Here is a 41071-nt window from a genome sequence, read left to right as displayed (position 1 = left end):
CGAGAGGTCGCCGTCGCGGCTGGCGAGGTTGACGACCAGCGCGAAGGGCACCGAGAGGGTTTCGGTCAGCGTGAAGTCGACCACCGCCAGGTCGAGGTCGTCGGCCCCGGCGAGCGCCAGGGTGAACTGCAGTCCGGTTGCGTTGGCCATACGTCATTCCCTGACAGGTGAGCCATTCATGGCATTGATCAACGCAGGGTACAGGGCTCCATCGAATGCACAAGACGCCCCTGACGAGTGGCGCAAATCTCCGATACGAAATATCGGCAATGTCTTACAAAAACCTCAGCCACGAATGTCCGATGGCCTTATCACCCCCCCCCCTTCTTCATGGAGAGTCCATGGAGAACTCCACGCTGCCGGTATAGCCCACCATCCACTGGACGCCGAACTTGTCCTTGCAGATGCCGAACTGCTCGGCCCACTCGGTTTGCTGCAGGGGCATCTCGACCTGGCCGCCGGCGGCGAGCGCCTCGAACAGTTGCGTGGCTTCCGCACCGCTCTCCGCTTCCAGGCTGATGTAGAAGTTGTTGCCCATGTTCAGCGACGCGGCCTGGCTCTCCAGGACATCGGTCCCCATCAGCATGGTGTCCCGGCCGAGGGGCAGGGCCATGTGGGCGATCTTGTCGAGCTCGTGTTCCGGCGCCCCCATGGCGTTGTCGCCGAAATCCCGGTAGCGGAGCACCATGGGGAATTCGCCGCCGAACACCGAGCGGTAGAAGCCGAACGCCTCTTCGGTATTCCCGGCGAAGTTGAGATAGGGGCTTACCATCTTCATGATCGTCGCGCCTCTTGGTGTGGTATGCGTTACAGGGTAGTCGAATCTCTCGGCGCGGCATCGACAGCCGCCACGCTCAGCCATGGATACCCCGATTCAATTCATGCTCCTGCCCCGCTCCCATCGCCATATTCTCCCGAGATCAGGCGCACTGCGGCAGGGTCATGGTACGTTTCCATGAGCTCATGCCGGGCATGAGCGATGTAGCAGCCCACCTTTGCATCGTGCCGCCTGGTGGGCCCGTGCGGCGCGCAATGCACCACCGGCATGGACAGGCAATCGCCCACTGACTGGCTGGGAGGCCAACGTGAAACGGATAATGACACGACGTGGATTCGGGGTATGGTTCGGCACGCTGCTCGCCGGAAGCCTGATGGCGCAGCAGGGCACCGCCCTGGCGGTGCCCGGCACCGACGCAGGGCTGACCGACAAGGTGATCGAGATCGAGGAACGGCTCGGCGCGCGCATCGGCGTCGCCGTGCTCGATACGCAGACCGGGCATCGCTGGGAGCATCGCGGGAACGAGCGCTTCCCCATGAGCAGCACCTTCAAGACACTGGCCTGCGGCGCCGTGCTCGCGCGGGTCGACACCGGGGAGGAGGCCCTCGACCGCCGCATCCGCTTCGCCGCGGGCGATGTCGTGACCTACTCCCCGGTCACCGAGCATCGGGTCGGCGGCGACGGCATGACGCTGGCCGAACTCTGCGAGGCCACCATCACCACCAGCGACAACACCGCCGGCAATCTCATCCTGGAGACCCTGGGTGGCCCGGGCGGGCTCACCGAGTTCATGCGTTCCCTGGGCGATACCACGACCCGGCTCGACCGCTGGGAAACCGAGCTCAACGAGGCCACGCCCGGTGACCCTCGCGACACCACCACCCCGGTTGCCATGGCCGACAGCCTGCATGCGCTGCTCTTCGAGGAGCGCCTCTCCCCGTCCTCGCGCGACCAGCTCGCGGCCTGGCTGGTGGCCAACACGACCGGCGACGCCAAACTGCGGGCGGGCCTGCCCCGGAACTGGCGCATCGGCGACAAGACCGGTGGTGGCGGCCACGGCACGAACAACGACGTCGCGGTGATCTGGCCGCCCGACAGGGAACCGGCGATCGTCAGCGTCTACCTCACGGAGAGCGAGGCCTCCTTCGACGATCGCAATGCCGCCATCGCCGAGATCGGCCGCCTCGTGAAGGAGCAGCTGGATCACTGAGCCGCCGCTCTCGAAGCGGCTCGGGCGTGGTGCCGAGGCGTTAGAGACGACGACCTTGATGAAACAGCCCGCGGCGCCGTTCAGTGGCGCTGCGGGCTGAAAACATGATGGGTCTGCTGTGTGCGGAAGACAGAAGCCTCGACTACCGCTCAGCCAGCATAGGCACGCTCGAGCTCGGCGATGTCGATTTTCTTCATGCCCAGCATGGCCTGAAACACCCTTTGCGATTTCTCATGATCGGGATCGCCGAGCATTTCGATCAGCACCCTGGGAATCACCTGCCATGAAAGGCCATACTTGTCCTTGAGCCAGCCGCACTGCTGGGCATTCGGGTCACCGCCTTCGGAAAGTTTCTCCCAGAAGTGGTCCACCTCCTGCTGGGACTCGCAATCGATCTGTAGTGAGATCGCCTCATTGAACTGGAATACCGGCCCGCCATTGAGAGCGGTAAACGCCTGCCCTTCGAGCTCGAAGGCCGCGACCATCACGGTTCCCGGTGGCCTGCCATGAATCTCCTGTCCCGCTTCTCCATAGCGGGAAATGTTCGTGATCCTGGAATTCTTGAAGATACCGGTATAAAACTCCGCCGCCTCTTCGGCTTGGTCGTCAAACCACAAGCATGGGGTGATCTTCTGGATTGTTGGCATGCCGCATCTCCTTCGTCAGGGCCAGTGTCACTCACGGATGGTCGTGACTACCGGATAGTCGTCTGAGGAAACCCAAGGTCGACACTTCCTGTGCCGACGGCGGCGGCCAAGATGAAAACGCCGGCAGGGATATGAGACCCTGCCGGTATCCGCTCGAGTACCCGCCGAGGACAGCGCCGCCATGATCGATCTCTGGACCTGGACCACTCCCAACGGCCGCAAGGTCTCCATCATGCTCGAGGAACTCGGGCTGCCCTACCGCACCCACGCCGTGGATATCACCAACCGCGAGCAGTTCGCCGAGGCCTTCCGCGTCGTCAGCCCCAACAACAAGATCCCGGCGATTCGCGACAACGACACCGGCATGACGCTGATGGAGTCCGGGGCGATCATGGTCTACCTGGCCGAGAAGACCGGCCGCTTCCTGCCCGAGGACGCCGAGGGCCGCTACCGTACCCTGGAGTGGCTGATGTGGCAGATGGGCGGCGTGGGCCCGATGCTCGGCCAGGTCCACCACTTCCTGAAGTTCCACCCCGGCAAGGCGCCCTATGCCGAGCAGCGCTTCCACACCGAGGCCGAGCGCCTCTACCGGGTGCTCGACACCCGCCTGGCCGATCGCGCCTTCCTGGCCGGCGACTACACGATCGCCGACATGGCCACCTGGCCCTGGATCTCGCGCTTCGAGTGGCAGCGCATCGACCTGAACGACTACCCCAACGTCAAGCGCTGGTACCTCGAGATCGCCCACCGCCCCGCCGTGCAGCGCGGCTACCACTGCCCGAAGCGGGTCAACGAGATCCCCATGCCGTGACCATATGGACCGTCACCCGGGACTGAAGGCCGTGTGCACGCTGCCATACTGTAGGCATCGCAAGCGAGTGGATCGTGTAACGATGCTGAGGATGCTACTGGTGATCGTGATCACGGCCCTGGCGGGCCACTCCCCGGCCGTCGCACGAGAGACGACGGTGTGCGGTCCCGTCCAGGAGCGTTTCTTCTTCTGGCAATGGAGTCGCGTGGCGCCCTCTCCCGACCCCACCCGCGTGGCCGGACTCGAGCACGTGGAAGCCACGACCTTCGTCACCGGCGACGGCAAGCGCCTGGCCGGCTATCGTTATGCCGCCCATGGCAACCTGAGCGTAGAGGGCGAGCCGCGCGGCTATCTGCTGATGGCCATGGGCAATGCCATGGTCGCCGACATGATGATCCGGCACCTGGCCGACTTCGCCGCCGCCGGCTACGACAGCTATGTGTTCGACTATCGCGGCTATGGCGACTCGGAGGGGCGGCGACGCATCAATGCCATCATCGAGGATTACCGGGAGATCGTCGACGCCATGAATGCCCGGTATCCCCATGGCCTGCTGTACGGCACCTCGCTGGGCGGCGCCGTGCTGATGAACGTGATCGGCCGAGGCGGCGCCTACGAGCGCGCGGTGATCGACTCCAGCCCCAGCCGCTTCTCTCCTTACGGCTGCCCACGCCGCATCGACCCGCTCGAACACCTCCCCGATGACGCCAGCCGCCTGCTGGTGATCACCGGCCAGCGGGACTCGGTACTCGATGACGACATGACCCGCGACCTGCGCCTCGAGGCCGAACGGCGCGGCGCGACGGTGATCCACGGCGAGGCGTATGACCATCCGTTCATGGATCGCCACGAGGCCCATCATCAGCGGATGGCCCGCATCCACCGCTTCCTGCTAGGCGAATAGCCGGCGCGCGCAGCCGATTCGTTAAATAGCTAGAACAGCCCCAGTTGGCGGTCGATCAGCGCCGTGAAATCATCGCCCACGAACGGCAGGATGGCGTCGGCCACCGGCTGCAGCTGGCGGGTGAGGTAGTGGTGGTAGTCGATGGCCGAGCGGCGCGTCTCCAGCGGCTCCGGCCCCGCCACCGTGATCACGTAGCTGATCCAGCCGCCGCCCTGGTACTGCCGCGGCCGGCCCAGTTGGTCGTTGTAGTCGTCGGCGAGGCGCGCCGCGCGCACATGGGGCGGCACGTTGCGCCGGTAGTCGTCGAGCCGCCGCCGCAGCCGCTTGCGGTAGATCAGGCGGTCGTCGAACTCGCCCGCGAGGGTGCGGCGCACGTAGTCGCGTACGAACTCGCGGTGCGGCTCGCCGGTGAAGATGCGCCGGTAGAGCTCCTGCTGGAAAACCTTGGCCAGCGGCGACCAGTCGGCGCGCACCGTCTCCAGCCCCTTGAAGACCACCCGCTCGCCGCCGTCCGCCTCGCGCACCAGCCCGGCGTAACGCTTCTTGCTGCCCTCCTCCGCGCCGCGGATGGTGGGCATCAGGAAGCGCCGGTAGTGGGTCTCGAACTGCAGCTCCAGGGCGCTTTCCAGGCCGAAGGCCTCGTTCAGGTGCTCGGCCCACCAGGCGTTGACCCGTGCCGCCAGGCGCAGGCCGATGGCGCGGGCCTGCGCCTCATCGTGGGCACGGCCAAGCCAGACGAAGGTGGAGTCGGTGTCACCGTAGATAACGGTATAACCCTCGGCCTCGATCAGCTCCCGCGTGCGGCGCATGATCTCGTGGCCGCGCAGGGTGATCGACGAGGCGAGCCGCGGATCGAAGAAGCGGCAACCCCGGGAGCCCAGTACGCCGTAGAAGGCGTTCATGATGATCTTCAGCGCCTGGGCGAGCGGCGCGTTGCGTTCGCGCTTGGCGGCCTCGCGGCCCTGCCACACCCGGGCCACGATATCGGGCAGCGCATGGCGGGTGCGCGAGAAGCGCGCCCCCTTGAAGCCGAGCACCGCGTCGTCGGGCTGGCGCAGGCCCTCCACCAGCCCCACCGGGTCGATCAGGAAGGTGCGGATGATCGACGGGTACAGGCTCTTGAAGTCGAGCACCAGCACCGAGTCGTAGAGGCCGGGCCGCGAGTCCATCACGAAGCCGCCCGGGCTCTCCTCCCCCGGCCGCTCGCCGTGGCGCTGCACGAGGTTGGGCGCGACGAAGCCGAGCCGGTGCATGCGCGGCAGGTAGAGATGGGAGAAGGCCGCCACCGAGCCGCCCATGCGGTCGACAGGCAGCCCGGTGACGGTGGCGCGCTCGAGCAGGAAGTCGATCAGCTCGGTCTTCGCGAAGATCCGCGTGACCAGCTCGCAGTCCTTGAGGTTGTAGCGGGCGAGCGCCGGCTTGTCCTCGGCGAACATGCGGTCGATGGCGTCCATGCGCTGATAGGGGTTGTCGATGGCCTTGCCCTCGCCGAGCAGCGTCTGGGCGACGTTCTCCAGGCTGAACGACGCAAAGCTCCAGGTCGCCTGGCGCAACGCCTCGATGCCGTCGATGATCAGCCGCCCCGGGGCCGAGGCGAAGAAGTGGTTGGCATTGCTGCCGTGGGCACGCCACCCCAGGGGCTCGCCGCCGCGCCCAAGCAACAGCGGCACGCCGAGGCGCTCGGCGTGCCGCTGTAGGATCCGCAGATCGAACTGCACCAGGTTCCAGCCGATGATGGCATCCGGATCGTGCCGGGCGATCCAGCCGTTGAGGCTCTCCAGCAGCGCCTCATGGCTGTCGCAGTAGTCGAGCGGGAAGTCCCGGGCGACATCGGCCTCGCCGCCCTGCCCGTTGGCGGGCCCCAGCATATAGACCTGGCGCTCGCCGCAGCCCTCGAGCGCGATGGAGTAGAGCGCGCCGCGGGCGTCGGTCTCGATATCCAGCGAGGCCAGCCCGAGCCGGGGGCGATAATCCGGCGCGGGCTTCAGCTGGGCATCGGCCAGCGTGCCATTGGCCTCCGCGCCGCCCGCGACCCACACCGGCGCGGTGATGAAGCGCTCCATCAGGTAACGCTCCGGCGGGCGGACATCGGCCTCGTAGACCTCGACGCCCGCCTGGCGCAGCCGCTTGTCGAGGTGCATCAACTGGCGATGCTGGCGGCAATAGAGGCCGAGCACGGGGCGATGGTGAAAGTCGCGCAGGTCAAGCGGGCGCAGCTCGACGTCACGCTCGCCGCGCAACAGCGCCTCGGCCTGCTCGCGCTGTTCGGCGGGCACGAAGGCCACCGAGGGCTGCACCGGCAGGCGGACATGTCGGGGGCCGTCATCGGTGGCCAGCCAGAACGTGACCTCGGTGCCGGCCGCCGACTCCCGCCAGTGCCGGGTCAGCACAAACCCCTGCTGTCGCTCCACCTCCACCTCTCACCCGCCTGATCCTGGGTGGAATGTTACTCGGTGCCGGGGGGGATGTCGTCGTTGGGGGCGTAGCGCCGGGGCAGATCGTCGTTGATATCCCACCAGTTCGCCTTGCTCTCGACGTGATAGTGCGCATGCGGCCTGGCCCCGACGGGTTCGTTGACGATTCCCATGCGAATACGCAGGACTCCCGGGTGTCTGGCGTTCCTGCTGAACAACGGTGATCCGCACTTTCGGCAGAAGACGCGCTCGTGCCCAGGCGAGGACGCGTAGCTGGCAAGCAGCTCCGAGCCCGACACGAGAGATACCGCGCGCGCATCCACGGGCGCATTGCTGGCGAAGGCACTGCCCTGTGCCTTGCGACACATCGAGCAGTGGCAGATATCGATGGCGCCGGGCTCGGCCGACAGGTCGATCCGCACTCCGCCGCAGAGACAGCTCGCCGTATATAGTCGATCGCTCATGACACACCACTCTCTCGGGTATGGCGCCAGCGTGGTTGGCACCTCCGATTTTCCGGGTAGGCTCCGGATGAACAACCTATCGAGAGATGGTATCTAAAGCACGAATCGATTGCGAAGGCGGGGATGCGCTAAACGAAATACCATGGCGACACAAAGCCACGGTAACAGCCTATGCTGAAACCAGACTCGTGCACGCTAGCGGCTGCGCCCGCGTCGATAAATGTAGGTCATTATCTCATCATTATGTAGGGCATCGCCTCGTCGTCATGTAGGAGATCGCCGACAACTCGCGCTACAAGCCCTCCCGGCTTGTAAGAAATCAACTCTACTCAGGAAAACGTGTTTGCCGTATTGAACAGCATGTGCTAATTCTTGATATACAATATTCACAAATTTATTCTCAAGCAGGGATTGTTAAGTAAAATTACAATTAAATAGGATATTGGTGATATGACATGAAATGTGGTGCTCTATCTCCCTCAAGGCTTGAGGATAAGCGTGTCCTGCCATCAGTATTATTGCGCATCTTCAAACTGCACCCAGGGATACAAATCTGCTTCAGCTACTACGTCAATCGGTTTCATATTCCGTTGTTCATCGCTGCAATGCCAAAGTGAAAGAGTCTAGAACGAGAAGAGAACGGTGCGATGTAGCTCCTTGGACTGTTTTCTTCCAGCCTAAAAATTACATTCGACAGGGAAGATTTAATCATGTCCAATATCGCTGGTAAAGCCTACGCCATGAATGTAGTCACCCCCATAAAATGGTACAGGGCGTGGATCAACCGTCTCATTTTCTGGGCAGGAGGACTACCCTTTTTCAGCTCGCACCTCAAGGGGCTCACTACTCTTTCACTGATTCACTACGCTCGCTGGGCCCTCGTCAGTCCGCGCCAGTTCCCCCGCCTTGATGAAAGTCAGCCAAAGGAAACCATAAAATACACATACATGTTCTTTTTCAGCAACTTCAATGGTAGCTGGAATCAGTACGTGGATTCGTTTCACATGGCAATCCCTGCGGGGCTTGATTTGTTTTGGCACAAAAACATCAAATACCCCAACTCCATACCGCTGCAGCCATTTCACTCCTATATCAATCATAACCAGATATGGACGAATCATTACTACAATGCCTATCCACTGGCAACATCCAACGATATAAAAGCAGCCATAGCTGTCAAGAAAAAATTGAAAAAATTTATCGAGCTGAACAATTTCGATTCTCCCGAACTCTTCCAGAAGGAATATAACAAGCTACTCAATGATGTACAGGAACATCTCAACCTGATGGAACCGACACCCATTGTCAGCTTGTCGGCTGAGGCGGTAGAAAAGCGGCGTACCGCTGATCACCACAGATTTCGCAATCGTGCAGCCTCCTCATCGTGAGGAATAATGGCAAGAACGAGAGTTATACGTACATCTCGGCAAATGAGGTATATCCACATGGGAAACATATCCAAGAATGCCTACGGAATGACATTGCTCTGTCCGATTCGGCAAGATGATGCGGCACATTCTTATTCCAACCTTACCCGCGACTGTCTTGAGACGTTGCCATTGCACGATAATAGCCCTATGGCTAAGGTGCCGAATACCTATCTGTGTCGACTCTATGTCCTAGATGACGTGTTCTATCAAGGAGCTCCTGCGAACGAAGAACACCTGAAATCGAAATATCTTGTTTTCTGCACCAATTTCCACGGTGATCGAGATACTTACTTACGAGGGATGTGGAATGCCGTTCAGGAGGATGTCAAGCGGATATGGGGATATTGTATCGCTTTCGATAAGGTGAAAACTGCGGGAGATTTTGTTGCCTACGCCAAGCAGTGCCAAGTCACGAACAGCTTGTTTTTCAACGGTTCCGATGGCGGACCGCTAGACGAGCAGTTAAAGGCACTCTATCTCAGGCAGGAATTCACACGCTTCGCCTTCGACAACTTTGGCAAGAGCGCTGTCGAGCTTCAACAAGCGTTTCGTGAGTTTGTAGCAATCGTCCAGCCAGACAACCTGCAGACCCCCACTTGGGCACCGGGCATGACGCAAGAAACTCAACAGCTTCAATACAGTTTCCATACTGCCGCTCGGAAAGAGGAATACGCATGACTGTCTCGCTGGAACTGCATGACATACAGGGCAACGTGGTGAAGGGTTATGGTCGCCAGCACTTCTCCTTTGCCCGCTATATCTTGTTTGCCATCCATGATGAGCGTGCAGGACGAAAGTTCATACGCAACATCCTTCCCCTAATCACTACCGCCACACCGTGGAAAACCTGTGATAATGACAGTGGCGGTGTCCCAAAGCCAGAAGCTACGACTAATATTGCTTTCACCTATCACGGGTTGAAGTGCCTCGGCCTTCCGGAATCCAGCTTACATAGCTTTCCTACCGATTTTTCGGACGGGATGCGCGCGCGGCGCGACATTCTTGGTGACCACGGTAAAAGTGCTCCAGAAAACTGGGACCCAGTATGGAATCATCCAGACAAGAAAGTAGCGATTCTCGTATCCATCAATGGCCAGAGCACTGTTGCTATCGAGAACCGCTATAAAGAGATCCAGAAGATTCTAGAGGGTGTGAAAAGTGGAATGGAGCAACTCTGCGGCCATCGCGGCGAAAGTGGAGCGGAGGATCTGCCCTATCAGGAGGCCTCCGCCATTTTCAACGAGCAAGGCGACCCCACACCAAAAGAACACTTCGGCTATACTGACGGCATTAGTAACCCGTTCTTCAAGGGAACGGGGAAAAACCCTAATCTTGTAATCGGCAGTGGAAAACCCTCACGGGACAATCCAGAGGGATGGGCACCTATAGAGCCGGGGGAATTCCTGCTTGGCTACCGCGACGAATCACAAGAAACCCCGAAGGCTCCAACCCCTCCCTTACTGGCCAAGAACGGGACGTTCATGGTTTATCGTAAGCTTCACCAGAATGTAAATTCCTTTGATACATATCTAAGTAATCAGTCGACGAAACATCCCGAGTTTAATGAGGAAGAAATCGCTGCCAAGTTCGCAGGCCGTTGGCGTAACGGTGCACCGATCACCCGGTTTCCTACTGAGGAGGAAGCCGATAACTTCGTGAAAAGTGTGAAAGAAACCAAAAAAGCGCTGGACAATGCGAAAGATGCAATAGAGCTCGAAGAGGCCGAGCTATTGTACAGCGTTCTGCTCAGCCAATATTCTGCCTTCAACTACGATGAGGATCTTGACGGCAGCCGTTGTCCTGTTGGCGCGCATATCCGTCGCTGCAATCCGCGCGGTTCATTGGAATATGGCACGAAAGCCTACGCGACCCCTGGTGCCTTGACCAACCGACGCCGTCTATTGCGACGAGGATTGCCTTATGGTGACTCTAGTGATCGTTCTCGCGACGATGGCAACCATGGCATCATTTTCATGACACTGGGTGCGAGTATTTCGCGGCAGTTCGAATTCGTACAACAGCAATGGATCAATTACGGTAACGACTTCAAGGCTGCTAACGAGAAGGACCCACTACTCGGTAACCACGGAGTAGACAAGCTAGGTAGAGGCAATGGCAAGATGCTATTCCAGAAGAATAAGGGATCCGATGAATCACCCTATTTCTGCAGTCATATCCCTCGTTTCGTCGATATGCATGGTGGTGAGTACTTCTTCCTTCCCAGTATCACTGCCTTGCATTTTATCGGACGTGGCACAGTGGACGGGACATGATGGTATAACTGGTACTCAGAGATACCGAGCGTACTGTATTCGGAGCGGCGTATAGCATTGAGATACGTTTCAGCCCGTAGCGATTGGCCAGGGCAGACATATCGTGGGATGACATGGTGTTTCTCCTGGGCATGGGAAGCGTGGGGAAACACCTGCCCCACTGGGGAAGTATTTCCCCGTGCTGGGTGGGTAGAGCGTAGGTCGGTCGACTAGACGAGCAGCAGCTTCATGGCCGCGATGATGATACCGATGGAGGCCACCTGCATGGCCCCCATCCTCAGCGTCAGCTTCAACTCAAGCTGGGGCAAGGCCTTGTGTCTCTCCGGGCTTGTTGATTAGCTACCAGCAGGCCTTGGCATCAGGGTGAGCATCCACAAAGCCTGAGGCGTAACCCTGCTCTCTCGGCGCTCTACCGGCGGCTGACCGACAATGGCAAGAGCAAGATGGCGGCCTTGGAAGCGGCAATGCGGAAGCTGATCCTCATCGCCTATGGGGTGCTCAAGACGCAAACCGAATATCGGCCACAAGCAGCCTGACGCTGCATTTGTGGCCGATTAGGAGAGATGGTATCTAGAGCGTCTTGTGGGTGCCGTTACACAGCGGCGGCGTGCCGGTCTGCTTGCAGCCGCAGAAGTAGAGCGTCTCGTCCCGTTGCGCCTTGTAGACCACCGGCTGCAGTTCGGTCACCTTGTGGGACCCGTCGCAGAACGGCTGGGTGGCGCTGCGACCGCAGGCGCACCACACATAGGTCTTGCCGGCGACCACGTCGACGGCATAGGGCGCCTTCTGGGCGATGCGGGCATCGGTCATGGCGATTCCCCCGGTCGGGTGATGAGCCTGCTTTCAGCCTAAGCTTTGTCTGAAAAGTCGGCGAGCGATGGCCAGACAAGGCAAAAAATGGCGAGAAGACGGAGTTTACACAGTGTAAATGAGTACTTTGAGCCAATTTTTAACGCCGTATGGTCGAGCGCAGGCAGTTTTCAGACAAAGCGTACTGCAGCGGCCGCGGGGCGTCACGCCCCAAGCGCCCCTCACTTCTTCCGCTTGTCATGAATGTAGATGACCTTCGAGCTCTCGCCCCGCGAGGGCCTCTCCTCGATATCGAAAAGCTCGGTTGCCGCCACCAGTTCCCCGAGCTTTCGATAGCCATAATTGCGTGAATCGAAATCCGGAAACTGCTTCACGATATTGCTGCCGACCGCGGCGAGCGGCGCCCAGCCGCTGTCGTCCGAAGACGACTCGACCGCGTTGCGCAGGGAGTTGACGAGCTTGGCATCCGACTTCAGCTCCCTGGTGGAGCGCCGGATCGTCTCCGTCCCCTCCTCCTCGCCTTCGCGCAGTACCTCGGTATAGATGAACTTGTCGCAGGCCGCGACGAAGGGAAGCGGCGTCTTCTTCTCGCCGAAGCCGAAGACCGTGAGCCCCGACTCCCGGAGCCGGGACGCCAGGCGCGTGAAGTCGCTGTCGCTCGACACCAGGCAGAACCCCGTGAAGTTCCCCGTATACAGCAGGTCCATGGCATCGATGATCAAGGCGCTGTCGGTGGCATTCTTGCCGGTCGTGTAGCCAAACTGCTGGACCGGCTGTATCGAGTGCCGCAGCAGGGTCTCCTTCCAGCCCTTCAGCTGCGGCCCGGTCCAGTCGCCATAGATTCGCTTCACGTTGGCGACACCGTACTTGGCAATCTCCGCCAGCAGGCCATCGACGATCCCCGGCTGGGCATTGTCCGCATCGATCAGCACGGCAAGGTTGTTGTTTTCCATCATGTCATCCTTACATCATGTCACCCGCTGGCATCTTCCCACCGGGGCCAGCTCGGCGCACCGACAATCGACTCGGCATCCGCCGGCAGGGCAAAGAAGTACCCCTGCCCCTGGCGGCAACCCAGTTGCAGCACGGCCTGCCCCTGCTCCTCGGTTTCGATCCCCTCGGCGAGCACGATGAATCCCAGGCTGGCGCCCATCTCGGCCACCGCCCGGACGATCGCCTGGTCACGGGGATCGTCCAGGATGCCATGCACGAAGCTGCGATCGATCTTCAGCTTGCTGATGGGCAGGTGCTTGAGATAGCTCAGCGACGAGTAGCCCGTCCCGAAATCATCGATCGCCAGGGAGACCCCCATGCGACGGATCTCATGCAGACTCTTGATGGTGCCCTGGTCAGAGTGCATCAGGGATGACTCCGTGATCTCCAGTTCCAGGTATCTGGCAGGCAGGTCGGCAGATTCCAGGATACGGCGAAGCTGTGTGACGAACCCCGGCCGAGCCAGTTGGGGAGCCGTCACATTGACGGCGATGTGTCCGAACGCCAGCCCGGCATCCAGCCAGGCCCGCCCCTGCTGGCAGGCACCCCGTAGCGCCCATTCGCCGAGCGCCAATACCAGGCCGGTGCGCTCCGCCAGGGGGACGAAAACGGACGGCGGGATATTGCCTTCCCGGGGATGCTGCCATCGTGCCAGGGCTTCCACCCCTGTCCATTTCCCGGTTCGCAGGTTGACCTGGGGTTGGTAGTGAAGCAACAGCTGATCCTGTTTCAGGGCATCCCGCAGGTCGTTTCCCAGTCGCACCCGCAGCATCGCCCGATCGGTCATGTCCTGGTCGAAGAAGTGATAGCCAGAGTCATGGCGCTTGGCCTGGTACATGGCGGCATCGGCCTGCTGGATGAGCTCGTCGGGCTGTTCACTGTCATCGGGATAGATACTGATGCCGATGCTGGCCTGGGCATGCAACTTCCAGTCATCGAACTCGATCGGCGCGTCCATGGCCCGCAGCAATCGCTCCGCGGTCTGGACCGCGTCCTCCGGCATGGCCAGGTCCCGGATCAGAATGATGAACTCATCGCCACCGAAACGTGCGACCGTATCGTCTCCACGAACGGGCTCGATGAGCCGCCGCGCGAACTCCTGGAGCACCCTGTCCCCCGTGGCATGACCGAGACTGTCATTGATCGTCTTGAAGTCGTTCAGGTCCATGAACATCACGGCCAGGCGAGTGCCCTGCCGCTGGCTATGGGACAGCGCCAGCCCGAGGCAGCGCCGGAAATGCGCTCGGTTCGGCAGGCCGGTCAGGGCGTCGGTGTGGGCGAGATGCTCCAGCATCCGCTGGATCGCCTTCTGCCGATCGACCCAGGTCACCAGCAGGCTCAGGCCCAGGATCAGGCCGGCGAAGCCGCCGATAGCCGCGGCCATGCTCTCCTGGGACAGCAGCGAGTCATGCGCGGCGCTCACGGGGCTTTCATAAAACCGGGAGGCCCCCATCGCCGTATAGTGCATGCCGGCCACCGCAAAGCCCATGAAGACCCCGGCGACCAGCGTCATGCCGCTTTCCGAGAACGCCGGCAGGCTGCGCACGCGGAAGTGGAGGTAGAGCGCCGCCAGGGCCAGCAGAAAGGCCACCACGATGGAGAGAACGAAGAAGGGGAAGTGATAGCGCAGGCCTGCCATGTGCATGGCTTCCATGCCGGTGTAGTGCATGCTGCCGATGCCGACGGCCATCAACAGCGCCCCCACGAGAAGCTGATGCACCTTGAGATTCGGATGCGCCATGAAGTGCAGGGCCGCACCACTGCCCAGTATCGCCGGCACCAGGGACAGCGCCGTCAGGCTCATGGCGTACTCCATGTGCTCGTGCCCTTCCACGGAGAAGGCCAGCATGGCACTGAAGTGCATCGCCCATATGCCACAGCCCATGGCCACCGCACCGCCGATATGCCACCAGGCCTTGCTCGTGGGCGAAGGCGAGGCGACCATGCGGTCCGCCAGCATCAATGCCGTGAGGCCCGCAAAGCAGGCGATGGCAATGGAAAGCGTGACCAGCAAGGGGTCGTAGGTGCCTTCCAGCAACGGGCCCAGCGTGGGGTCGGAGGTATCGAAACGCCAGAATTCCATCTTGACTCCTGATCGGACGCCTTGAGCCCTTCAATCGCGCGGCAAATCCGTGCCCTCACGATCCGCCGTGTCTTGAACCCTAGGCGTGACCAACGGCAACCGCAACGGGCCTACCGGCAACCGCCCCCTGGATCGAGCCTACTAGGCAGCGCTGATTCTTGTCGCGGGCCGTGGATTACAGCAGCTCCCGAGACACCTCGAGCACCCGCCCGTCGACCGTGCGCTGCAACTTGTCCTCGATCTGGCTGCAGAGCGATTCCACCTTCTGGGGCGATGTCGCGGCCACGACGAAGGTCCATTCGCTGGCATCCAGCCGGTCATGATCGGCACTCTCGCAGACCGCCACCGCCGGGTTGCGCCCGAAGCGCTCGTGCAGGCCGCCCATGCGCTGGCGCTTCTCCTTGAGGGAGCGGCAGCCCGGCAGGGAAAGCGTCACCGTCAGTACGCCGATGTGCATGGCCCCTCCTTCTCGGCAGTCGTGCGGGATTACCAAGCGAGCAGCCGTTTACTCGTGTTGCAAGATATTGACGAGATTTTCGAAAGGGTCGCGGACGTAGAATCGCCGCACCCCCCAAGGCTCGCTTACTGGCCCATACTCGATAGGCACGCCTGCTTCCTTGAAGCGTTCGATTGCAGCTCCGATATCATCGACTTCGATGGAAAGATCGGGCACGGAAGTCCCTGAGCCACCCTCGGTGCCAAAACTCACCTGAACCGTCATCCTGGCATCTGAGCCGTAGGTTTGAAACCAACCGTGATCCATGATCAGCTCAAGGCCCAATATATCCCCGTAAAACGCGGCCGCCTTGCCGAGGTCTGAGGTCGCCGTGTTGGCCATGATGCGCTTGACTTTCATGCTTCACCTCGATGTCTATGGTTTCACCCCAACCGCCCGTGATCAGACGGGGCGCTCCGTTATCGGCTTCGTGCCGCCTTCCCTGGCAGTGGTTGCATGCAGCATCACGGACGCCTGCGCCTGATACCGGCTTATCCACTACAGCCTAATCAACCTTTCTTCGGGTTGCGAAGGAGGAAATGCGGGCCTTCGGCCGTGGAAGCGATGCGACCGCCGGCCTTGCCTCTGGGCAAGGTCGGCGGTCGAGGTGACATTCAAGGGTTTCCAAGCGCCGCGGGCGCCGGGTCACACGGGGGTGCCGGATACCCGGTAGATATAGCCGTCGTTCATGCTCTCGAAGAGCGCATTCTTCAGCTTGCGGGTGGCATAGACATGCTGCGCCGGGATATTGGCCTCGGCCACGCTGGCCGCCACCAGAATGGCGGCCACCGTACTGTTGCCGCTGACCCCGTTGATCTGGGCCTGCAGGTTTAGATCGCCGGCGCCGGTGTAGCCCTGCACGTCGATACGCACGGTGCCCTGGTTGATGATGGTGCCAGCCCCGCGCCAGATCGCGGTATCGGTCAGGCTGTTGATGGCCGCCACCGCATCAGCGTGCTGGTTCTGGTTCATATTGCCGAAGGCATTGCGTATCGGGCCCTGCCGTTGTACCTGTAACATGGCTGTCTCCCTACTCGGACAAAGCGTAGTAAGGGTGTTATCGCGGGTTCACTAGCCAGTTGGTGCCCAGCCCGACGATGGTGCCCCAGTTGCTGTTGGAGGTGCAGGTAATGGTCTGCCCGTCCACCTTGATGGTGCCCTTGTCGGAGTCGGAGCCTCCGGCGCCACCGAACTCGAACGGTCCGATGAAGAAGCCGCCCTCGCCACTGATTTTCTGTTTCACCTCCTCGGCGAAATCCGAGCCGGCGTTGATGGTGATGGTGGGCCGATAACCGACGATCACTTGCGAAACGATGCGCGCCAGGTTGCCCCCCTTGCCGAAGTAGTACACATCATTGCCATCCTTGAACCCCGAATGGCCAGGCATGAAGGGACCATTCACGTAGTTGCTCGGCATGGACGAATCAAACCAGTTTTCCGGGGTCACGTTCACCACGGACACATCCTGGAAGGCGAAGGTGATATCGTACTCACTGGAGAAGTGCTCGGTGGAGACCTTCTCCACCCGACCAGCGGCCTCGAAGCCGAAGAAGTCGAACAGGCCTCCCAGTTCCCCCTCGGCATAGACGGTGCTATCGGACCATTCCTGGGTAGACGAGCTGAGCGTGAAGGTGCGGGCTGAACCAGCAGAGGCGTCGCCGCCATAGTTGTCGTTGGTGATGCGCTGGATGTAGCTCCACGGGGTTTCACTGAGCTGGAACACCGGCTGGTCTTTCAGCGTCGTACCCGCCTGCCCCACTACCGTGGACAGGTTGTCATTATATTGCTTGACGGCATCAGTGATGGGCCCCTTCAACTTCTTCATATACTCATCATAGGTCGACTGGGCAGTCTGGTACGCCGTTTTCGCCTGCTGAAGTTGCGCGGCCACGGCGATGCCTTCATTTTCCAACCAGTCCGCGAAGGACTCGGTGCTACCGGTCTGTTCCTGGAAGTTCTGATAGGCCACATTCACATTGGCCTGCACCCTCCCCAGATCCTGCGTCGCGTTGATGATAGCCTGCTGCAGACTCTGTCCCTCATCTCCTCCGTCCGTCACCATCAGGGAGTTCAGGAACGCCTTGTACTGCTGTCCGAAATTCAGCTTCATGCCATAGGTGTTAGGATCCACCAGCGGACTGGCCGGTACGATATTGAGGAACTGCACCTGTTGGTAGGGAATGGAACCGATCGGCGGGTTCTTGCCGCCCCAGTTCCAGGGCTGCGGCCCGGTCAGCATTTGCGGAACGCCTTCGATCTTCATCTGATCATTGAAGGCGGTCATGAACTGGCCCCAAAGGGTTTTTGTCAAGTCGCTCATTGTCTTGCTCCTGATAAGGGTTAAGAGGCATTGTCATGCCCTCGTGGGTCACCGATCCGTGAATCGGCGATATCAGTGTTGAGCAAGAAAATGAACTCGTGAAATTATCACTGCTGATGGTTGTCATCATGAAGCATGAATCATCTGCAGTGATGATCACCATTACCAACCATAATGGTTAGTCCCTTTTCAGCATGAAAAAACCAGTTAGTATGAAAGGTGGCCTCAGCTAGATTGCGCACCTCGCCTTGAGGGAATTGTCGTATATCCATAATCATTGAAAAGGATGCCATCATGATCACGCCGGAGTTATCCGCAGCGGTACCGGACACCCTGCTCAACGCCCAACGCCTGGCCGCCCTGCCCGCCACCAGCGAGCACGCCTTGCCGCCAGTGGACTGGCCGACACTGGGCGTGGCGGCCAATCGTATCCCCAGCGTGATTCCCCTCGCCGACTGGCAGGCCAATTCGCCCTTTCCCGAAGCGGATGTGGCGGTGATCACCTGGACCAGCGCCGAGTGGGCGGCCATGAACCAGGTGCTCACCAATCGTCGCGAACCGCTCACCCCGGAGCAGGCCAAGGGTCACGACTGGCGCCAGGGCTGGGAAAAATACCAGCGTGATTACTGCCAGATTCATCAGTACATGGTGGACGTGTCGAAAACCTACCAGGGCGGCGCCCCCTCCCTGTATGACCAGGCGTGGGGCAGCGTGCGGATGGTGACCATCGGCGAGCTGAGAGTGCTGCTGGTGAAATCCGGTATGCACCTGGCCCAGGACGGCACCGACCTGCCCCTGATCCAGTTGGTCGACCGGCTTTGCCGGGAAGCCCGGCCGCGGCTGGTGCTCTCCATCGGCACCGCCGGCGGCGTGCGCGAGGAAGATGCCCTGGGCTCGGCGCTGATTACCAACCAGGCCTACTTTCATTGCCTGAAGAATTTCGCCAACGCCGCCTTCAACCACAGCACCGTGCAATCACACTGGCAACCCGGTGAGCATTACCTGCCCCAGGCCCAGGAAGGCGTGATCCAGGTCCCCGGCCCGGACATTCTGCCGGTGAGCCCGCAGTACCCCGCCGGCGCCCACATCAGCCCGGATGCGCCGAACAGCCGCATCAAGGTGGTCACCGGCCAGCCCATCATCACCACCGACACCTTCCTGTTCGGCACCACCACCAACGGCCTGCAGCAGTACGGCTGCATCGTGGAGATGGACGACGCCGTGGTCGGCATGGCCTGCGAAAAGCATCGAGTGGCCTACGGTTTCGTACGCAACGTGTCCGACCCGGTCATCAATGGCCAGCTTCCGGATTCCCTGCAGGACAGCTGGGCCGGCTACATCTATCAGGAGCAGGGGCTGTACACCAGCTACAACGGCGCCCTGGCCACCTGGGCCCTGCTGGCCGCCGAGGCGGACCGTCTGGAGGCACACCATGACTAAGCCCAGTTGGTACCGGCTCAGCCCCGAGCCACAACGCAACGAGTATCGGCTGGCCCCGGTCAGCCCCACCGGGGCCGGCTTTCTCGATCAGGCCGGCGCCCTGGCCAGTCACGGCTGCGAGCTGTTCGTCAGCAGCCCCCAGGGCCGTCTGGCCGCATGGGAGTTGACCCCGGACACCCTGAGCTTTACCCCGGGGGCGGAAATCAACGCGAGCCTGGCCTACCAGGCCCTCAGCCCCTTCCTGCTGGGTGGGCAGCTGCACTTGCTGGCCTACACCCGGGACGCGGGCATCCTCGATTTCTACCGGGTCACCGCCACGGATTTCCAGCACCTGTACCGCTATCAGCGCACCTATGGCGACACCACCACGGGCTTCACCACCGTGCATGCCTTCGGCTACCGCGATCGGTGCCTGCTCATGGGTTACAACGCCGACACCGGCGCCAGCCGGATCTATGGCATCCAGGTGCCACCCCGGGCCCCGCTGAGCATCAGCCAGCTATGGCAAAGCGACTGGGCAAAGGGCTGGCAGGATTTCTGTTTCTTCCAACTCGGCGGCGAGAATTTTTTCTTCAAGCACAACCCCACCTACAAGGCGGTCAATATCGACCACTATATGGATGACCCTGCCCAGGGTTCCCATCCGGTAGGCACCGGCCTGCCGCTGCCCCAGGAAACCAGCGCGGCAGCGACGCTCGCCTTGCAGGAAGGCCCCGGCTTCGCCGGGTATCGGGCGGACAGCGGCCAGCTGACCGTCAACCGTTTCCACAGTGATTGCCAGGGCTGGCAGCAGCAAGCCCAGGTGCCGGCCGGGCGGGGATACTCGCAGCTGCTCGCCGTTCCCTGCGGTGACGGCAACTCACTGCTGGCACTGTACGGCTGAGTTATTTATCGGCCACCATGTCGAAGAACCAGTCGATCACCTGCTCCACCCGGCGCGGGTACTCGTGGTCCTTGATGGTAATGATATGGATATCATTGAGCAGCGGCTGACTGGCCTGGTGGCGGCACAGCCGCTCCTGCTCGAGCAGGGATGCCACGCAATGGCTGGGAATCACCGCCATCCCCAGCCCGCCGGCCACCATGTCGATGGCGCCGTTGATGGAATTGATTTCCCCGGCAAACGTCAGCGAATAGGTGTTGAGATGGCAGCGCTCGGGAAAGACATGCTTGAGCCAGCGATCATAGTAATAACTGGAGCCGGGATACCAGATGAAGCGCTGCTCCAGGATGGAGCTGTCGGTCAGTTCCTGCAGTGGCGCCGGATCGCTCGACACCAGCACATACTCTTCCTGACAGAACAGCCGGTAACGCAGCAGCGGATGGTTGTTGTTTTCCGTGACGAAACCAAAATCCATCTGATTTTCCAGCAGCATGCGCACCACCTCCTGGGTGGAGGTGAGGGTGATGTTCAGCTCGATATCCGGATGTGCCCGGCGTCGCTCCAGCAGCATGGGGAAATGCGGCGACATCAGGCAACTGGGCGGCATGGCATAGGACACCAACCCCGCCACCCGCGTCTCCATGGCGTGCACCCGATCCATGAACTGCTGGGTGCTGTGCATCTGCTGGCGCACGTAATGCATCAAGGCTTTACCGGCATCGGTGAGCACCACCTTCTTGCCGATACGCTTGAACAGGGTGACGCCGATCTGCTCTTCCAGCTTGGCGATATGCTGGCTGACCCCGGACTGGGTCATGTGGGCGCGGGTGGCCGCATGGGTAAAACTCTGGGTCTGCGCCGCCGCCATGAAGGCCTTGAACAGGCGCTGATCCAGCAGCATGAAATCCCGGTTGGAAAAGCTCATCAGCGTCGTCCCTCACTGGCCGCCGGTGACAGCGCAAATTGCAGATTGAAGGCCTGCCCCGGCCCCACCGGAAGCCCGGCATAATCGGCAAAGGGAGACGGCGGCACCGCCACCGCGGTGGCGCTGTCGGCCCACACCAAGTCGCCAATGGTGTCAGCCTGCAACGCCTGGCCCTGCCGTTGCCAGTGGGACCAGACCACCAACAGGTCGTCATCCAGATAGAAATAAACCCCCAGCAGCTCCTGCCGCGGCCGGGCACGCAGGGTTCCCATCGCCTCGCACACCCCCTGCCGGAAGGCCGCCACGCCTTGCTCGCGACGCAGCCAGACCTCGCTGAACACCGCCCCTTGCTGCCAGTTGCCCCCGGAATCGAATAACTGCACCGGGCCCGTCTGCTCCGGCTGGCCATCGAAGGGCGCGGGGAAATCACTGTGGCTGGCGGGCCGGCCCTGCCGGGCCTGAAAACTGAACACGGTGCCGTGCAAGGCCCCGTAGGCACGCCCGGCCACGCTGGCATGGCTGGCCTGCTGGTAACACTGCCGGCTGGGGTAAAACACCAGGGCGATTTCATCCGGCACCCTGGGATGGTCACTGGGTGGCAGTACCGACGGCACATAGGCCTGCAGGCCCTGCGGGGCCATCAACTGCACGGTGGCGGGGATAAAAATCTCCCCCAGTTGCCGGTAAAAACGCTCCCGGCCGGCACCACTGGCCAATTCCGGCAGGGCATAGCCCAGCCACACCCGCACCGCCCGCGTCACCTGCGCTTCGCTTGCCATCACACTCTCCCTTGCTCACGGCCTCTCCCTGCGCAACAGCCTCTCCCTGCTCACAGCCTCTCCCTGCTCATAGCTATATGGACGAACCTCTGACAGGCTCAGGAGGCAAAGACTGACACGGTGCGCCATATGCAACCAGATGAATAGCTAAGAGGAAGGTTCAACATCATAAATCACAAAGGGCATTGGATTATTTGCTGCATGAAGCCTCATCTTTTCACTTCTTTTTTCATCAATACCCAATCGCCGGCGTGTGGGCAGCACGGAAATTGAATAATCGCGCGCCGGGCTACCCTTTGATAGCCCAATCTTTCGTAGAGTGCCCGCGCTTGAATGTTATCTTCTGCCACAATCAAGGAAAGAGCTTCTGCACCAGAATCCGCAGCCAGTTGCTCTGCGAGCTGCATTAGGCGGCTTCCCACACCTTGGCCACGATAAGCCGAGTCCGTCGCAATGGCATTTACGTACCATGAGCCAGGAACCAAGGCCTCTAACTGCATGAGCGGGCGGACCACCGGTGGGATTGCTTCTAATGATCCGATCTCATACGGGTCCGGCAGCCGATAGGAGAGCAACATGCCGGCGATGACGCCTTGGATCGTCGCGACATGGGCATTCGTATAACTGAAGCCCCCTTCGGTTCTCGCAACACGGCGAGCACCAAACTCCATGACATCCTCGCCCGGCGCTACCTGCTCCCCCCACAGATAGGCTGGGATCCCCTCACCGGCGAGATTCATTAGTTCAGCCAATTCTGAACTATCTTCCGGCGTTGCCTTGCGTATCAGCTGATCCATTAGCTTCTCCAGATCGCATCGGCAGCATGATCCATGCGAGATTACTCAAACACGCAAAGCGCACTGGTGCCTTTGACGCAGCGAAACGGAGTCGAAAGCATCCGTGTGCCGCGGTTGGTTAGCTGCTCTCCAACATGAAAGCACGTAGCTGCCGCTCCTCTCTCATGACGTAGAGTATAATCACCAGATTCTCATCTTCCCGGCAAAAAATGCGGCAAGGCGGCATCAGCACTTCTCTGTATATGGAATTGGGAAGCTCGGGAGGAACGCGACCGGATTGGGGAAAGTCTTCCAGTCGATCCGTTTTGTCGAAAACCTGCTCGACCAGGCGGCTTGCGGCAACTGGATTATCCAGAGCTATGTACTCGGCAACAGCATCCAGTTCTTGAAGAGCTGGCTCCGTCCAGACTACTTCAGCCATTTACGCATCTTCTCCCTGGCCTCTGTTTGGCTGTACGTCCTTCCTTCGAGTACAGCCCGCTCTCCCCGTGAAAGACCTTCCAGCAACTCGAGCCGGCGCTGCATGAATTCATAGTCCTGAACATCGACGAGATACGCCGATGGCCTACCATGCTCCGTAATCAACACCGGTTCTTTCGACGAGTGCAGATCCGCCAGGATTTTGGTGGCCTGCCGCTTGAGGTTTGTAACAAGCTCAACTTTCATGAATACGACCCTGAATCAATTCGCAAGTGATACTATAGTATCACTTTTCGCCCGGCGCAATCTCAGCCAACACACTGGCGTCAGGCCGCTGCACCTTACTTTACCCCGGCATCAACGCCAGGTACGTCCCCACCGGATCCTGAACCACCGCATATGCGTACTCCCCATCGTCCCCCCACGTCGTCTTGATGATCTTGCCCCCTTCCTCCTGTACGCGACGGAGGCTTTCGGCGAGGTCGTTCACGGGGAGGTAGATCATCCAGACAGGCGGCAGACCCAGGTTCACGCCGCGCGCATGGCAGACTCCCGCCACCGGATTTCCATCATCGGCGAGCATGTTATAGTCCGCGTAGCGCGCGCCCGCGTCCTCCATCTCGACCTCCTGCACCGACCACTCGACGACCTGCCGATAGAAGTCGCGGGTTGCAGAGGCGTCGGAGACCGTCAGGTCGAGCCAGGAGATGCGACCCACAGGCGCCGCCGCGTCGCCCGATTCGGGGTCGTCACTTGGCGGGATCGCCTCCGCCGGGACGGTTGGGATGATCCCGAACGCCGCCCCATTCGGATCGAGCAGCACCGCCCACTGACTCGTTCCATTATCGTCTTTGGCATGCATCAGCTCGCTTCCGCCCAGCTCGAGCGCACGCTGCACACTGGCTGCGACATCGGCGACCTGAATGTGCGGCATCCATTGGAGCGGAAGGTGAGAATATTCCGCGGTGCGCGCGCCCAAGCCGATGATAGGCATGCCCAAGTTGTTCATCAGCGTTTTCTCCCGCCAAAGCGGATTCTCACCCGTGCTGAGCACACGCGAGTAGAAGCGCACCTCTCGCTCGTGTTCGGGAACGGCGATGTCGGCGCTGAGGATTCCGCCGACGCGTGGGACAAAGGATTCATTCATGATGCGGTCCTGGTTGACCTCACGTTGGTAGGCGCGTGAAGGCGCATGTGCCAAGTATCAAACTTCACTGTGCAGCAGCGGACGTCCGGTTGAACGATTGGTTATCTGCTTACTATACCTCAACGAAGTTACCCCCTTCGTCTTTAACGAAGGCCACGCCAGGTTCACGTTCAAGAAGCTGTATAAAGCTGTCATCGATACAGAGTACGGCACCCAGCGAAACGTAAGAAGAGTTATTCGAATCGTCCATGTATTCATCGGTCTCGGTGCCTGTGGTGAACCTCCAGCCACTATCATCATCATAGTCGGGTTCTTCACGATACAAGTAACCCACCGACTGACCTTCGTAGAGAATATTGTTGGTGACAAAGCAGCGCTTGATATACTTTTCCGTGATCGATGGCACGGGGTCATCCAAATCCGTGTCAATGATATGGCACTCTTGGAATTCAACGGGATCTCGGTGGTGCAAGTCCTTTATGTAAACTGGCTGATTATCCAGAAAACCGCGGAGCCCGTGCTCTGTAACTTCTGCAATTTCCACCCACATTCTTTCGGCCCGAGGCGCCTCGGGATCATCAGATTCAAACTGAAAAATCAGTTTGGCCTGATTTCCTGGCTGAAGGTTCGAAACGACTTCCTTTGACGGCTTGTAGAACGTGTAAGGAAATTCGTCTGCAATCTTTTGAGCGTCTTCCAACACCCAGCTTTTGTTATCCACACAGACTCCTAACCTACTTGCAGTTAACGTTTGTGAGCGCGCACAGTCATCTTCACATCACCACATCCCATTCGTCATTTTTTTGCGTCGAACCAACTCCTTCTCGCTCGGCTCGGCACTCGGGAACGAACCGGGCTGGATATCGCCACCTGGTACATAGGTATTCATCACAACGCCAGTGGTCGAAACCTGAGAGCGAACGAGCCGCAGCGCCGATGGCTTGACGGTCTCGCTGAAGAGGCGCTTGCCCCGCCCAAGCACCACTGGAAAAGTCCACACGTTGTACTCGTCTATCAGTGAGGCGGCCTGGAGCGTTTGAATCAAATTGCCGCTGCCAATCACCTGCAGGTCGGCACCCGGTTGGGCCTTGAGAGCGATGATTGCCGAGACGACATCGCCGTGGAGCAGGATCGAGTTGTTCCAGTGGAGCTTCGTCAACGTGCGCGAAGCAACGTACTTTTTCGCTGCATTGAGCGTCTTCGCAATCGGATGGTCATCCGGCTGATAAGGCCAGTACGCTTCGAATATCTCATAGGTCCTGCGCCCGAGCACCACCTCGCGATCCTTGCCGTCGAAACCCGATGCTGAGATGTCCATGCTTTCGTCCGCGTAGCCGAACATCCAACCGCCAAGGGTAAAACCGCCAGTCGGGTCTTCTTCCGGTCCACCGGGTGCTTGCATGATGCCGTCAAGCGACGCAAACGTAGATACGATGAGCCTTCTCATGGAAACACTCCTGTCGTGAGGGAGAAGCATTTGCCGTGGCGCCTACTCTGGGTCGGCAAACGGCCTTCCCATGGCGGTAAGTCTCAACACCGCGAAAGAGGCTGATCATGTCTCTCCTCCCACTCGGTTCCAAATCGGCCGTTCACTGCCGCCGTTGCCAGAAGGCCGCCTGGCCGAAGCGCCTTGGCCCCTGGTAGCTGGCCTTGAGGTGCCAGAGATAACGCTGGGTGACCGCCCGCATCTCCTGTTGATAGGCGCCGAGGGATTGGTGCAGGCCGGACTCGATGGCCTTGGCCGCACTGGTGGCCGAAGCCAGGGCATGAAAGAGCCCCTGTGACGCCAGCGGGTCGAAGGCCAGCAGGGCATCGCCGATGGCCAGGAAGCCCGGCCCCGCCTTCGTCAGCTGCTCCACTTCCAGCAGGGAGGTGCCCGCCGGCCGACCGCGTATCCGGGCGGGGGCAAGCCCCTCCAGCACCTCCGCCAGCAGGGCATGGTCCCTGGCCCGGGCCAGAAAGGCCTCGGGGCGGCGCAACAGCCGACGACACAGCGGATCATCACCGTCCATATGATAGGCCAGCACCCGCTGCCCCTGGGGCAGGGGCACCGTATACCACCAGCCATGGGCATCCGCCTGAATGCGCATGGTGCGGTCCTGGCTCTCTGGCGCCTGGTCCAGAAAACCCTGGTCCAGAATACCCTGGTTCAGAAAAGAATAGAGGCACAGCAGGGGATCATCGGCGCGGCGCCGTAACCCCAGTTGGCGCCCCAGGTGACCGCTGCGGCCCGTGGCGTCCACCAGCACCGGCGCCCGGAACGGCCCCAGTGCCGTGTCCAGGTGCCACTGGCCCTGACGGTGACGGAGGTCCGCCTGCTTGCAGCCCTCCCGCAACGTCACCCCGGCATCCAGGGCTCGCCGGCGCAGCATCTGCTCGAATCCCCGCCTGTCCAGATACCAGCCGGGGCCGGCCGGATCGCGGATGGCGTCCCGCCAGACCGGGCTGTCGCCGTCCCACACCGACACCGCGGCGCCCCGTTCCCGGTGCCCCGCGTCCTGGAAGGTCGCCAGCAGCTCGAGGCGCTGCAGCAGCACGGCGGCGGCCCCCGGCAGGGACTCCCCGATCGGCGGCGCTGTTGCCGGGCGGGCCCGGCGCTCCAGCACCAGCACCCGACGTTGCGGCCGCAGCAGGGTGCCGAGGGCCAGGCCCGCGGGCCCGGCGCCGACGATCACGACGTCGAAGGGGCGCTCACCGGCCATCAGCGGCCGCGGCGCTTGGCGATCAACAGCTCGCGCATGCCCTTGTCGGTGTCGTGCCGCTCCTGGGGTGTCATGTCGCGGCCGCCCCTGTCCTCGACCTGCATCAGCGGCGGAAAGTCGGGATCCCCGCTGGGGCCTGGCCGCACCTCCACGATCCCCATCCGGTCGAAATGGGCCACCATGTTCGCCAGTTGGTTCAGGTGGCCGACGCCCAGGGTGCGGTCCCAGTCGGAGCGCTGATGGTAGGCGGCCAGGCGCTCTTCCCTCGGCAGCGAGGGGTCCATCACCTTGCCGTAGTTCTCTTCGCTCAGCACCTGGTTGGGTACCCGGGCGGGCCAGAAGGTGGGCAGGTAGGGATCGTATTCGGTGTCGTAGCCGGAGCGACAGCTGGCGGTGTCGGTTTGCCAGGGGATGGCCATCCAACGGGTGATGGAGCCGGGGGACTGGCCGTACAGGGGGCCGTTGTAGGACGTCGCCATGGCCGGGGTCAGGGTGGTGCCGTAGTCCGGCTCGGGATCCTCGGGGCTGCGGTGGCGCCAGCGGTAGGGTTCCATGTACATGGTGCTGTGGCGGACCGGCCAGGTCATCTCGCACCCCGGGTGGAAGGCATCGGCGATGCAGAACTCCAGGGCCGCCCGGTCCAGCATGGCGGGCTGCTGCTGCAACGGCACCTCGTCGATGGAGCGCGGCGGTTGCCGGTGCGGATCGTAGTCCGCCACGAAGTCCCCTTCTGCCCACGTTTCCAGCAGGGCCAGCTGAGTGGTGGTCAGGGCGTTCATGGCGTCGGGGACCCTGGGCATGGGGACGTTCATGGCGTCGCCATAGATCCAGGGCCACGGCTTCATGGAGGTGTCGCCGTCCTGGGGATTGCGGAAGGCGTTGGCGACGGTACGCCTGAGCTCGGCATAGGTTGCGCCCGGCTCCGCCAGTTGCGTGAGATAGCGAGGTTCCAGGAAGTGCTGGGGCATGCCATAGCCGAAGCCGGCGGCAAAACCCGCGTTCATCCATTGCAGATCGCACATGGCCTCGAGGATGGGCAGTATGTCGTCGCTGAAGGAGGGCCTGGTGGGCGCCGCCAACTGGCCGGCCTGGATGGCCAGGTCCGTCATCAGTGCGTACAGGGTACGCACCGCCTTCTGCTGGGGGCCGTAATTGGGCGGGGCCACCACCACCCAGGCCGGGGCCACGGCGATGGAGCGGCCGTCCACCAGCACCGTGGCCGTTACCGGGCCGTCGCTGGTGTCGTCATACCAGCCGTCGTTGTTGGCGAAGGTGGTGGGGGGCTTCTCCCCGCAGGAGGCGGAACGCCCATGGCCGCCGAAGACCTGCAGGCGGCCGGCGGTGTTGGTGCGCAGTTCCCCCAGGGGCACCTCGGTGTCCATGAAGGTGCCGCCGTCGAACCGGAACTCGGGCCCCAGGCTGGAAGGGGTGTCGATGCTACGGGCGCCGGGGGTGATGGCCAGCTTGTGCCTGTCCGGCGGTGCCACCTCGGCATTGCGACGCTTGGAAGGCGTTGCCGTCGCCGCTTCCGGGATATCCAGCGCGAGCTCGAAGTTGTACCAGGCCGCCTTGTGGTTGGCCAGCTCCACCGTCCAGGTGATCCGGGTGTCGGGATCCATGGTCAGCTCCCGCACTACCCTGCCGTTGCCGTCGTAGGCGTAGATGCGGAACTCGGCCACCTCGCGCTTCAGAGCGCCGGTGGCGTCTCGGTAGGCTCCGGGTTCCCTGGGCAGGGGCTCGGTGACCTGGGGGCCGATGTAGTAACCGTCGGTCTGCCTGGAATTGCCGACCCTGGCGATGCCGATGGACGGGTGGATTTTGGCGTAAGCGATCTCAGCCATCTGTTCACTCCCTTGTTGTATGGCGCGACATCAAGAGGCGCAGACGCCCTGGCGCCGCACCGGTTCATGAATCCTTGAACTGAAATAGCACCGCTGGCTCAGCGGTACGTTGCTGCATACCTGGATAGGGAAAGAGAGGCACTTGTTCAGTGCTGCTGGGCAAGATCAGGTCGCTTAACGACCAATACCGGAGTTTCAGCACGGCCTGATATGTCATTCCACCCTTACCAACAGTGCGGGCCTGAATGAGTACATCGTGTGATGGCAGGCATGCGGTGTCTGTCTACATCGATACCCACCAGGATGATGCCGCCGGCAAACTGCAGGAGATGGGCGGAGCCCAGGCCATCCTGACCGCCATCGCCTTCCTTGCGATAAGAGGCCACGGGTGTCCCTGCCGGGATGCGTGGGGTAAGCCCCTGATTAGGTGGAGGTACGGTGCATTCTTCGCAGGGTTCCTACGGTGGGGCTCGCTTCGTCCATGAGGCCTGCCGAGCCACTGGAGTCTACTCCTCATTGCCCCGCGGCTTTAGCTCGGCGGGCTCCAGGCGCTGCGGATGACCTCGGGGCGGAAGAGTAACGACCTCGTCAACAGGGCCTGTCTCTGGTTAGATGCGTCTTGGGTGACATTCGTCCCTGACGACATCCATCCCCATCGACACCCCGGAGCCCGCTCATGTCTCGCGCTATCGACATTCCTGCCGCCGACGGCACCATCGACGCCCATGTCTTCACGCCCGGGAGCGCCGAAGGCCCACTGCCAGCCGTGGTGCTGTTCACCGATATCGGCGGCCTGCGCCCCTGCTATCACGAGAAGGCTCAGCAGATAGCAGACAACGGCTATGCCGTGTTGATGCCCAACGTCTACTACCGCAATGCACGTGGCCCCGTCGTGCCGGAGGGCAAGTCCTTCCGCGATCCGGATGTGCGTCCGACGCTGTTCGAGTATGCCGGCCACCTGACGCCCGAGGCGCAATCCCGCGATTTCGTCGCCCTCCTCGATTGCATCGATGGCGAGGCCGAGTTCGCGGACGGCAAGGTAGGCGTGGTCGGTTACTGCATGACCGGCGCCTTCGCGCTGCGCATGGCGGCCGAACACCCCGACCGCATTGCCGCCGCGGCCGGCTTTCACTCGGCCCGGCTGGCGGGCACCGACGACCCGTACAGCCCAGTCCACGTGGTCGGCACCATCGAGGGGCGCGTCTATCTCGGCCACGCCGACAAGGATGAGCTGCTGCCCCCCGAGCAGATCGCCCGCATGGACGAGGCGCTGGCCAAGGCCGGCGTGCACTTCACCACGGAGCTCTACAAGGGTGCAGCCCACGGCTTCACGGCCAAGGACGCCCCCGCCTACGACGCGACCGCCGACGCCCTGCATCACAAGCGGCTCGCCATGCTCCTGGAAGAGACGCTGTAACGGGACCTTCCCCCCTTTTCATCAGCGGTCCCGCTGTATGGGGCCGTGATGGCGGGAGCAAAGCCCGCCTTTGACGAGGGTAAATGGGAACCTGTCCCCGATTACCCAACTTATACCTTCTCCGGCCAGGAGCAGCCCTTCAGCGAGAGATGATTAACAAGTCTTCCTCTGCCTACTTGCGGGAGGAGTCCATATATGAATTGTTAGGCCGCACTTTCTGCGCCATTTCTATGCCGCCCTCAGGACTGCGGGTCGAACCCGAAGACGCGTAGCTCTTGGTCACAACGACAGGCCTTCGCGATGCGCGCGGCCCACGCGACGGCCTCCTCGCGTGAGGGTAGTTCGAGCACAGTGAAGCCGCCGTCAAGCGGGGGCGCCCATGGGTAGCCGCCCTCGGCGACTGCTCCGTCTGCTCCGACGAGAACGGGCGGCACGCCTTCGTCGATGCCGCCGCCGAAGACGTAGACGCCGGCGGCTTTCGCCTCGTCGATCACGGCGTGCGCGTCGCGACCCACCGCCTCCCACTCGCCTTCGGGCACGACCATCGCAGCGCTGGGAAAGGAGATCAGGTACTTGGCCATGGTGCTATTTCCTTTGGAGATTGATGTCGGTCGTGGAGCGAGTGTGCGGCCTAACAGTGATTAGACCGCACGCCGACTGCGCCCTAACCTACTGAAATACCATAATATTAAGTATAGCTCGGCAGTATAACACCGATCATCGTGCCGGCTACATAACACGGATGGATGTGCCCGCAGCATCTACCGGCAGGCCCGCTTAGGGTCGTCTGCTGTCATTTACAATCAATCAGCATGGTCTGAAATGCTCCTTACGGCCAAGAGCGAACTTTGAGACTTTCCTGATATTCAACGTTTGAGCTCAGGCCGCGGCCCGTCAGGGCCGTCGCGCCTGCAGCGAATAGTTTAGGTTTCCTATGGCAGTAGCAGTTGAATATCTGCGAGGTACGCGTCATATGAAACCCAACCAAGTAGTTTGATTACCTGGGTGGCACGGTCAACTTGGGCGACTGGTTAGAAACTAAATTTTCACGTAGCGCCATGTTTTTAAACCAAGTGCTTTAGCAGCTAACTTAGCGGTCTCTTTGTCGCCAAAGCATGATACTTCGTGCAAATCGAGTTCGTTGAGAAGAACGAACTCACCTTCTTTAAGTGAAGAATTGAAGTTGAATTTGTACCACTGAACTTTGCTATGGGTGGTTGCTAGTACGTAACTCATAAATACCTTCTAACGATGAAGCTTAGGCGCGTCGGAATCGAGAAGCGGTAAAGGTGCCGCCTAGAGCGCATTGTTGGGCACTGGCTACACTCACACCGCCTTGTTCGGGGACATGTTTCCAGTGGCGAGTCGCTTTCGTACGATTGCCGAATCTCGCCGGATCCGATCCTTAACTGCCTTCTCGCCGCCAGCCTGAACCGCAATTACTTGAACATCGCTCTCGCTTCCATATCGTCGCTGGAGTACCGGTCTAACGGCCTCTGCATACGCATTCGCTAGTTGTTCCGTGTCGATGTGCGCCATACCCGGAAGGCCAGCGAGTCGGACATGGGGCCCTATAAACAGCTCATTCTTTTCGTCCTGCTCGAAAACCGGACTTGGCGCATGCACAGGAAGCCACGGTTTAAGGGCGTAGTATGTGATTCGATCCATGACATCTACCACCTAGTTTCATGCCAAACGTCGCCAACAGCGGCCGAGCGTAGCGAGGTCCAGCGCACGAAGTGCGCAATGCTGCTTGGCCTTGTTAGCGGCCCCATGGTACAGGATTATCTCTCCAATCGAGGCCGTAACCATACGCGTCCTCTATGGACTTCAGTGCTTCACTATGGCTTTTACCCCTTCCATAAATACCACAATCTTGACACTCGCAAAGGAAATATTTGCCCTTTATCTTGTATGTGCTCAGTTCTTTCAGCCCACATTGAGGACACATTTCTACGACAAGAAACGACCTTTCTTTTTCAGCTTTCCATGCATCTGCCAGCATCTTTTTAATTTCAGAATTGGCTTGTAAGGCTTGTGTCTCTAGTTCTCTTGCTTTTATTGCACCAGCTGGGTCGAACCTACCACCGAAGTAGTTTGCGGGATTTTCTTCCGGGAAATCCTCGAAATAGTCTGACCACTCTCCCATTTTTAACCCCTCCTATGGGTCGATACTTATCGCTAACACCAATCACCGCGCATTCTGTATAACTCGGATGACCGCGCATGTCGCCTTTGCCGGGATGTCAGTTTCGGGTCGTAAGGTGCCGAATATCTTTCATCAGAATAGACTGAAATTCTTAAATCGGCTAACAACTGACGTTCAGACCATCCTGATATATCATCTAGCTTAATCAGTCGCCACGAGCGAATCAAGTAGACAATCAGCTACAAGTTATGATTAGGCATCATCGCCACCATCAGCGTTGCTGATTATCTGCGATTTTATTGAGAGCGGCCCCAATCGTTCGTAGTTCCCTTTCAATCTTCTGAAGAGTAGTGACATTCGGCCCTTGTAGTGCATCAACGATTGCTTGCTCAGAACTCGTGCGTGTAGGCATTCTGCCTAGATGCCCAACGCTCAAGACACATCGTTCTGTCCGCCTCTTATTGAGACCAAGCGGGCTTTTGAAATTGTATGAAATATCAATTTCCATCTTCTCTCCAATCTTGCATTTCAAACCTCCATATTGGCCACCATCAAACACGAAACTTTGACCGGCAGCGATTGCAGGCAAACCATCTTTGAGGACTTCCGAGCCATCCGCCTCTGGCCTTTCGATTCCGAAGCACTGGGCGGGCAAAGGCTGTGAGAAGATGACATCTCTCGCCATACCACCACCAACATTTTCGATTACTAAATCGATAAATGTCTGGATACCTGGATTGGGTCGGTATTGGACAAGAATGTGCGGTTGGGATTGTTTAAGCAGGGCAAGATAAGCCACAGACACAGCCATCAGCGTGACTAACGGGCTAACAAAATAAAAGACTGTCTGGGCCGAAATAGTCACGCATTCACCTCCGTAGAAATCATTCCCCGACGACTAACAGCAACGGGACTACATTACCTAAGGATGAATAAAAGAATATAAGCTTTTTACCATCCCACCCGAGACAATGCAATAGGATTTCCTTTTCTGCCTTCTTGCGTTTCTGACCTTTTCAGGAAGGCCGCTTTCTGTCGGCTTCTGACCATACTCATCTACGTAGCCAAAAGTCTCCATCCGGCCATATGCGGTCTTTCAATCTGCTCTGATATAAGGCTGAGATAATCGGAGGCCGAGCGAAACTATGATATTCTCTAGCGCACTTTGCACGGTCAGGCAGGTTGCCATGTTAGGAGATTTTACTTGCACTTAACGAAAATTCTGCGGGTTATGATCGTACCCGACTGTGCTTGAAAACCACCGGAGGCAGCAAGTGATGAGGCTGTGTAACCACCAGATGCAGTGGAGAATGGAACAGCCTCACCATTCTGATTAAGCACAACATATCCCCTAGCTCCACAAAGCTCGCCGGCCTTTTCTAAGCAACTTCCAAAGTTTTGTACAGCACCATCGCAACTGATGCTGTGACCTTTTGAGCCATCGGCAAGATACACCTCTTTGGAAGTTGCGCATGCAGATATAGCAATAGCAGCCATTACAAATAAAAAGATGCGTATTCTCATTTTTTATTCCTTTTTAATAGATATTGTTCTGCATGCTAGAATATCAACTTTAAGTCGCTTGTTGCTTTCGTTAGCATGTCGTCTTTGGGTCACCAAATAGCGCAACCGCACCATCAGCATAGGCTAAGATTCTTCAATCGGCCAAGAGCGGACTTTCAGCATATTCGGATATAATAGTCTGACTGTGCGACACCCTCCAATGAAACATGATAATACATGGCAAGCTATCCGGCATGCCCGGCGTCCGCACAACCCAGTGGTTAGACGCCTATAGTTTTCGGCCATGGGACTGGAGCCTCGCCTGAATATCGTTTTTTATGGATTTATAGAGAGGTTCGGTTTCTTCTTTGATCTTTTTCCAGCCTTCGTTTTGCATTTTCCAGTCTTTCGCCTCGTGGCCCACCTCCTTTGAAACAACAGCAGACCACAGCTTATCTGACACATTTGAGAATTTTTCTTCGAGTTCCGGAGGCAAAAATATTCCATTCTTAGCCACGTAGCACTGTAGGTCTCCGAAGGCTTGCTTCACTTTGTGAAGGCGATGCCAGAAGATGATGCCACGGTACGTATTCCCCTTATCGTGAGAGTTCCGGACTTCATCCTTTTGGGATTCTGTGAATTCGGTACCCGCGAGAAATTCATCTAACTGTACCGGGTTCATGCGATCCACGTCCGCGTACTGCTGCATTGGTGAAACCAACCACGCAACGAGGCCATGAGCTTCGTCCAGCTTCCCCCAAGCTTCTGGAAGAACCAAGAACTCTTTTTCTTGTAGCTTTAGCGCGCCACTCAGCATTGCGTCGATTTCCACCCTGAGTTTTTGTAGCTCAAGCGCTTGTTGATGTCTAAGTTGGTCCAAACGCTGTGCAAATTTGTTTTCTATCCATGTTTTTCCAAAGTATTGGAACAATAGGTAGGCCACCACGGCAGAGCCGCCCCCATAAGCGATAACCTGACCCAAAAACTTCAAAAAATCGTCGATGATCATTCAGGCCTCTAATAAGTTTTAGACCATTTTCTCATAGAGCAGATGGTGTCTTTCAATTGCACTCACAATAGATTTTCTGATTACGCATATGGCTCAGTCAGCTTCAGCAGACTGCTATGGGATGGCGGAGCCCTGGCCGCCACCATCAGAAAGCGCGGCATCCAATATCATTTCTGTCAAAGCAACCGGACAAATCTTCTCCTCTGAACTGAGCACCATGAAAATTAACATGCCATTTATTCATATAGCTTCCTTAAAGGCCTAACGTCTGCAGCACAGGAAAAATTGAAGCGCAGCGAAAATTTTCCTGGGTGCCAGCAATTGCTAGCGTTACTTCTGGCTCTTTCTCTCATCCCAAGTCTCCAAGACAAATAACGCTATAGTATGAGCCGAGTGGATAGCCAGCCGCGCATGCCTTGGCTTTAGATTATATATTTTTCGCCCTTGGCCATGAGCGGAGCTTGCATGCGTTCTAAACGCTCCAATGCCGTCAACTACAGACAATACGCCAGAAAGAATCTTTTTTAGATCGTGATCTTCCAGAGCTCCTGGGTCAAAGCCTAGGTCAGAACGTACAATCTTCCATACATTTTGGAGATCCTGTTTTTGAGGCATTTCCAACTTTTCATCTGCTATATATGTCTTGAAGATGGATTCAAGAATGTTGCAAGCAGCTGATACAGCCTCTCTAGGTTCAGAGTTTACGTTGGAAAGGGCTCTATTAAACTCTGCATCAATTGAGGGAATATCGCGCCCTTTAATCAGTTCGGCCAGCGATCGACTGGGTGCAGAACTACCATCGGAAATTATTCCGCCCGAAAGATACGTAAGATTACACCGAGAAAGAATGGCTTCTAGCTTTGTTTTGAACTCTTTCTTTACATCCACAGCAGGGGCGCCAAGCCAAGAGAATGTATCATCCTCCAAATCGGGCAACTCCATGTAACCCTCAATAATCCGCCCTAAAACAACTAAAGGATGCTTAGACTCTTTATTGACTCGCCGAAGCCATGCCTGAACTTTGACGGGCTTTGAGCCATCGGGTGGCTCGCCAGGGGCTTCAGCATACGAGAAAAGATTATCCAAGCTGGCGTGTGTTTCGATGGCAGGCATGTTCTCTGACAGCACGGCTATGACTGGGGTTGGGATTTCCTTTCTCATAGGCTTACTCACATCTCTCTTAGAATGCTTAACATCATCGTGCGTGCCGCATAACGAGAACGAACGCGCATCCCACCTTTGCCGGCATGTCCGCTTAGGTTCGGCAGCTGCTATTGCACGTAGCAGATACCGACCAAGGCGGATGCCCCAAACCTGCGATACAATGCTGACGGAAGGACAGAAACCACCAGCGCTGAACCTTATTTCTTCTTAGGAGGGCTTTGGGGCGCCAATTCAGACTTCTCCGGCTTATGACCATTCGTTGCAGGTTCTTTTTGAGGCTGATAACCTTCCTTGATAGGAACATAGCCCCGCTGATCATATCCTTTTTTATTGTCAACCATATTTTTAATCTCCACTATTATACAACTCCACAGAGCGTATCTCTGAGGATAGAATGATAATGCCAGCTGATTGCTCAGCCTGTCTCTCGAAACCGCCGTCTTTGTTCAACAACCACTCTTCTTCCAAGTATATTTGTTCCTCTGAGGGCGCGCTTGAAGCGAAAGACTTATGGCCAAACTTCCCCGCCACCTTCTCTCCATCCTTTAAGGTGACTATAATCCAAAAGGAGCGCCTCTGGCTAAATACAAAGTCCCAAGGCTTTTGTATTGGGTGAGGAATAATATTTTGCACAAAGCTCCACTGCCTTAAGAGCCTCCACGCAAAAACCCACAACACCGGCGCCAGGAAAAGGACAAACAGCCAGAAGAAAAAATAAATGTTTGGATGACTCACGGAAACTGAGCTATTCTCAATCAGGCTGATAGGCCAGAATAAAATTGCATAGTTGAGGCAGCTATATGATACAGCATCGATAACTTGCTTTTGTGAGTCTGCATGCCGAGCAGGTGCCAGTAGTTCATAGGCCTTAATTGCAATAAATCCCGGCACTACAAAAGCAATGAATATTATAAGTTTATTTTCATCCCAGATATTCAAATGTCAGCCCCAATATACAGTGGTGAACATATCTATTCCAAGATTTTTAGCATTTCGGCCACAAGGACATGCTGACCGTAGCGTGCCCCCCATGTTGGCGATAACACCCCCTCGGATATGGCATTTCCAACTGGAATGCTTCATGCCTGATTTGGGTCGTCAACTGCCTCAGCCATCCCATCAGCGTTAGCTGATAATATATTGTAGACAGCCGGACGAAAAAAGCCTAGCGCAGCCTTTTCGGGCCCGAGTTAATTTTCCTCGTCATTAGTCACTTGTATTTTTCTACCTTGCTCTTTAGGTGAGTGTTATATAGATACTCAACTTTATCTATATTCATTATTGAGCCACGGCAAGAGCGAATGCCCGCATTCTTCAAATATTGGGAAAGTGTGAGAGCCGGCCAGTTAGAACCAGATTTTTTGAATATTGCATACATTTCAGCAGATGCTTCTATGAATTGATTTGAGTATGTTGTTGCCCAGCTTCCGGAACCATGATCACCTGGAATGTATTCACCTTGGTATTTTTTACAAAGCTCAATCAGTTCATCAACTCTTACATGATTTTTACTCGATAATTTCATGACGTCGCCACCTACTTGGCTGACAATTAACGCTGAGCTCAATCGACCCGAAGGAGTTCGGTTGGAGCGATTTGTTAATTGAATTCATTTTCCTTTCTTCTTTGGCGTCTGTGCCAATGTACTGCCTGCAGCGGATTTGGAAGTCTTGCTAGTGCGACCATCGCGAAGGGTCTTTGACGCAGCGGAAGCGGCCTTGGGAGAGGTTTGACGCTTTGGCGTTCCCGTCTGAGAGAGTGCGCTACCGGAGGCTGACTTAGATGACTTGCCTGTGGATTTGCTGGTGAGTGTCTTAGATGCGCTTTTAGATGCGCCTTTGCTCGTTGTCTTCTTGTTCATTATTTTGTCCCTCTCGGCTTTTAATTAACATTGATGAACACGCTGGCTGCCTTTTCCAGCATAGCCGCTTGCGTCGACATGTAACGGCCAGAAGCAGCCATTAAAATATCCCTAGTATAAAATCGAAGCTCAGCGGCACCATGTCAGTGGGGGGAGCTCCATCTGCCGAACGTCATCTATCGGCATAGACTAACTCGTTTAATTGGAACTTTGACGCTGCATATATTTGCTCATATGCTAAATTAACAATAGAGCCATTATATTGAGACACTTCAGTTTCACTGACAACCTTGCACTGCATTCTTTGATACTCTGGTTTTTTTGTTAGTAGCAACGCTTTATTTGGTGACAATGGGTAATAAAATTCCAAATGATCGTGATCTGTTACTTTATTTCCAAAAGCGGCATATGTATTGATTATTGGTTGATCGCCTGTTAGGAATGAAGTGTTCGTCTGATTCTCTAGGATAACCATATTCCATAAGGCTCGCTCGACATATATACTCCAACCAAGGGTGGTTGAAAAAACATGGCTCAATATATTCCATGCTTTATCTATATCAAGAAAATCTAGCTCCGCCACTGCGCTTGCAACATTTTCTTTGACATTTTTTGTCCTGAAATACTGAACACAAAGATAGTGTATGAACTCAATAACATTTTCTTCATCGTCCAAAAAATCAATGTTCTGAGTTAACATTCCGTCTAAAAACTTAATGGCGCTAGATTCAATTTTGGAATGAAAATCTTCCCCCAGGGTAATGATTTTGTTTTCGATTTCTTTCTCAAGCTCAGTATCACTGACGTCCAAATCATTAACAGCTTCACGAAGCTTAAAAACAGTGGTAAATAACTCAACCCACCCATGATTCAACTTTATTAGCATCTCTGAGTTGCTTGTATGTATAAGCAACTTTACAAACTCAATCTCCTGAGTCGTCAGGTCCTTTAATCGGTAAAAATCACGCTCTTGTCCGATATTCATCAAGTTGCTAGGAAATATTTTATTTTCTCGATAGCACCATATCTGCTCATTCTCAGACCATGCTCGCAAATAATTTCTCCAGATATAATGATGCCTTCTTTTTTTCATCCTAACTCACTCAATAATATAACCGAATAAACGAGCATGCTGCCTTTGCCGGCATGGCCGCTTTGGGTCCTGGCCGTGTGAAAACAGAAAAAACCTGGTTTGACTCCAGAACCTTCCCCCTCAGCTTCCTGTTGAGACCACACAAGCTATTGCTTGGATGATTGCCGACTGATGCTGTTGTGAGATCTGGAAATCATGAAACCATCAGAAGGCATACATCTCGCCCTTATGGCCCTTGAAAATATGACAAAAAGGGCTGTCACGCCCTCGCAGCCCTCATTAACCCATTGACTCCCAATATCTTTATGACGCGCTTAAGGTTGTACGCCAACACATGAAGACTCATTTCGGTACTCACATTTTTGAGCCGTTTGGTCGTAAAGTGTGTCGCCCCCATCCACGCCTTCAGCGTGCCAAAGGGATGCTCAACCGTTTGTCGCCTTAGGCGCATCATTTCTGGATTCCAATCAAGGCGTGACTGCGCAGCTTCGAGTATATCTTCGTGTTCCCAGCGCCTTATACGCCTCTGTTTGCCAGTCGTGCATTTCTCCTTCATGGAGCAGCTTGCACATGCCGAACTCCAGTATGTATGCAGCTTCATCCCTTTATCTATCGTTTCATACCGCCATGTCAGTCGCTGTCCAGCGGGGCAGGAATATTCATTGCTTTCAGGGAGATACCGAAATGCGTCTCTTGGAAAAAAGCCCTTTGCCTGGCTTGGCGATGTCAGCGGCTTGGGGAGATAGGTAGTGATCCCTTCCTTGTGACAGGCCAGAATCTCCTCGCCCTTGAAGTAGCCTCTGTCAGCCACGACCTTCAGCTCCTTGATGCCAGTCGCCTCCCGCGCTTGCTTGGCTATGTTAGAGAGCTGCCCCCGGTCATGCCCGACGTTGGTCACCTCATGGGCCACAATCAAATGGTGCTGGCTATCGACCGCAGTCTGTACGTTGTAACCCACATTTCCGGTACCTCTGCCACTGGTGGCCATCGCTCTGGCATCCGGATCCGTCAAAGATACTTGCTGATCGGGAGACTTCAGCCTCTCTTCCTCAACTTCTTGTAATCGTGCAGTTTCTTCCCGGAGCTTCGTGATTTTTTCCTTCAGGTGCGCTATCTTGGCCTCGGCCAGAGCAGGCTCATCTCGGTCGGCTGCATCAAACTGACCAAGGTACCGGTTGAAGCTTTCTTCGATCTGCTCAAGGCGACGTTTCATCTTGGTCGCCGTGAAATTTCGGTTGCGGTTGTTGACGGCTTTGAACTTGCTGCCATCGATGGCCACGATGGCTTGTGAGAACAGATCCAACCGCCGGCAAAGCACGATGAACTCTCGACAGACACGGCGGATGGCCTCGCTGTTATCCTTTCGGAAGTCTGCGATCGTCTTGAAATCCGGTGTCAGGCGCTCCGTCAGCCACATCAGCTCGACATTACGCTGCGTCTCGCGCTCTAGGCGGCGACTCGACTGGATGCGATTGAGATAGCCGTAGATGTAGAGCTTCAGGAGTACAGCGGGATGATAGGCAGGCCTACCTGTCGCATGCGGATCGACACCTTTAAAACCAAGCCCTCTGAGATCGAGACCCTCCACAAACGCCTCAATGGCATGGACCGGGTTATCGTCTGCGATGAAGTCGTCCAAAAGCGCGGGGAACAACGTGCTTTGGTCTCGGGCTTCCCCTACCACGAATCGCTTCATCGCCATTTCCTCAGCGGACCTTGGCAAAGTGTAGCGGCCGGTGCGTTTTCACACAGCCTCGGTCGATTTCTGCCCTTCGTCTGATAAATCGGCGTCCACCGATACCATGATTGTCTCTATCTAGGGTGGGCCGCCTCCGCCAGTTGCGCGCTACAGCGATCTCCTACGGTTCCGTGTCGCCATGGGGCTGGCCTGGATCGACTGGCGGGTACGCTACCGCCAGGGGAATGGTGGCGTGCGTGTCGCCTTCCCTGGCAGGGGCTGCATATGGTGTCGCCGTATAGCGACGCCAAGGTATGAGGTTGATACATGCTTTTACACTACAGCCTAATCAAACTTTCTTCGGGTTGCTAAGGAGAATTCTGAGTATTTGCGAAAGGAGGGGGGTAAGGCGGGGGCAGGCTGCGTTGGCGAAGATGATGGCGTCGAGGTCGCCCCTTTGGAGTCTGACCCCGTGCCCGACAGGTGTTGGTGGCATGGGCTCGCCGCTGCGGCCTCGACGTCCCGGGGGTCAGACCCCGGAGGCGTCGCTGATGGCGGCGTGTTCGAAGATGATGGCGTCCGGATCGCTTCTTTGGGGTCTGACCCCGTGCCCGACAGGCGTCGGCGGCA

The 41071-nt window shown here is 57.9% G+C and carries 41 protein-coding genes; 9 read left to right on the top strand and 32 right to left on the bottom strand.

What is annotated here, in order from left to right; translation table 11 throughout:
* Window positions 1-328: 328 nt before the first annotated feature.
* Window positions 329-778 carry a VOC family protein gene (locus C1H66_RS15905; protein WP_102628863.1) on the bottom strand — a complete coding sequence of 150 codons (450 nt, stop codon included), beginning with the start codon at window positions 776-778 and terminating at the stop codon, window positions 329-331.
* Between the two features lie 373 nt (window positions 779-1151).
* Here C1H66_RS15905 and bla point away from each other — a divergent pair, with 373 nt between their 5' ends.
* Complete coding sequence (gene bla / locus C1H66_RS15900) at window positions 1152-1988, top strand: class A beta-lactamase (protein WP_102628862.1); 837 nt, start codon at window positions 1152-1154, stop codon at window positions 1986-1988.
* A 149-nt stretch (window positions 1989-2137) separates the two neighbouring features.
* On the opposite strand, the gene C1H66_RS15895 is transcribed toward bla, so the two are convergent.
* Complete coding sequence (locus C1H66_RS15895; RefSeq protein WP_102628861.1) at window positions 2138-2635, bottom strand: VOC family protein; 498 nt, start codon at window positions 2633-2635, stop codon at window positions 2138-2140.
* Between the two features lie 181 nt (window positions 2636-2816).
* Between C1H66_RS15895 and C1H66_RS15890 the strand changes: the two genes are divergently transcribed.
* Both C1H66_RS15890 and C1H66_RS15885 read left to right on the top strand, forming a co-directional pair.
* On the top strand, window positions 2817-3446 hold the full coding sequence (locus C1H66_RS15890; protein WP_102628860.1) for a glutathione S-transferase family protein: 630 nt from the start codon (window positions 2817-2819) through the stop codon (window positions 3444-3446).
* Between the two features lie 82 nt (window positions 3447-3528).
* Complete coding sequence (locus C1H66_RS15885; protein ID WP_170064169.1) at window positions 3529-4350, top strand: alpha/beta hydrolase; 822 nt, start codon at window positions 3529-3531, stop codon at window positions 4348-4350.
* A 29-nt stretch (window positions 4351-4379) separates the two neighbouring features.
* On the opposite strand, the gene C1H66_RS15880 is transcribed toward C1H66_RS15885, so the two are convergent.
* Together C1H66_RS15880 and C1H66_RS15875 are read right to left on the bottom strand one after the other, a co-directional pair.
* Window positions 4380-6761, bottom strand: a complete 2382-nt coding sequence (locus C1H66_RS15880; RefSeq protein WP_102628865.1) for a DNA polymerase II — start codon at window positions 6759-6761, stop codon at window positions 4380-4382.
* A 35-nt stretch (window positions 6762-6796) separates the two neighbouring features.
* A complete protein-coding gene (locus tag C1H66_RS15875; protein ID WP_102628858.1) occupies window positions 6797-7228 on the bottom strand; it encodes a GFA family protein in 432 nt (143 codons plus the stop codon).
* Between the two features lie 710 nt (window positions 7229-7938).
* Here C1H66_RS15875 and C1H66_RS15870 point away from each other — a divergent pair.
* Genes C1H66_RS15870 through C1H66_RS15860 form a run of 3 tightly spaced genes read left to right on the top strand, consistent with a single transcriptional unit; the run spans window position 7939 to window position 10931 of the window.
* The gene (locus tag C1H66_RS15870; RefSeq protein WP_102628857.1) at window positions 7939-8616 is read left to right on the top strand and encodes a hypothetical protein; all 678 of its coding nucleotides are present in this window, start codon (window positions 7939-7941) and stop codon (window positions 8614-8616) included.
* A 57-nt stretch (window positions 8617-8673) separates the two neighbouring features.
* Window positions 8674-9336 (top strand): hypothetical protein, encoded by a 663-nt coding sequence (locus C1H66_RS22665; protein WP_146010740.1) that lies wholly within the window; start codon window positions 8674-8676, stop codon window positions 9334-9336.
* Entirely contained in the window at window positions 9333-10931 is a 1599-nt protein-coding gene (locus C1H66_RS15860; RefSeq protein ID WP_102628855.1) for a Dyp-type peroxidase, read from the top strand. Before C1H66_RS22665 ends, C1H66_RS15860 begins: the two co-directional genes overlap by 4 nt.
* A 570-nt stretch (window positions 10932-11501) precedes the next feature.
* Here C1H66_RS15860 and C1H66_RS15850 read toward each other — a convergent pair.
* The 7 genes from C1H66_RS15850 to C1H66_RS15820 all read right to left on the bottom strand — a co-directional run bounded on the left by C1H66_RS15850 (window position 11502) and on the right by C1H66_RS15820 (window position 17633).
* Window positions 11502-11741 (bottom strand): CDGSH iron-sulfur domain-containing protein, encoded by a 240-nt coding sequence (locus tag C1H66_RS15850; RefSeq protein WP_102628854.1) that lies wholly within the window; start codon window positions 11739-11741, stop codon window positions 11502-11504.
* Between the two features lie 221 nt (window positions 11742-11962).
* Complete coding sequence (locus C1H66_RS15845; protein ID WP_240618362.1) at window positions 11963-12673, bottom strand: NYN domain-containing protein; 711 nt, start codon at window positions 12671-12673, stop codon at window positions 11963-11965.
* Window positions 12674-12714: 41 nt separating this feature from the next.
* Window positions 12715-14817, bottom strand: a complete 2103-nt coding sequence (locus C1H66_RS15840; protein WP_102628852.1) for a putative bifunctional diguanylate cyclase/phosphodiesterase — start codon at window positions 14815-14817, stop codon at window positions 12715-12717.
* A gap of 175 nt (window positions 14818-14992) precedes the next feature.
* Entirely contained in the window at window positions 14993-15274 is a 282-nt protein-coding gene (locus C1H66_RS15835) for a DUF503 domain-containing protein (protein ID WP_102628851.1), read from the bottom strand.
* 48 nt (window positions 15275-15322) lie between these two features.
* Window positions 15323-15673, bottom strand: a complete 351-nt coding sequence (locus C1H66_RS15830; protein WP_102628850.1) for a VOC family protein — start codon at window positions 15671-15673, stop codon at window positions 15323-15325.
* Window positions 15674-15958: 285 nt separating this feature from the next.
* Window positions 15959-16333, bottom strand: coding sequence for a hypothetical protein (locus C1H66_RS15825; RefSeq protein WP_102628849.1), 375 nt, complete (start codon window positions 16331-16333; stop codon window positions 15959-15961).
* 37 nt (window positions 16334-16370) lie between these two features.
* Window positions 16371-17633, bottom strand: coding sequence for a hypothetical protein (locus C1H66_RS15820; RefSeq protein WP_110286033.1), 1263 nt, complete (start codon window positions 17631-17633; stop codon window positions 16371-16373).
* A gap of 294 nt (window positions 17634-17927) precedes the next feature.
* On the opposite strand from C1H66_RS15820, the gene C1H66_RS15815 reads away from it, so the two are divergent.
* Window positions 17928-19073 (top strand): phosphorylase family protein, encoded by a 1146-nt coding sequence (locus C1H66_RS15815; protein WP_102628847.1) that lies wholly within the window; start codon window positions 17928-17930, stop codon window positions 19071-19073.
* Window positions 19066-19956: a hypothetical protein gene (locus C1H66_RS15810; RefSeq protein ID WP_102628846.1), complete on the top strand. Its 891-nt coding sequence runs from the start codon at window positions 19066-19068 to the stop codon at window positions 19954-19956. Before C1H66_RS15815 ends, C1H66_RS15810 begins: the two co-directional genes overlap by 8 nt.
* 1 nt (window position 19957) lies before the next feature.
* On the opposite strand, the gene C1H66_RS15805 is transcribed toward C1H66_RS15810, so the two are convergent.
* The 10 genes from C1H66_RS15805 to C1H66_RS15755 all read right to left on the bottom strand — a co-directional run bounded on the left by C1H66_RS15805 (window position 19958) and on the right by C1H66_RS15755 (window position 28567).
* On the bottom strand, window positions 19958-20881 hold the full coding sequence (locus C1H66_RS15805) for a LysR family transcriptional regulator (protein ID WP_102628845.1): 924 nt from the start codon (window positions 20879-20881) through the stop codon (window positions 19958-19960).
* Window positions 20881-21660, bottom strand: coding sequence for a hypothetical protein (locus C1H66_RS15800; RefSeq protein ID WP_102628844.1), 780 nt, complete (start codon window positions 21658-21660; stop codon window positions 20881-20883). The genes C1H66_RS15805 and C1H66_RS15800 overlap by 1 nt, the downstream gene beginning before the upstream one ends.
* A gap of 209 nt (window positions 21661-21869) precedes the next feature.
* Window positions 21870-22457 carry a GNAT family N-acetyltransferase gene (locus tag C1H66_RS15795; protein WP_102628843.1) on the bottom strand — a complete coding sequence of 196 codons (588 nt, stop codon included), beginning with the start codon at window positions 22455-22457 and terminating at the stop codon, window positions 21870-21872.
* Between the two features lie 118 nt (window positions 22458-22575).
* Window positions 22576-22878 (bottom strand): type II toxin-antitoxin system RelE/ParE family toxin, encoded by a 303-nt coding sequence (locus C1H66_RS15790; protein WP_102628864.1) that lies wholly within the window; start codon window positions 22876-22878, stop codon window positions 22576-22578.
* Window positions 22866-23123, bottom strand: a complete 258-nt coding sequence (locus C1H66_RS15785; RefSeq protein WP_102628842.1) for a type II toxin-antitoxin system Phd/YefM family antitoxin — start codon at window positions 23121-23123, stop codon at window positions 22866-22868. The genes C1H66_RS15790 and C1H66_RS15785 overlap by 13 nt, the downstream gene beginning before the upstream one ends.
* A 100-nt stretch (window positions 23124-23223) precedes the next feature.
* Entirely contained in the window at window positions 23224-24024 is an 801-nt protein-coding gene (locus C1H66_RS23070) for a VOC family protein (RefSeq protein WP_146010739.1), read from the bottom strand.
* Window positions 24025-24136: 112 nt separating this feature from the next.
* Entirely contained in the window at window positions 24137-24745 is a 609-nt protein-coding gene (locus C1H66_RS15770; RefSeq protein WP_102628839.1) for an immunity protein Imm33 domain-containing protein, read from the bottom strand.
* A 57-nt stretch (window positions 24746-24802) separates the two neighbouring features.
* Window positions 24803-25471, bottom strand: a complete 669-nt coding sequence (locus tag C1H66_RS15765; protein WP_102628838.1) for a dihydrofolate reductase family protein — start codon at window positions 25469-25471, stop codon at window positions 24803-24805.
* 142 nt (window positions 25472-25613) lie between these two features.
* Window positions 25614-26726 (bottom strand): NAD(P)/FAD-dependent oxidoreductase, encoded by a 1113-nt coding sequence (locus tag C1H66_RS15760; RefSeq protein ID WP_102628837.1) that lies wholly within the window; start codon window positions 26724-26726, stop codon window positions 25614-25616.
* Window positions 26726-28567 carry a LodA/GoxA family CTQ-dependent oxidase gene (locus C1H66_RS15755; protein WP_102628836.1) on the bottom strand — a complete coding sequence of 614 codons (1842 nt, stop codon included), beginning with the start codon at window positions 28565-28567 and terminating at the stop codon, window positions 26726-26728. Before C1H66_RS15755 ends, C1H66_RS15760 begins: the two co-directional genes overlap by 1 nt.
* Window positions 28568-29243: 676 nt before the next feature.
* Between C1H66_RS15755 and C1H66_RS15745 the strand changes: the two genes are divergently transcribed.
* Complete coding sequence (locus C1H66_RS15745; RefSeq protein WP_102628834.1) at window positions 29244-29984, top strand: dienelactone hydrolase family protein; 741 nt, start codon at window positions 29244-29246, stop codon at window positions 29982-29984.
* Between the two features lie 239 nt (window positions 29985-30223).
* Here C1H66_RS15745 and C1H66_RS15740 read toward each other — a convergent pair whose 3' ends face one another.
* From C1H66_RS15740 to C1H66_RS15690, 11 genes are all read right to left on the bottom strand, one after another.
* Complete coding sequence (locus C1H66_RS15740) at window positions 30224-30565, bottom strand: YciI family protein (RefSeq protein WP_102628833.1); 342 nt, start codon at window positions 30563-30565, stop codon at window positions 30224-30226.
* A 1181-nt stretch (window positions 30566-31746) separates the two neighbouring features.
* The gene (locus C1H66_RS15725) at window positions 31747-32133 is read right to left on the bottom strand and encodes a hypothetical protein (RefSeq protein WP_102628830.1); all 387 of its coding nucleotides are present in this window, start codon (window positions 32131-32133) and stop codon (window positions 31747-31749) included.
* A gap of 271 nt (window positions 32134-32404) precedes the next feature.
* Complete coding sequence (locus C1H66_RS22655; RefSeq protein ID WP_146010738.1) at window positions 32405-32998, bottom strand: hypothetical protein; 594 nt, start codon at window positions 32996-32998, stop codon at window positions 32405-32407.
* 335 nt (window positions 32999-33333) lie between these two features.
* Window positions 33334-33657, bottom strand: a complete 324-nt coding sequence (locus tag C1H66_RS15720; protein ID WP_102628829.1) for a hypothetical protein — start codon at window positions 33655-33657, stop codon at window positions 33334-33336.
* A gap of 268 nt (window positions 33658-33925) precedes the next feature.
* On the bottom strand, window positions 33926-34645 hold the full coding sequence (locus C1H66_RS15715; RefSeq protein WP_102628828.1) for a hypothetical protein: 720 nt from the start codon (window positions 34643-34645) through the stop codon (window positions 33926-33928).
* Between the two features lie 330 nt (window positions 34646-34975).
* The gene (locus tag C1H66_RS15710) at window positions 34976-35806 is read right to left on the bottom strand and encodes an abortive infection family protein (RefSeq protein WP_102628827.1); all 831 of its coding nucleotides are present in this window, start codon (window positions 35804-35806) and stop codon (window positions 34976-34978) included.
* A 200-nt stretch (window positions 35807-36006) separates the two neighbouring features.
* The gene (locus C1H66_RS22940; protein WP_170064168.1) at window positions 36007-36150 is read right to left on the bottom strand and encodes a hypothetical protein; all 144 of its coding nucleotides are present in this window, start codon (window positions 36148-36150) and stop codon (window positions 36007-36009) included.
* A gap of 4 nt (window positions 36151-36154) precedes the next feature.
* Entirely contained in the window at window positions 36155-36748 is a 594-nt protein-coding gene (locus C1H66_RS15705; RefSeq protein WP_102628826.1) for a DUF6338 family protein, read from the bottom strand.
* 271 nt (window positions 36749-37019) lie between these two features.
* Window positions 37020-37334, bottom strand: a complete 315-nt coding sequence (locus tag C1H66_RS22650; RefSeq protein WP_146010737.1) for a hypothetical protein — start codon at window positions 37332-37334, stop codon at window positions 37020-37022.
* A 508-nt stretch (window positions 37335-37842) separates the two neighbouring features.
* Window positions 37843-38763: a DUF4238 domain-containing protein gene (locus C1H66_RS15695; RefSeq protein ID WP_102628824.1), complete on the bottom strand. Its 921-nt coding sequence runs from the start codon at window positions 38761-38763 to the stop codon at window positions 37843-37845.
* Between the two features lie 259 nt (window positions 38764-39022).
* Window positions 39023-40459, bottom strand: a complete 1437-nt coding sequence (locus C1H66_RS15690; RefSeq protein ID WP_102628823.1) for an IS1182 family transposase — start codon at window positions 40457-40459, stop codon at window positions 39023-39025.
* Window positions 40460-41071 lie beyond the last annotated feature (612 nt).

Source organism: Halomonas heilongjiangensis (assembly GCF_002879645.1).
Lineage (GTDB): Bacteria > Pseudomonadota > Gammaproteobacteria > Pseudomonadales > Halomonadaceae > Halomonas > Halomonas heilongjiangensis.
This window is presented reverse-complemented; position numbering and strand designations above follow the sequence as displayed.

Excerpts from the sequence above, each read along its gene's own strand:
- C1H66_RS15905 (WP_102628863.1), bottom strand. The coding sequence starts at position 778 with ATGAAGATGGTAAGCCCCTATCTCAACTTCGCCGGGAATACCGAAGAG.
- bla (WP_102628862.1), top strand. The coding sequence starts at position 1,152 with ATGGCGCAGCAGGGCACCGCCCTGGCGGTGCCCGGCACCGACGCAGGG.
- C1H66_RS15895 (WP_102628861.1), bottom strand. The coding sequence starts at position 2,635 with ATGCCAACAATCCAGAAGATCACCCCATGCTTGTGGTTTGACGACCAA.
- C1H66_RS15890 (WP_102628860.1), top strand. The coding sequence starts at position 2,817 with ATGATCGATCTCTGGACCTGGACCACTCCCAACGGCCGCAAGGTCTCC.
- C1H66_RS15885 (WP_170064169.1), top strand. The coding sequence starts at position 3,529 with ATGCTGAGGATGCTACTGGTGATCGTGATCACGGCCCTGGCGGGCCAC.
- C1H66_RS15875 (WP_102628858.1), bottom strand. The coding sequence starts at position 7,228 with ATGAGCGATCGACTATATACGGCGAGCTGTCTCTGCGGCGGAGTGCGG.
- C1H66_RS15870 (WP_102628857.1), top strand. The coding sequence starts at position 7,939 with ATGTCCAATATCGCTGGTAAAGCCTACGCCATGAATGTAGTCACCCCC.
- C1H66_RS22665 (WP_146010740.1), top strand. The coding sequence starts at position 8,674 with ATGGGAAACATATCCAAGAATGCCTACGGAATGACATTGCTCTGTCCG.
- C1H66_RS15860 (WP_102628855.1), top strand. The coding sequence starts at position 9,333 with ATGACTGTCTCGCTGGAACTGCATGACATACAGGGCAACGTGGTGAAG.
- C1H66_RS15850 (WP_102628854.1), bottom strand. The coding sequence starts at position 11,741 with ATGACCGATGCCCGCATCGCCCAGAAGGCGCCCTATGCCGTCGACGTG.
- C1H66_RS15840 (WP_102628852.1), bottom strand. The coding sequence starts at position 14,817 with ATGGAATTCTGGCGTTTCGATACCTCCGACCCCACGCTGGGCCCGTTG.
- C1H66_RS15835 (WP_102628851.1), bottom strand. The coding sequence starts at position 15,274 with ATGCACATCGGCGTACTGACGGTGACGCTTTCCCTGCCGGGCTGCCGC.
- C1H66_RS15830 (WP_102628850.1), bottom strand. The coding sequence starts at position 15,673 with ATGAAAGTCAAGCGCATCATGGCCAACACGGCGACCTCAGACCTCGGC.
- C1H66_RS15825 (WP_102628849.1), bottom strand. The coding sequence starts at position 16,333 with ATGTTACAGGTACAACGGCAGGGCCCGATACGCAATGCCTTCGGCAAT.
- C1H66_RS15820 (WP_110286033.1), bottom strand. The coding sequence starts at position 17,633 with ATGAGCGACTTGACAAAAACCCTTTGGGGCCAGTTCATGACCGCCTTC.
- C1H66_RS15815 (WP_102628847.1), top strand. The coding sequence starts at position 17,928 with ATGATCACGCCGGAGTTATCCGCAGCGGTACCGGACACCCTGCTCAAC.
- C1H66_RS15810 (WP_102628846.1), top strand. The coding sequence starts at position 19,066 with ATGACTAAGCCCAGTTGGTACCGGCTCAGCCCCGAGCCACAACGCAAC.
- C1H66_RS15805 (WP_102628845.1), bottom strand. The coding sequence starts at position 20,881 with ATGAGCTTTTCCAACCGGGATTTCATGCTGCTGGATCAGCGCCTGTTC.
- C1H66_RS15800 (WP_102628844.1), bottom strand. The coding sequence starts at position 21,660 with ATGGCAAGCGAAGCGCAGGTGACGCGGGCGGTGCGGGTGTGGCTGGGC.
- C1H66_RS15795 (WP_102628843.1), bottom strand. The coding sequence starts at position 22,457 with ATGGATCAGCTGATACGCAAGGCAACGCCGGAAGATAGTTCAGAATTG.
- C1H66_RS15790 (WP_102628864.1), bottom strand. The coding sequence starts at position 22,878 with ATGGCTGAAGTAGTCTGGACGGAGCCAGCTCTTCAAGAACTGGATGCT.
- C1H66_RS15785 (WP_102628842.1), bottom strand. The coding sequence starts at position 23,123 with ATGAAAGTTGAGCTTGTTACAAACCTCAAGCGGCAGGCCACCAAAATC.
- C1H66_RS23070 (WP_146010739.1), bottom strand. The coding sequence starts at position 24,024 with ATGAATGAATCCTTTGTCCCACGCGTCGGCGGAATCCTCAGCGCCGAC.
- C1H66_RS15765 (WP_102628838.1), bottom strand. The coding sequence starts at position 25,471 with ATGAGAAGGCTCATCGTATCTACGTTTGCGTCGCTTGACGGCATCATG.
- C1H66_RS15760 (WP_102628837.1), bottom strand. The coding sequence starts at position 26,726 with ATGGCCGGTGAGCGCCCCTTCGACGTCGTGATCGTCGGCGCCGGGCCC.
- C1H66_RS15755 (WP_102628836.1), bottom strand. The coding sequence starts at position 28,567 with ATGGCTGAGATCGCTTACGCCAAAATCCACCCGTCCATCGGCATCGCC.
- C1H66_RS15745 (WP_102628834.1), top strand. The coding sequence starts at position 29,244 with ATGTCTCGCGCTATCGACATTCCTGCCGCCGACGGCACCATCGACGCC.
- C1H66_RS15740 (WP_102628833.1), bottom strand. The coding sequence starts at position 30,565 with ATGGCCAAGTACCTGATCTCCTTTCCCAGCGCTGCGATGGTCGTGCCC.
- C1H66_RS15725 (WP_102628830.1), bottom strand. The coding sequence starts at position 32,133 with ATGGGAGAGTGGTCAGACTATTTCGAGGATTTCCCGGAAGAAAATCCC.
- C1H66_RS15720 (WP_102628829.1), bottom strand. The coding sequence starts at position 33,657 with ATGAGAATACGCATCTTTTTATTTGTAATGGCTGCTATTGCTATATCT.
- C1H66_RS15715 (WP_102628828.1), bottom strand. The coding sequence starts at position 34,645 with ATGATCATCGACGATTTTTTGAAGTTTTTGGGTCAGGTTATCGCTTAT.
- C1H66_RS15710 (WP_102628827.1), bottom strand. The coding sequence starts at position 35,806 with ATGAGAAAGGAAATCCCAACCCCAGTCATAGCCGTGCTGTCAGAGAAC.
- C1H66_RS22940 (WP_170064168.1), bottom strand. The coding sequence starts at position 36,150 with ATGGTTGACAATAAAAAAGGATATGATCAGCGGGGCTATGTTCCTATC.
- C1H66_RS22650 (WP_146010737.1), bottom strand. The coding sequence starts at position 37,334 with ATGAAATTATCGAGTAAAAATCATGTAAGAGTTGATGAACTGATTGAG.
- C1H66_RS15695 (WP_102628824.1), bottom strand. The coding sequence starts at position 38,763 with ATGAAAAAAAGAAGGCATCATTATATCTGGAGAAATTATTTGCGAGCA.
- C1H66_RS15690 (WP_102628823.1), bottom strand. The coding sequence starts at position 40,459 with ATGAAGCGATTCGTGGTAGGGGAAGCCCGAGACCAAAGCACGTTGTTC.